50 protein-coding genes, 1 tRNA gene and 1 pseudogene (1 of these 52 running past the window's edge) are annotated in these 57,671 nt (G+C 50.6%); 33 read left to right on the forward strand and 19 right to left on the reverse strand.

Translation table 11 applies throughout. The features are described from left to right. Window positions 1-124 precede the first annotated feature (124 nt). The 3 genes from J4F31_00005 to J4F31_00015 form a co-directional block, all read right to left on the reverse strand. Window positions 125-195, reverse strand: a tRNA-Cys gene (locus J4F31_00005). A 67-nt stretch (window positions 196-262) separates the two neighbouring features. Further along, window positions 263-2,275 (reverse strand): dihydroneopterin aldolase, encoded by a 2,013-nt coding sequence (folB, locus tag J4F31_00010; GenBank protein ID MCE2494964.1) that lies wholly within the window; start codon window positions 2,273-2,275, stop codon window positions 263-265. Then, window positions 2,275-3,792 carry a glutamate--tRNA ligase gene (locus tag J4F31_00015; GenBank protein ID MCE2494965.1) on the reverse strand — a complete coding sequence of 506 codons (1,518 nt, stop codon included), beginning with the start codon at window positions 3,790-3,792 and terminating at the stop codon, window positions 2,275-2,277. The genes folB and J4F31_00015 overlap by 1 nt, the downstream gene beginning before the upstream one ends. Window positions 3,793-3,881: 89 nt before the next feature. Here J4F31_00015 and J4F31_00020 point away from each other — a divergent pair, with 89 nt between their 5' ends. The 7 genes from J4F31_00020 to J4F31_00050 all read left to right on the forward strand — a co-directional run bounded on the left by J4F31_00020 (window position 3,882) and on the right by J4F31_00050 (window position 14,020). Further along, window positions 3,882-7,217, forward strand: coding sequence for a hypothetical protein (locus J4F31_00020; GenBank protein MCE2494966.1), 3,336 nt, complete (start codon window positions 3,882-3,884; stop codon window positions 7,215-7,217). Then, window positions 7,217-7,639: an rRNA maturation RNase YbeY gene (ybeY, locus tag J4F31_00025; protein MCE2494967.1), complete on the forward strand. Its 423-nt coding sequence runs from the start codon at window positions 7,217-7,219 to the stop codon at window positions 7,637-7,639. Before J4F31_00020 ends, ybeY begins: the two co-directional genes overlap by 1 nt. A 125-nt stretch (window positions 7,640-7,764) precedes the next feature. Then, complete coding sequence (mnmG, locus tag J4F31_00030) at window positions 7,765-9,633, forward strand: tRNA uridine-5-carboxymethylaminomethyl(34) synthesis enzyme MnmG (protein MCE2494968.1); 1,869 nt, start codon at window positions 7,765-7,767, stop codon at window positions 9,631-9,633. A gap of 21 nt (window positions 9,634-9,654) precedes the next feature. Further along, complete coding sequence (locus J4F31_00035) at window positions 9,655-10,536, forward strand: class I SAM-dependent methyltransferase (protein MCE2494969.1); 882 nt, start codon at window positions 9,655-9,657, stop codon at window positions 10,534-10,536. A gap of 190 nt (window positions 10,537-10,726) precedes the next feature. After that, on the forward strand, window positions 10,727-13,036 hold the full coding sequence (locus tag J4F31_00040) for a T9SS type A sorting domain-containing protein (GenBank protein ID MCE2494970.1): 2,310 nt from the start codon (window positions 10,727-10,729) through the stop codon (window positions 13,034-13,036). 2 nt (window positions 13,037-13,038) lie between these two features. Next, window positions 13,039-13,758, forward strand: a complete 720-nt coding sequence (gene recO, locus J4F31_00045; GenBank protein MCE2494971.1) for a DNA repair protein RecO — start codon at window positions 13,039-13,041, stop codon at window positions 13,756-13,758. 106 nt (window positions 13,759-13,864) lie between these two features. After that, complete coding sequence (locus J4F31_00050; GenBank protein MCE2494972.1) at window positions 13,865-14,020, forward strand: hypothetical protein; 156 nt, start codon at window positions 13,865-13,867, stop codon at window positions 14,018-14,020. A gap of 22 nt (window positions 14,021-14,042) precedes the next feature. On the opposite strand, the gene J4F31_00055 is transcribed toward J4F31_00050, so the two are convergent. From J4F31_00055 to J4F31_00110, 12 genes are all read right to left on the reverse strand, one after another. Continuing rightward, window positions 14,043-15,035: a DUF4837 family protein gene (locus J4F31_00055; GenBank protein ID MCE2494973.1), complete on the reverse strand. Its 993-nt coding sequence runs from the start codon at window positions 15,033-15,035 to the stop codon at window positions 14,043-14,045. Continuing rightward, on the reverse strand, window positions 15,032-16,606 hold the full coding sequence (locus J4F31_00060) for a LysM peptidoglycan-binding domain-containing protein (GenBank protein MCE2494974.1): 1,575 nt from the start codon (window positions 16,604-16,606) through the stop codon (window positions 15,032-15,034). The genes J4F31_00055 and J4F31_00060 overlap by 4 nt, the downstream gene beginning before the upstream one ends. Before the next feature lie 55 nt (window positions 16,607-16,661). After that, entirely contained in the window at window positions 16,662-18,101 is a 1,440-nt protein-coding gene (gene gatA / locus J4F31_00065) for an Asp-tRNA(Asn)/Glu-tRNA(Gln) amidotransferase subunit GatA (GenBank protein ID MCE2494975.1), read from the reverse strand. Window positions 18,102-18,104: 3 nt separating this feature from the next. Continuing rightward, window positions 18,105-18,305, reverse strand: a complete 201-nt coding sequence (locus J4F31_00070; GenBank protein ID MCE2494976.1) for a twin-arginine translocase TatA/TatE family subunit — start codon at window positions 18,303-18,305, stop codon at window positions 18,105-18,107. A gap of 46 nt (window positions 18,306-18,351) precedes the next feature. Next, on the reverse strand, window positions 18,352-19,326 hold the full coding sequence (locus tag J4F31_00075) for a threonylcarbamoyl-AMP synthase (GenBank protein MCE2494977.1): 975 nt from the start codon (window positions 19,324-19,326) through the stop codon (window positions 18,352-18,354). Then, a complete protein-coding gene (locus J4F31_00080; GenBank protein ID MCE2494978.1) occupies window positions 19,326-19,679 on the reverse strand; it encodes a GNAT family N-acetyltransferase in 354 nt (117 codons plus the stop codon). Before J4F31_00080 ends, J4F31_00075 begins: the two co-directional genes overlap by 1 nt. Before the next feature lie 134 nt (window positions 19,680-19,813). Next, window positions 19,814-21,400 (reverse strand): aldehyde dehydrogenase family protein, encoded by a 1,587-nt coding sequence (locus J4F31_00085; protein MCE2494979.1) that lies wholly within the window; start codon window positions 21,398-21,400, stop codon window positions 19,814-19,816. A 36-nt stretch (window positions 21,401-21,436) separates the two neighbouring features. After that, entirely contained in the window at window positions 21,437-22,273 is an 837-nt protein-coding gene (locus tag J4F31_00090) for a hypothetical protein (protein MCE2494980.1), read from the reverse strand. Window positions 22,274-22,297: 24 nt separating this feature from the next. Then, window positions 22,298-23,632: an RIP metalloprotease RseP gene (gene rseP, locus J4F31_00095; GenBank protein MCE2494981.1), complete on the reverse strand. Its 1,335-nt coding sequence runs from the start codon at window positions 23,630-23,632 to the stop codon at window positions 22,298-22,300. 33 nt (window positions 23,633-23,665) lie between these two features. Further along, window positions 23,666-24,820: a 1-deoxy-D-xylulose-5-phosphate reductoisomerase gene (locus J4F31_00100; protein ID MCE2494982.1), complete on the reverse strand. Its 1,155-nt coding sequence runs from the start codon at window positions 24,818-24,820 to the stop codon at window positions 23,666-23,668. After that, a complete protein-coding gene (locus tag J4F31_00105; protein ID MCE2494983.1) occupies window positions 24,820-26,313 on the reverse strand; it encodes a GH3 auxin-responsive promoter family protein in 1,494 nt (497 codons plus the stop codon). Before J4F31_00105 ends, J4F31_00100 begins: the two co-directional genes overlap by 1 nt. Further along, window positions 26,313-27,188, reverse strand: a complete 876-nt coding sequence (locus J4F31_00110) for a M23 family metallopeptidase (protein ID MCE2494984.1) — start codon at window positions 27,186-27,188, stop codon at window positions 26,313-26,315. Before J4F31_00110 ends, J4F31_00105 begins: the two co-directional genes overlap by 1 nt. Window positions 27,189-27,289: 101 nt before the next feature. On the opposite strand from J4F31_00110, the gene J4F31_00115 reads away from it, so the two are divergent. The 18 genes and pseudogenes from J4F31_00115 to J4F31_00200 all read left to right on the forward strand — a co-directional run bounded on the left by J4F31_00115 (window position 27,290) and on the right by J4F31_00200 (window position 45,178). Next, window positions 27,290-29,926: a tetratricopeptide repeat protein gene (locus tag J4F31_00115; GenBank protein ID MCE2494985.1), complete on the forward strand. Its 2,637-nt coding sequence runs from the start codon at window positions 27,290-27,292 to the stop codon at window positions 29,924-29,926. Between the two features lie 87 nt (window positions 29,927-30,013). Next, complete coding sequence (locus J4F31_00120; protein ID MCE2494986.1) at window positions 30,014-30,430, forward strand: polymer-forming cytoskeletal protein; 417 nt, start codon at window positions 30,014-30,016, stop codon at window positions 30,428-30,430. Next, window positions 30,393-30,629 (forward strand): AtpZ/AtpI family protein, encoded by a 237-nt coding sequence (locus tag J4F31_00125; protein ID MCE2494987.1) that lies wholly within the window; start codon window positions 30,393-30,395, stop codon window positions 30,627-30,629. The genes J4F31_00120 and J4F31_00125 overlap by 38 nt, the downstream gene beginning before the upstream one ends. Beyond that, on the forward strand, window positions 30,616-31,002 hold the full coding sequence (locus tag J4F31_00130) for a hypothetical protein (GenBank protein ID MCE2494988.1): 387 nt from the start codon (window positions 30,616-30,618) through the stop codon (window positions 31,000-31,002). The genes J4F31_00125 and J4F31_00130 overlap by 14 nt, the downstream gene beginning before the upstream one ends. Window positions 31,003-31,109: 107 nt before the next feature. Beyond that, a complete protein-coding gene (atpB, locus tag J4F31_00135; GenBank protein ID MCE2494989.1) occupies window positions 31,110-32,327 on the forward strand; it encodes a F0F1 ATP synthase subunit A in 1,218 nt (405 codons plus the stop codon). A 37-nt stretch (window positions 32,328-32,364) separates the two neighbouring features. Then, window positions 32,365-32,568, forward strand: a complete 204-nt coding sequence (gene atpE / locus J4F31_00140; protein MCE2494990.1) for an ATP synthase F0 subunit C — start codon at window positions 32,365-32,367, stop codon at window positions 32,566-32,568. 91 nt (window positions 32,569-32,659) lie between these two features. Further along, a complete protein-coding gene (locus J4F31_00145) occupies window positions 32,660-33,154 on the forward strand; it encodes a F0F1 ATP synthase subunit B (GenBank protein MCE2494991.1) in 495 nt (164 codons plus the stop codon). An 8-nt stretch (window positions 33,155-33,162) separates the two neighbouring features. Continuing rightward, on the forward strand, window positions 33,163-33,720 hold the full coding sequence (atpH, locus tag J4F31_00150) for an ATP synthase F1 subunit delta (protein ID MCE2494992.1): 558 nt from the start codon (window positions 33,163-33,165) through the stop codon (window positions 33,718-33,720). A 1-nt stretch (window position 33,721) separates the two neighbouring features. Next, window positions 33,722-35,302, forward strand: coding sequence for a F0F1 ATP synthase subunit alpha (gene atpA / locus J4F31_00155; protein MCE2494993.1), 1,581 nt, complete (start codon window positions 33,722-33,724; stop codon window positions 35,300-35,302). 16 nt (window positions 35,303-35,318) lie between these two features. Further along, entirely contained in the window at window positions 35,319-36,176 is an 858-nt protein-coding gene (atpG, locus tag J4F31_00160; protein MCE2494994.1) for an ATP synthase F1 subunit gamma, read from the forward strand. Between the two features lie 98 nt (window positions 36,177-36,274). Continuing rightward, window positions 36,275-37,720, forward strand: coding sequence for a HAMP domain-containing histidine kinase (locus J4F31_00165; protein MCE2494995.1), 1,446 nt, complete (start codon window positions 36,275-36,277; stop codon window positions 37,718-37,720). A 39-nt stretch (window positions 37,721-37,759) separates the two neighbouring features. Further along, on the forward strand, window positions 37,760-38,539 hold the full coding sequence (locus tag J4F31_00170) for an enoyl-CoA hydratase/isomerase family protein (protein ID MCE2494996.1): 780 nt from the start codon (window positions 37,760-37,762) through the stop codon (window positions 38,537-38,539). A 3-nt stretch (window positions 38,540-38,542) separates the two neighbouring features. Next, window positions 38,543-39,970, forward strand: coding sequence for a polysaccharide biosynthesis protein (locus tag J4F31_00175; protein MCE2494997.1), 1,428 nt, complete (start codon window positions 38,543-38,545; stop codon window positions 39,968-39,970). A 1-nt stretch (window position 39,971) separates the two neighbouring features. After that, a pseudogene (gene dut / locus J4F31_00180) lies at window positions 39,972-40,404 on the forward strand (dUTP diphosphatase). A gap of 12 nt (window positions 40,405-40,416) precedes the next feature. Further along, a complete protein-coding gene (locus tag J4F31_00185; protein MCE2494998.1) occupies window positions 40,417-41,424 on the forward strand; it encodes an NTP transferase domain-containing protein in 1,008 nt (335 codons plus the stop codon). Continuing rightward, window positions 41,421-43,181: a tetratricopeptide repeat protein gene (locus tag J4F31_00190; GenBank protein MCE2494999.1), complete on the forward strand. Its 1,761-nt coding sequence runs from the start codon at window positions 41,421-41,423 to the stop codon at window positions 43,179-43,181. The genes J4F31_00185 and J4F31_00190 overlap by 4 nt, the downstream gene beginning before the upstream one ends. After that, the gene (locus tag J4F31_00195; protein MCE2495000.1) at window positions 43,174-43,977 is read left to right on the forward strand and encodes a DUF4292 domain-containing protein; all 804 of its coding nucleotides are present in this window, start codon (window positions 43,174-43,176) and stop codon (window positions 43,975-43,977) included. Before J4F31_00190 ends, J4F31_00195 begins: the two co-directional genes overlap by 8 nt. Then, window positions 43,958-45,178, forward strand: coding sequence for a peptidoglycan DD-metalloendopeptidase family protein (locus J4F31_00200; GenBank protein MCE2495001.1), 1,221 nt, complete (start codon window positions 43,958-43,960; stop codon window positions 45,176-45,178). The genes J4F31_00195 and J4F31_00200 overlap by 20 nt, the downstream gene beginning before the upstream one ends. Window position 45,179: 1 nt before the next feature. Here the strand turns inward: J4F31_00200 and J4F31_00205 are convergent, their stop codons facing one another. Both J4F31_00205 and rpiB read right to left on the reverse strand, forming a co-directional pair. Continuing rightward, window positions 45,180-45,638 (reverse strand): hypothetical protein, encoded by a 459-nt coding sequence (locus J4F31_00205; protein MCE2495002.1) that lies wholly within the window; start codon window positions 45,636-45,638, stop codon window positions 45,180-45,182. Window positions 45,639-45,719: 81 nt separating this feature from the next. Beyond that, window positions 45,720-46,151: a ribose 5-phosphate isomerase B gene (gene rpiB / locus J4F31_00210; protein MCE2495003.1), complete on the reverse strand. Its 432-nt coding sequence runs from the start codon at window positions 46,149-46,151 to the stop codon at window positions 45,720-45,722. A 455-nt stretch (window positions 46,152-46,606) separates the two neighbouring features. Between rpiB and J4F31_00215 the strand changes: the two genes are divergently transcribed. The 3 genes from J4F31_00215 to J4F31_00225 all read left to right on the forward strand — a co-directional run bounded on the left by J4F31_00215 (window position 46,607) and on the right by J4F31_00225 (window position 51,352). Then, window positions 46,607-48,133, forward strand: coding sequence for a hypothetical protein (locus J4F31_00215; protein MCE2495004.1), 1,527 nt, complete (start codon window positions 46,607-46,609; stop codon window positions 48,131-48,133). 61 nt (window positions 48,134-48,194) lie between these two features. Next, on the forward strand, window positions 48,195-50,303 hold the full coding sequence (locus J4F31_00220) for a T9SS type A sorting domain-containing protein (GenBank protein ID MCE2495005.1): 2,109 nt from the start codon (window positions 48,195-48,197) through the stop codon (window positions 50,301-50,303). A gap of 14 nt (window positions 50,304-50,317) precedes the next feature. After that, window positions 50,318-51,352, forward strand: a complete 1,035-nt coding sequence (locus J4F31_00225) for a DUF4421 family protein (GenBank protein ID MCE2495006.1) — start codon at window positions 50,318-50,320, stop codon at window positions 51,350-51,352. Here the strand turns inward: J4F31_00225 and J4F31_00230 are convergent. Then, window positions 51,336-52,157, reverse strand: a complete 822-nt coding sequence (locus J4F31_00230; GenBank protein MCE2495007.1) for a DUF4249 domain-containing protein — start codon at window positions 52,155-52,157, stop codon at window positions 51,336-51,338. The two genes, J4F31_00225 and J4F31_00230, sit on opposite strands and share 17 nt — an antisense overlap. Next, window positions 52,157-54,514 carry a TonB-dependent receptor gene (locus tag J4F31_00235; protein MCE2495008.1) on the reverse strand — a complete coding sequence of 786 codons (2,358 nt, stop codon included), beginning with the start codon at window positions 54,512-54,514 and terminating at the stop codon, window positions 52,157-52,159. Before J4F31_00235 ends, J4F31_00230 begins: the two co-directional genes overlap by 1 nt. A gap of 107 nt (window positions 54,515-54,621) precedes the next feature. Here J4F31_00235 and J4F31_00240 point away from each other — a divergent pair, with 107 nt between their 5' ends. From J4F31_00240 to J4F31_00260, 5 genes are all read left to right on the forward strand, one after another. Continuing rightward, entirely contained in the window at window positions 54,622-54,906 is a 285-nt protein-coding gene (locus J4F31_00240) for a hypothetical protein (GenBank protein ID MCE2495009.1), read from the forward strand. Further along, on the forward strand, window positions 54,798-55,109 hold the full coding sequence (locus J4F31_00245) for an NUDIX domain-containing protein (GenBank protein MCE2495010.1): 312 nt from the start codon (window positions 54,798-54,800) through the stop codon (window positions 55,107-55,109). Before J4F31_00240 ends, J4F31_00245 begins: the two co-directional genes overlap by 109 nt. Beyond that, window positions 55,054-56,484, forward strand: a complete 1,431-nt coding sequence (locus J4F31_00250) for an efflux RND transporter permease subunit (protein ID MCE2495011.1) — start codon at window positions 55,054-55,056, stop codon at window positions 56,482-56,484. The genes J4F31_00245 and J4F31_00250 overlap by 56 nt, the downstream gene beginning before the upstream one ends. Window positions 56,485-56,502: 18 nt before the next feature. Then, entirely contained in the window at window positions 56,503-56,865 is a 363-nt protein-coding gene (locus J4F31_00255) for an efflux RND transporter permease subunit (GenBank protein ID MCE2495012.1), read from the forward strand. 94 nt (window positions 56,866-56,959) lie between these two features. After that, window positions 56,960-57,671, forward strand: the 5' portion of a protein-coding gene (locus J4F31_00260; protein MCE2495013.1) for a TolC family protein. It continues 590 nt past the right edge of the window; only the first 712 of its 1,302 coding nucleotides appear in the window; it begins with the start codon at window positions 56,960-56,962; the stop codon falls past the right edge of the window.

Here is a 57,671-nt window from a genome sequence, read left to right on the forward strand (position 1 = left end):
TCGTACACCGGCCATTAAAGTCTCGAATATCAACAACTCTTATGACCTCTTTCTAATCCTCTATAAATATAAAAGCCCAACAACGCTAACATGTAGGTTATTGGGCTTTTACAGTCGATGGTTGAGGTCCCGACCGGATTCGAACCGGTGTACGAGCTTTTGCAGAGCTCTGCCTAGCCGCTCGGCCACAGGACCATCGAGGGTCGCAAAAATACGATAAATTTCCGACCTCGCAACGACCGATGTCAGTGCTTTTCCGTCGCTACAGCACAACTACCGGCCTATTCGATATTTGCCCTTCGCTCAGCACCTGGGCAAAATACACGCCCGAAGGCCAATTTCCGGTGTCGACGCGCTCTTCTTGTGCCGGTTTTTCACGCTGCCACAACACCCTCCCAAAAGCATCGACAATGCGAACCGATTCAGTAGCCGGCGGCAAATTAAGGTTTAGGCGGCCTGCGGCCGGATTCGGATATACGCTCCATTGGAGCGACGTTTCGTTCAGGGATGCGGACTCACACGGAGGATAGGTACCCGCCAAAGTGTTGAGCCCGAGCCCCAGCGGGTCGAGCCAGGGTGCCAACTTGAATTCAACAGTTCCTCCGTCCATGTTCCAGGCCGTGGAAAACTTGCCGTAGTAATCGCCCCCGGTCAAATTCGTGCACGAGCTTAATCCGCCCGATAGCACCCCAAAAATCCGCCCTTGATTCGTCAACAGCGGTGCTCCGGACGACCCCCCTTCCGTGGTTCCATGGCCGTTAGCGGTCGATTGCCAATTCACGAGCCAATGTCGGTTGGGAGTCGAAGAGCCTGGCCACGAGGTCGTTTGAGGCGTTGAGGTAAAGGTGCTCACCTTTTTCAGGTCGCCCGATGGGTGGTGAATCGTGACCCCCGAATTCGCCGCAACACCGCGGATCCACCCCGAGTAATAGGCGCCAAATACGGTCGGAACACTTCCGTTGAGCTCCACCAACAAGAAATCGCTCCCGCTCGATAGATCGCTCACTCCCGTGCTGGCCAATACGCTACACCCAACCATGGACTGTAGATCGAGCCCGACGTCGCTTCCCGGATCCGAGCAGTTGGGCGATTCGTAGTTAAAGTAGAATGTCCACAACCCGAAATCCGGGGTCGAAGTATTCTCCGTGCAGTGGTTCGCCGACAAAATATACGGATCGCAGCCCGCCTCGGTCGTGTTGATCAATGCCCCGGAGCAAAAGCCAAAAAACGGACCGTTCTTGGTCACGATGCGCACGACCGATTTTCGCTCATCGTCAAAGCTATTGCCTTCGGAACAATTGGCGTTCACCTGGCACGGGCCCGAATCGCCATAATCGCGCACGACCCGAGGCTCAAAACCGCGGAAAAAGAATCCGATTCCCGAAACTTCGATCACCGGCCGTTCAGCAACACGTGCCGGCGCCCAGTACTCCAGTAGGATCTCGTTCCCGCGAATCGGGGCAATGGTCCACCCATCGCGGCGATTGTTCCGTTCAGTAAATGCTCCTCTTCGAACGTTTTTATCGGCAGAATAAGCATAGAGTTCACTGCCTCTCGGCAGGATCAGCGACTCAAAAAGCACGGAGACCGCTTGTGCTGTCGGGGCGACTATTCGGATGGTCCAAAAATGGTTTCCGTTGCTATCTCGAAACCAACGGCCCGAGTTGGAAGGGTTGGCCCTAAAGGCGACTTCACGTCCCACGCGGCACACACCGCCGACCAGATCGCGGAGTTGCGCATCGGCCCGTAGGGCCATAGCATTCAAAGAATCCACGCGGATCTCCGAAGTTGAAATATCGAAGTTGAGCTCCCAGCTGCGCGGGGTTCGACGCTGCTCGATCTGCGCTACGAGCACCAAGGGCAGCAGAAACGACAGGATAACGAGCCGTACATTCATACGGCTAAAGTTAGCTTTTTTTTTTTGCGCGCCGGTCAGCGTTACGGCCACGCTTTCGACATTGCCCATGATGGGAGGCGACATCTTGCGCACGGTCACCTCGACTTTATCGATCCGCGGAATCTGGCGAAGTAGCTCGTCGATGATGCGCTGCGCCACAACCTCGATCAACTTGGCGCGGACTTCCATTTGTTCCTTCACGATTCGATTGACCTCGACGTAGTCCACAGTATGCTCTAGGTTATCCGTTTGAGCGGCGAGTTCGAGGTCGGCGTAAACGCGCACGTCGATCCGATAATCGGTTCCGATGGCGGCCTCCTCGTCCATGCACCCATGGTAGCCATAGAGCTTGATGTTGGTAACGTCGATGATGCCCATCAGCTCAGTTTCTCTAGTGCGGTATCGAGGCGTTTGAGGGTTTCCTCTTTACCAATGATGGCGGCGATGTCCGGCAAGCCGGGACCCATGCCTTTTCCGGTTAGGGCCAAGCGAAATCCCGGGCCTACTTTTCCGAAGCCGAGGCCTCGATCTTCCATAAAGCCGTGGAAGGCCTCGTCCACCTTTGCAGAGGAGAAGTCCTGCACCTTATCCAGCAAATCGCGCAGTGCTTTGACGATCTCCGCGGTGTCCTCCTTCCAGCGTTTCAATGCCTTTTCCTCGTACTCGGTTGGCGCCTCAAAGAAATAGTGCCCGTCCGTAAGCATCTCTTTCACGAAGGTAGCGCGCTCTTTCATGACAGAGGCTACCTGCGCGCAGAATTCAGCTGTGGCGTTAAACCCTTCTTCGGCAGCCAATGGTTGCAAAAGGGCGCCCAGTTCTTGATCGCTTTTGGTGCGTAGGTACTGCTGATTGAACCAGCGCGTTTTGTCCGGGTCGAATCGCGCACCGGCTTTGTTTACGCGCTCGAGCGAAAAGCGTTCCATGAGTTCATCCATGCTGAAGATCTCCTCGTTGGTTCCGGGATTCCAGCCGAGGAACGCAAGCATGTTAATGAAAGCTCCGGGGAAATACCCTTGCTCGCGATAACCCTTGCTCGGGTCTCCTTCTTCGGGCACCCAACGCAAAGGGAACACCGGGAAACCAAGGCGATCGCCATCGCGCTTGCTGAGCTTTCCGTTTCCGTCCGGTTTAAGGATCAATGGAAGGTGGGCAAACTGAGGCATCTCCCACCCGAGGTAGCGGTAGAGCAGCACGTGTAGTGGGGCGCTGGGCAACCATTCTTCACCTCGGATCACGTGGGAGATTTCCATTAAGTGGTCGTCGACGATATTCGCCAAGTGGTAGGTCGGCATACCGTCCGATTTGAACAACACTTTATCGTCGAGATTATTTGTGTTCACGCTGACCCATCCGCGAATGAGGTCTGCAAACTTCACCTCTTCATTGCGCGGCATTTTGATGCGGATCACATAGGGGTCGCCTTTTTCAATGCGGGCTGCCACTTCATCGTGCGGCAGGGTCAGCGAATTCTGCATGTGCTCACGCGTGATGTGGTTGTATTGAGGGCTCGGGACACCGGCAGCTTTCATGCGTTCACGCATGGCGTTGAGTTCTTCGGGGGTGTCGAACGCGTAGTACACGTGGCCCGACTCGATCATCTGGTCGGCATATTGACGGTACATCGCTTTGCGTTCCGACTGACGATACGGACCTTTGGGTCCGCCCGCGGAAATTCCTTCATCTATTTCGATCCCACACCATTTGAGGGATTCGACGATGTAATTCTCGGCACCGGGAACAAATCGGGTTTGGTCCGTGTCCTCTAGTCGAAGGATGAACTGCCCGCCGGTTTGTCGTGCGAACAAATAGTTATAAAGTGCGGTGCGCACACCTCCCATGTGGAGGGGTCCCGTGGGACTTGGCGCAAATCGTACGCGAATCGCTTGATTTTCCATCGATTATCGAGCTTTGGGCGGGCAAAGTTAGTGTTTTAAAACCGTATATTTCACGCACCAAAGCGGGCGATTTGGAGTTATAGATACACATGGATACGTACGATCTACTCATAAAGAAACTTGGCGCGTTCATTCGCAAGTATTATCACAACCTTTTACTCAAAGGGGCGATTTACAGCGGAGCGCTGATCGGCTCCACTTTTTTGGCCGTGGCCGTATTGGCTTATTTCGGTCAATGGGATACGGGAATCAGAGCTGCTTTGTTTTGGTTGTTTGCCGCATCGGCGGTGCTCATACTCGGCCGATACATCGTATATCCGCTGCTTCAGCTGTTCCGCATCGGTGATCGAATCGACCACGATCAAGCGGCTCGAATAGTCGGAAAGCATTTTTCTGAAGTCGACGACAAACTGCTTAACGTACTTCAGCTTCATCGCGAAAGCGTGGGTGGAAGCGAGCTTATTCCGGCTTCGATCGCCCAAAAGAGCGACGAGCTCCAACCCGTTCCTTTTTCGAACGCCATCGATTTTCGTCAGAACCGCAAATATTTACGCTACTTCATTGCGCCGGCCGTGGTCGTTGCCGTGCTTTTCATCACCGGCCAAAGTGATGTGCTCAAGCAAGGATCGCAACAGGTCATCAACTACAACCGCGAATTCGTGCCCGAGGCGCCATTTCAGTTTAGGCTAGTCAACGACAAGCTCAGCGTTTTGCGCCATCGGGATTTTGAGCTCGAGGTGGTGATCACCGGAGAAGAGTTACCCGATAAAGTGTACTTGGAGCGAGATGGAAACCGATTTCGCCTTCCGGCCGTAGGCCGAAATACCTATCGCTATACGTTCCAGAATGTCCAAAAAGATGTGGATTTCCGCCTCGAAGCGGCGGGATTTTCAACTGGGTCGTTTACGTTGAAAGCTCTGCCCGATCCGGCCCTTTTGGGTTTTGAAGTCTCGCTGGTGTATCCGGCCTATACCGGTCGTAAACCAGAAACCTTGAAGAATTCAGGCGATTTGGTGGTTCCGGCCGGTACAGAGGCTCGTTGGAATTTTACCACGAGGAATACAGAGGCCTTACGATTGTTTTTTGCCGATACGGCCATACCTGCGGAGCGATTGGCTGCAGACAAGTACAGCTACGAGCTTCGCCTCATGGAGGACTTGCGCTATGGCTTAACTACTTCGAATGAATACGTCGACGGCGCAGATACCGCAAGCTATTTCGTGAAGGTGACACCCGACGCATACCCGGTACTCAATGTCGAAGAACAGGCCGACAGCACTAATGACCGCCTGTTGTATTTCAGGGGTTTGGGTAAAGACGACTACGGTTTTTCGAGACTCACTTTTCAGTATCGCGTAATCAACGAAGGCGGGCCCCTACCACCGCGAATCGAAAGTTTGGAGGTTCCACGTGGAGTTAATGTGCACAGCTTCTTCCACAGTTTCGACATCGGGGCATTGGGGTTGAAAGCGGGAGATCAGGTGGAGTACTTTTTTCAGCTGACCGACAACGACGCGGTGAACGGCCCAAAATCAGTGAGATCACAAACGCGGATGTATCAAGCCCCGACTCTTGAGGAGCTGAGGGCTCAGGACGAACAAAGCAAAGAACAGATCAAGGATCGACTTGAAGAGAGCATTGATTTGGCGAAAGACATTCAGCGCGATCTCGACGACTTGCAAGAGCGTATGCTGGAGAAAAAGAAACTCGATTTCAGCGATAAGCAGCGATTGCAGAATCTGCTCGACAAGCAGAAGAAGCTCAAGCAGAACATGGAGGAAATGAACCGCGAGAACGAACGGAATAACCGAGATCAAAAAGAGTATCGCGAGCAACAGGAGCGCATTCAGCAGAAGCAAGAACAACTCGATAGAATGTTCAATGAGATCATGTCGGAGGAGATGAAGGAGTTGATGGAGGAGATCGAGAAACTAATGGAAGAGATCAATAAAGACGAGCTTCAAAAGCAGATTGAAGACCTGAAGCTGAGCAATGAGACTCTAGAAAAGGAGCTCGATCGTAACCTGGAGCTTTTTAAGCAGATGGAATTCGAGCAGAAGCTCCAGGAGAGCATCGACAAACTCGATCAGTTAAAGAAAGAGCAGCAAGAGCTCAACGAAAAGACCGAGCAGGGTACCGAATCCGATGAAGCGCTTAAGAAGGAGCAAGAGAAGCTCAACAAGGAATTCGACGAGCTTCGGAAAGACCTCGATGACCTGGAGAAAAAGAACGACGAACTCGAATTTAAGAACGAAATGCCCGAGACCGATGAGCTAGAAGAAGAGATCGAGAAGGAGATGGAGCAGTCAACTAAAGAGCTGGAGCAGGGCAAGAAGAAAGACGCTTCGGAAAAGCAGAAGAAATCTCAGGAAAAGATGGACGAGCTTAGCGATTCGTTGAATGGATTGCAACAAAGCATGGGGCAAGAACAACAGATGGAGGATATGGAGGCACTGCGTCAATTGCTCGACAATCTGGTACGGTTGAGCTTTGAGCAGGAAGAACTTCTGGAAGAGACCGTCGAACTCAACCGGAACGACCCGAAATTCGTCGAGGTCCTTCGCGAGCAAAATCGCCTCAAGGATGATTCTCGATTAATTGAGGACTCGCTCTTCGCTTTGAGTAAACGAGTCATTCAGATCGAAAGTGCCATCAACAAGGAGATGGGAGAGGTTAACCGAAACATGGACTTGGCGCTTGCCGATTTGGCCGAACGCCGCACCCAGGAGGCCTCGTCACGTCAGCAGTATGTGATGACAGCTACCAACAACCTAGCACTGCTTCTAAGCGAGGTCCTGAACCAAATGCAGAATGCCATGGCGTCCATGATGAAGGGGTCGCAAAGCTGTGAAAAGCCAAACAATGGTGCTCCTAGCATGTCCGAAATGATGAAGCAGCAACAAAAGTTGGCCGAGGAGATGAAGAAGATGAAAGGCCAAATGGAAAAAGGTCAGAAGCCGGGTGATCAAAAAGGGCAGGGACAAGGACAAAAGATGAGTGAGGGCTTGGCTCGCATGGCTGCTCAACAAGAGGCTTTACGCCAACGTTTACGCGAAATGGCCGATGAAATGGGAGACGATGGCGAAAATGGCCAGGGTCCCGGTGGACTTCAAGACGCTATGAAGAAGATGGAAGAAACGGAGCGCGATTTGGTAAATCGCAAGATCACCGAAGAAACCCTACGCAGACAAGAGGAAATTTTGACTCGTTTGCTCGAAGCCGAAAAAGCCGAGCGAGAGCGTGAATACGATAATAAGCGAGAATCGAAAGAGGCAATAAACACCCCGGAACGAAACCCGAATGCCTTTCTGGAGTACCAAAAACTTAAAGAAGAGCAGGCGGAAATGTTAAAAACCGTTCCGCCACAATTAGCACCATTTTACCGTAACTTGGTTAACGAGTATTTTAACGGAATAAACAACTAATGGCCGTCTATTACCAATCCGAAAACACCTTTTCTCTCTCTCAAGAAGAGGAGATACGCCGTGGAAACTGGGTGCGATCCGTCATTGAAGAATCCGGTTTTGATTGCGGAGAGGTCACCTATATTTTTTGCTCGGACGAAGACCTTTTGGAAATCAACCAACGGTACCTCAAACACGACACCTATACGGACATCATTACCTTTGATTACGGACAAGGTCGTCTGATCAGTGGGGATATTTTTATATCCACCGATAGGGTCATAGAGAATGCCGAGAAGTTCAAGGTGCATTTTGAACACGAACTCGCTCGCGTTATGATCCACGGGGTACTGCACCTACTCGGTATGGATGACCATACTGACGAAGACAAGCAAAACATGCGCACCGAGGAGGATCGGCACATCAAGATCCTAATCGATTGATCCACAATAATCCCAAACGTTGTGCACGTTTGGGATTATTGTTACTTTTGCACCCTAATTTTTTGAGGGACAGCCAGTTACGGCTATTATATACCGGAATTGTTCCACGTGAAACATAGTTGTTTATGTTTGCAAATGAATATGACGTAATCGTAGTGGGAGCAGGACATGCAGGATCCGAGGCGGCAGCGGCTGCGGCCAATTTGGGCTCCTCTACCCTACTCATCACCATGAACCTTCAGACCATAGGTCAAATGAGCTGTAATCCGGCCATGGGGGGTATTGCCAAAGGGCAGATCGTAAGAGAGATCGATGCGCTCGGCGGCTACAGCGGAATCATTTCGGACGAGACGGCCATCCAGTTCCGAATGCTGAATCGTTCTAAGGGACCGGCAATGTGGAGCCCACGTGTACAGAGCGATCGTATGCGGTTTGCAGAAAAGTGGCGCCTTATGCTGGAACAAACCCCGAATCTGGATTTCTTTCAAGACATGGTCACCGGAATCATTGTCGAAGGCGATCGAATAAAGGGTGTGCGCACCGGTATGGGGCTAGAGGTGTATGCAAAAACCGTTGTGCTGACGAATGGAACGTTCTTGAACGGACTCATTCATATAGGCGAAAAGAATTTTGGTGGTGGTAGAGCCGGAGAAAGAGCCGCTACTGGTATTACCGAAGACTTAATAAAGTTGGGTTTTGACCACGGCCGCATGAAAACCGGAACCCCACCCCGAGTCGACGGTAGGTCGCTGGACTATTCTAAAATGACTGAACAAGAAGGCGATGAAGCCCCTCAGAAGTTCAGTTTTACTGATACAAAACCCCTGAGCAAACAGAGGTCGTGTTGGATTACATACACGAGTACAGAGGTCCACGATATCCTAAAAACAGGGTTCGATAGATCTCCCATGTTCAATGGACGCATCCAAAGCATTGGGCCTCGATATTGCCCTTCTATTGAAGACAAGATCGATCGATTTACAGATAAAGACCGGCACCAGATCTTCGTAGAACCAGAAGGTTGGGATACTGTGGAGATTTATGTAAACGGGTTCAGCACTTCGCTCCCTCAAGAGGTCCAATATGAGGCCTTGAAGAAGGTAGCGGGCTTTGAGCATGTCAAGATCTTTAGACCCGGATACGCCATCGAATACGACTACTTCCCTCCGACCCAGCTTACCCATAGTCTCGAGACCAAACTCGTTGAGGGTTTATTCTTTGCAGGCCAAATCAACGGAACTACCGGCTATGAAGAAGCCGGAAGTCAAGGGCTAATTGCGGGTACTAATGCACACAGAAAAGCACATGGTGACTCGGCCTTCGTTTTAAAGAGATCTGACGCCTACATCGGCGTTTTGATCGACGACCTTATTACCAAAGGGACAGAAGAACCCTACCGTATGTTTACCTCTAGAGCCGAATACCGCATCCTTATGCGCCAGGACAATGCCGACTTAAGGCTTACTCCCCTAGGGTATGAAATAGGTCTGGCATCAGAAGAGCGAATGGAAAGGGTTCGGGAAAAACAGAAGAACACCTCAGAAATGATCTCCTTTTTGAAGGACACAAGCGTTGAGCCCGAAAGCATCAACCTCATTCTAGAAAAGCTGAATACTGCACCAATAGATCAAAAAAGGAAGCTGGACACCATCCTCGCTCGTCCACAAGTAGGCATTCACGACTTAGTAGCTATTGACTCGGTCGCCGAGTACATTGCCAATAACAACTTACCCGAGGAAGATCTTGAGCAAGGTGAAATCCAATTGAAGTACCACGGATATATTCAAAGGGAAAAGGAAAACGCGGAGAAGCTTCAGCGATTAGAGGACATCTCGATTCCCGCTGGCTTTGATTTCAACAAACTTCAAGCAATGAGTTTGGAGGCTCGTGAAAAATTAAGCGAAATTCGTCCCGCGAATATCGCACAGGCCAGTCGCATCAGCGGTGTGAATCCGGCCGATGTCAACGTCCTTTTGGTCCACATGGGCCGCTAATGTTTCACGTGGAACATCGTTATGGAAAAACTCGAAAGGTGTCCGATCACCGATAGCCCTCTGAGCCCGGCTCTCACCTGTAAAGATCACACGGTAACAGGAGATGATTTTACGGTCATGGCCAATGCAGAAGGCACCGTACTTACGACCAACCCGCGACCCGAATCAGATGAGTTGGGAACGTACTACGAGTCTGATGAATACATCTCACATACGGACTCCAACAAAGGTGTTCTTGACGGGGTCTATCAAGTTGTTCGGAATTACTCTTTGCGAAAGAAAAGGGCTCTTCTAGAACAACACCTTTCAAAGGGATCCATCCTCGATATTGGATGCGGCACCGGTGACTTTTTACTTGAAATGAAATCCAACAGCTGGGCGGTATCCGGAATGGAGCCGAACGACGAGGCTCGTAAAAAAGCCGAGAGCAAGATAGGAACCAAGCTTCATACGAACCCTGCACTTACGGACCTTCCTTCCGGTTCATTCGACGCTATTACAATGTGGCATGTGCTGGAGCATGTGCCAGACCCTACAGTGACCACAAACCGGATTTTCGAATTGCTCAAACCCGGAGGCGTCGCCGTCATCGCCGTTCCGAATTTCAAATCTAAGGACGCTCAGATCTACGGTTCCTTGTGGGCAGCTTATGATGTACCACGCCACCTCTTTCACTTTAGCCAAGCAGGAATGATCGGTCTATTTACCGGCCGTGGATTCAATCACGTCAAAAATCACCCCATGGTATTTGACAGCTATTACGTCAGCCTGCTTAGTGAAAAATACAAATCTGGCCGCCGGCGATGGATCCCCGCTTTCGTGAATGGATTACGTTCTAATTTATCGGCCCGAAATTCAGGAGAATGGAGTAGTATCATCTACATTTTCCAAAAGCCGAAATAAGCTCATTATCTTTGATTTAAGGCTGTTTTCTGTTTTTTTAGTAATCGATGTCGCCAACAGTCGGAAATGCCAATGTGCGCCCTTAAATTAAGTGGGGCGTATCTCTCTGTTTTTCAACTATTTAAGTGCGAGGGAGGTCAAATCAAACTAAATCTTGCAAAACGCCGTTCATTTAATCGAAATTTGGCTCATGCGGAAAACACTATTTGTCGCTTTACTGTCCACAACTCTTCTTGCCTCGGCTCAACCCGAAATTGCACTTGGGAGTTGGGGAAATGAACTTCCTTACAACCGAGTGGTCGATTTGGTAGTTCGACCCGAAGAGGTTGTTGTAGCAACTGAAAATGGTTTGTTCTATTTCGGTCGCGCGTTCAAAACCATCGAACGAGTGAGCAAGATCGATGGCCTTAGTGGGGTGGTCGTTACCGCAATGGCAGAGCACCGGCCGACAGGCACATTGATCATCGCTTACGACAACCAAATCTTGGATCTTCTGCGGAGTGATGTTCAAACCACCGTTTTTGATATAGCGCGCTTCAATATTATCGGCGGAAAAAAAATCAATCACATCTTCATACTCGATGATCGGATCTTCTATAGCTGTGACTTCGGAGTCGTAGAAATGAATATTCAGACGCAGGAATTCGATGGGCCTTATTTCATCGGCCCCAACGGTTCGCAGCTCAAGGTTTACGAAATGACCTCCGACGGACAAAGGCTGTTTGCGGCAACGGAGATCGGCCTTTTTTCTGCAGATGTGAACGACCCCAACTTGCGCGACTTTAACGCCTGGACACAAGACTCCTTTTTAGGAGGTCCAATAAACTCATTGGCCCTGTACAAAGGAGTGCTCTACGTAAACAAAAAGGATCTCGACACAAAAACCGATACGGTCTATACGAATTCCACGGGCCCCTGGACCACTGTACACGAGTTCCGGTACTGGCGCAGGAACGCTCTTCGAGCCGATAGTGATTACATCATGACCTGTACGGAGTTCAGCTTTTCAGCATACGACGAAAACCTCAACCTGGCGGCGAATATGACACAGGCCTCGCTCGATTATCCTTTTGAAGTGACTACTGCCGTACAAGGGAACCCGGCGGAATCGGAATTCTTTCTCGGCTCACTCGAATCCGGATTGGTCAGGCATTGGAACGGGTTCCTAGCCCCGAATTACATGCCTCAGGGTCCACAAGTGCGTGGCGCTTTCGACGTGATCGCCCAAGGCAACTCCGTTTGGATGGCGCCCGGCGGGGTCGGTGGGTCTTTTGAGAACCTATACAACCGAAACCCCGTACAACTAAAACAAGACGGTCAGTGGATCCCGAGCGACGCGACCGTTCAAGACTCGGCCTTCGATATGATCGAACTCCGCTTCGACCCCATCGACCCTAATGTGGTTTGGGGAGCTTCATATGGAAAAGGCCTGGTGCGCTGGAATGGCGATGGCACATTTCATAGCCGTTACGACTATTCCAATACCATCTTGCAGGAAAGAGCAGGCCCTCCCGGATTCACCAATATAGGAGGAATCGATTTCGATAGCCAAGGCAGGCTCTGGATGACGAACGGTAACACGAGCGACCCGCTGGTCGTGCGAACCCGCAATAACGAATGGTTCGCTTATACGCTTGCCGGGCTGGCTCCTTCTACACTTCCCATAAAGAGCGTCATGGTCGACGACTTCGATCAGGTTTGGGTGCAGCTTCGAAATGATGGAATAGTGGTATTCAACCACGCAAATACCCTCGCCAACAAGAACGACGATCAAGTAAAACAGCTCTCAACAGCCACTGGCCAGGGCGCCCTCTCGTCTAAATCGGTTCTCAGCATGGCCTCGGATAAAAATGGAGCAGTTTGGGTTGGAACCAACCAAGGTGTCGTGACCTTCTTTTCTCCAAGCCGCCTATTCTCGGGGCAAAACTTCGATGCGCAACACGTTCTCATCGAGCAAAATGACGTGCTCTCAAAACTGCTCGAAAACGAGGCTGTGACCTGCATCGCCATTGACGGTGCAAACAGAAAATGGTTTGGAACAGCTCGAAGCGGCGTTTATCTAATGTCGCCTGACGGTACCGAAGATATCCTCCATTTCACGGTCGATAACTCCCCGCTCTTCTCCAATACCATTCAAGCCATCGATGTGAACGCCGATCACGGCGAAGTGTACATCGCAACGGAAAAAGGACTCATTACCTACCGTTCCGGTTCTACGGAAGGAAGCGACACGTTCGGAGACGTGTTGGCCTACCCCAACCCGGTTCGACCCGGGTTTACCGGCGACATCGCCATAAAAGGTTTGGCAGAGAACGCCAACATAAAGGTCACCGACATCTCTGGAAACCTCGTATTCGAAACCACCGCTCTTGGCGGCCAGGCTCTATGGAATGGAAAGTCGTTCAGCGGCCAAGAGGTCGCCACGGGCGTCTACTTAGTATTCATGACCAATGACGACGGCTCCGAAACCGCAGTGATCAAGATCATGATCATTCGGTAGTCATGCTCATCAAAACGCTTGCATTCGTTCTTCACCATTTCCCCTACGGCGAACGCAGCATTATTGTCCGCATGTACACCCGCGAGGTCGGACTTCAGTCGTACCTCATCCCTTCGGCCCGAGGCAAAAACAGCCCTCTTACACCGGCGCTAATGAACCCGCTCCAAGGACTCGAGTTGATTGCCTACAATCACAACGACGATCGCCTAGAACGGATAAAAGAGACCGCTCGGATCAACAAGGTCGATGTAATCCACCAGCACCCCATTAAAACCACCATCGCCCAGTTCATGGCCGAGGTCATACTGCGATCTACGCAGGATCAAGAGCCCAATTCGGAGCTATTCGACTTCATTTCCCATGCCGCCGAACAACTCGAAAACCCGGTAAACGACCTCGCCAACCTGCCTCTTTTCTTCACCCTAAAGCTAACGGAATACTTGGGTTTCTATCCTCACGCCCTCTCGGGCGGATGCGTACTCGACCTCCGCGAAGGAGCTTTTTCGGTCGGCATTCCACACCATCCCGATTTTGCGAAAGAGCAAGACTCAAAAGCCATCCTCGAGGTGCTGGGAAAACCTTGGACCCAATGTCAACGAACACCGCTTGCTTCGGAAACGCGACTCGCCGGATTAAAGACACTCGAAAAATACTACCGCATTCACCTGAACGAACGACTCGGTTTCAAGAGCCTCGACGTACTGCATATGGTTCTTTCCTAGCGGTTTATGGTTTTTGTTGAAATTGGTTTCGTATATTTGTGACTGGAGTAGTGGCGTGCTTCACCTTACCCCCAGTCCTTTAAAATAACAACCTAAAAACAACGCCATGCTAATCCAAACATTCGAGGGAGTCGTACTGCTCGATAAACCGCACAAAGAAGTGCGGATAGCAGTTAAGGCTACCGATCGGGACACTGCCAAAAAAGTCGTGGAAAGTCAATACCGCGAGAACCTTCTTGGTTGGAAAAAGGAGCTGTCCTGAACTAAATAGTCTTTATTGAATCTTATTCTTCGTTCGCAACGAATCGAAGAGATTCTACGATGGCTTCTAACTCCATCATGTAGTTGCGTTTATCTTCGCCCGGCGCGTAGATGAATCCATCGATGGATACCGTGCGGTCATTCGCCTCATCCCAAATGGTCTTGTTGATGAAGCTGCCGCCCATGAAATCGTTCTCCATTTTCCAGAGGCCGCGGGTCTCCATGGCGAAACGGCCTTGTGCTTCCGTGGCTTCAACAACGGGGGCGTAAAGCTTTTCCACGCTCATGTATGCATCTGCACCTTCCCCTTCGACCCGCAGGGTCGCAGAATCTCGCGCAGCCACAATAGCCTCTTCCATGCCGATATCCGGCAACGTTTCCCAAATGTAGATCAATATTCCCTGTGTTACTTTACGCTTATCGCGGAAGAACCAAATGAATTCGTCTTCAACTAAATTCAGGCGAAAATCATTGGGCACCGTCACTTCCAAGCCCATCGCCCGCAATTCGTTGTAGGCCTCATTGGTCTCGATCAATCGATGCGCCTTGTAGAGCCGATCGATCTCGGCATTCGTAAATCGTTCGGCAGCCTCTGCCCCTCTTTCTTTCAGCAGTTCGGCAAATTCCAGGGCACTCGAAGCCTCCAAGGCCATAACGAGCTGTCCGGTTGCATATCGATTGAATTCGAATCCAACACCAGCCGAATCTTCTTGCTCCACCAAGACCAAGTTGCGGTGCGTCTTGAATAAGCGATTATACGCTGAGGGAGGAATATGAACCAAGGTAAAACGAGACTCCACTTGAGGTAAGCCGGGATACTTCGAACCAAAGTAATGACGAAAAGCGGCCCCGGCCGTATCCTGCCACCAACTCTCAGGCATCACAACGGCCAATTCCCCAAGTCTGCCGGTCGATTTGGGCTTCACCCCGTCAGCTGGTCGCTTTCCTCCTTTTTCACTCTTACAGGAGCTTAAAATCATTAATCCGGTCAACAGCAGCCGTGATAACTTTTTCATGAAGCAGAATTGAGCTTAAGTTTTATTCCCGGCTTCAAACTTCGTGCCGATGAGATGTTATTCCACTTCTTTATCTGATCCGGACTTACTCCGTCGTAGCGCTTGGCAATATCCCAGAGCGTGTCGCCGCTTTGAACGGTGTAGTAAATAGCTTTAGCACTAGCATTAACGTCCGTCTGGGTGTCTGGTTCAGCCTTATTTTGTGTTGCAGAAGTGACCTCGGCAGCAGCATCAACACCACCACCGGCCTCTGTGGTTGTAGCCGGAGCTGTGGCTGTGGTTTCTTCCATACCGGTGATCTCCGGGCTAGGCATCCCGCTGATGTAGTCGATCGACTCAACGTTTCGGGCGTAAACGGTCAAATACTGACCCATTCGAATATTGGTTCCACGAAGGTTGTTCCACCGCTGAATATCCCGCACGGAACACCCGTATTTGATGGCGATACGTCCGAGGTAATCACCCGACTTGACCCTGTAACGACCGCGGTCGTTCATTTCTACGTACTCAGGCAGGCTCGGGCCCGGCATGGCCACTTCCGCATAACGGTACAAGCTATCTTCATGGGAAACGAAAAGGCCCACCTTCTCTCTTGGCAAGGTCAAGGCATGCAGCTTTCCATCAACGATCGGAATAATATCCAGCTCATACTGAGGGTTCAGTAGCTCCAGGTCGCTTTTGGGCATCTGAAGCAATACGCTCAGCTGATCAAAGGTCATGAGTCGCTTCAATACGACTGTATCGACGTCGTAGTGTCGAACCGTTGCGACCAGGGGATAAATCCCATGCTCTTCTGCATAGTTCATGATGTAGTTCGCCGCAATAAAAGCCGGCACATAACCGCGCGTTTCGCGAGGAAGCCGGGGGCGAATTTCCCGGTACGTTCTTTTTCCACCCGAGCGCCGAATCGCTTTACTCACGTTTCCGGGACCCGAATTGTAGGCCGCAAGAACCAAGTTCCAGTCGCCAAAGCTCTCGTACAGCTTGGTCATGAATTGCGCCGCGGCCTCCGTACTCGCAACAGGGTCGCTTCGCTCATCGACGTAGCTGCTTACTTCGAGGCCGTATATCTTACCGGTCGAGTACATAAACTGCCAAAGCCCCGTGGCTCCAACGCGCGATTTAGCGCGAGGGTTCAAAGCACTTTCTACGATGGCCAAGTATTTTAACTCCAAGGGCATGTCGTACTTGTCGAGCACTTCCTCGAAAAGGGGAAAATACAGCTCGGCCAACCCCATCATGCGAGCCACTTGTTGGCGTCGATTATTGGCGTAAACATCAATGAACCGAGCAACGTGCTCGTTGTATTCCAGGGCCAGCGGAGTCCGCTTGTCGAGCACCGCCGGGCGAGCCGCGATCACACTGTCCGGCACTTCCGGACCTTCGGCCAAAACGCTCGAATCCTCAATGGTACTATCGGGCCCGGCCGCGAAATAATCCGCGTACAACAAACTGTCGAGCTGTACCATAAAGGGATCGTCCCGCAACGTGTTCAACGTGTCGGTTTCAGCCTCAACTGCCCATAAATATCCACTGAGGAGCAACGCCCCCATCAAGAGTTTTTCTTTCATACCACTAATAAAACGTTCCTTTTGGGAACTCAGTACCCGACTGGGCACTACTTATTCACGCCCGCTTGTTCATTAGGTCCGCGCTGAATGCCAGCAAGCCTTCATCGGCACCGCGACCCGCAGTGAACTGAATACCGAAGGGCAGTCCGCTTTCGGTGTGCCCCATGGGTAAACTAACCGAAGGGTGTCCGCCCAAGTTCGCTTGAACGGTAAAGATGTCCTCCAAGTACATGGTCGTTGGATCGTCGTATTTCTTACCCAGCTCAAACGCCGCGTGAGGCGTAGTGGGTGACAACAACAAATCGTATTCACTCAGGAGTTCGTCCGTTCTTTCACGTATCAAGCGGCGTACTTTTTGAGCTTTGCCGTAGTAGGCGTGGTAATAACCAGAGCTCAAAACAAAGGTGCCGAGCATAATACGTCGCTTTACCTCTTCTCCAAAGCCCTCTGTACGCGATCGCTTGTACGTTTCTTCGAGACCTTCAGCTTCCGCGCTTCGGTAACCGAAGTGCACGCCGTCGTACCGAGCCAGGTTGCTCGACGCTTCAGCGGTGGTCAAAATATAGTACGTTGGCACAAGGTAATCGAGCAGCGGAAAGTTCACTTCTTCCACCGTATGGCCATCGGCCCGAAGGCGTTCTATCTCGGCGATCATCGTCGCTTTCACCTCGGGGTCCAAGCCTTCGGCTTCGATAGCTTCGGCAATGTAGCCGATTCTTTTGGGGGCCTCGCGGCCCGAATCGTTCTGCGCCATAGCGTTGCTGAACTTCGGTACTTCGTTTTGTGAAGCGGTACTGTCGTAATCGTCGGGACCCGCCATTACCTCGAGTATCAAGGCCGCGTCTTCGACGCTTTTGGTCATCGGTCCTATTTGGTCAAAACTCGACGCGTAAGCAATGAGTCCGTGGCGCGATACGAGTCCGTACGTTGGCTTGTAACCCACGATCCCGGTAAAGGAAGCCGGTTGGCGAATAGAGCCGCCGGTGTCGCTACCGAGTGCGGCATGACATAGGTCCGCGGCCACGGCTGCTGCCGACCCTCCCGAGGATCCACCAGGTACGCGAGATTCGTCCTTGGGGTTCTTGACCGGATCGAAATAGCTGTTTTCGTTGGCCGAACCCATCGCGAATTCATCGCAATTCAATCGGCCTATGATCACGGCGTCTTCGGCCAACAGCCGATCGACCACTGTGGCGCTGAATAAGCTCTCGAACCCTTCGAGAATGTGCGATGCCGCAGAGACCTTGTGCCCTTTGTATACGATATTGTCCTTGATGCCTAAAACCAATCCGGCCAAACGTCCCGCATTGCCTTGTTGCATACGGGTTTGGATAGCATCGGCCCGTTCGAGGGCCTCGTCGCTATAAACTTCCAGAAAGGCGTTGAGCCCGGCATTCGCTTCAATATGTGCGAGGTAGGCGTTCACTAATTCGGGAAGGGTCAGGAGCCCCTTCGAAAGGTCCCGCTGGATCTGCGCGAGCGTGCTATAGGCCATCGATCAGTCTTTGATCTCTTTCTTATCGTTCTTATCGTCGTCGTCGTCGTCGCGAGTGGCATCTTTGAATTCCTTGATTCCGCTGCCCAATCCACGCATCAGTTCGGGGATCTTGCGTCCGCCGAACAACAACAATACGACCGCAACGATGAGGGCGATCTGCCATGGGCCTACGAAGCCCGCTAATACCGTCAAACTTGACATAAGGTCTAACTTTAAAGTGTCACAAAGGTACAAAGTTGTGCCGTACTCACGACGATGATGCGGCCGCTCGTTTCAGGCGATCGTTCATGGCCCTTCCGAGTTGGGTATCGGGCAGAGGTTCGGCGATCACCAAATCGACTTTCATGGTGTCAAAAGCACGCAGTGCGGCGAAGAGATTTCGGGCCGCTTCTTTGAGGTCTCGGCTCGGTGATAACTCGATCACGGGCACATCATTCGGCACATCCGAAGGGCGCGATAAACAAAGCAGTCCGACTCGTTGACCCGACCGTTCGACTCCCGCATCGGGCCGCGAGGCCCAGAAAGAAAAAACAACCTTTTTACCAGGTGCGTAGTGGGCGATGAGCATGCCTGGGGCTTCGGGGCGTGAGCTGCTGGTGCGCACGTCGCCGAGGGGTTCGCCGAGGGCTTCTTCGAGTTCTTCGAGCGCGAGGCCGCCGAGTCTCAGCACTATCGGTTTTTCGCCCTCGAACGACACGATGGTCGATTCGATTCCGATTTCGCAGGGGCCCCCGTCGAGAATGTAGGGGATTCGGCCGCCCAGTTGGTGATCCACGTGCTGTGCGGTGGTCGGACTAACATAGCCGAATGGGTTCGCCGAGGGTGCTGCGAGGGGAAAATCGAGCTCATTGAGGAGGTCCTGAGTCACGGGGTGCCTCGGAATTCGGATTCCGACCGTAGAATGGCCGCTCGTAACCAGGTCCGGCACTATATCTCGTTTGGGCAAAATCAAGGTCATAGGGCCGGGACAAACGGCTTCGGCCAGCGCTACAGCAGAGCGAGGCGCCGTTTTGATGTACGACATTGCCGCATCGAACGATTTGCAGTGCACGATCAGCGGGTCAAAACTCGGGCGTTGCTTGGCCTCGAATATTCGAAGTACGGCATCCGGGTCGAGTGCGTTCGCCGCAAGTCCGTATACCGTTTCGGTCGGAATGGCCACGAGCTCTCCGTTGCGCAAATACACCGCCGCCTGCTGTATGTCCGTTCCGATCGTTGCCATTAAAGTTCTTTCATCATCCACACGTCGCAGCCGCTGTGGCCGGTTTCACCGAAGGGCTGTGTTCGCGGCTCAAATTCGTAATTTGCATACAAATATCGAGCAGTTTCCATGGTGGCCGGGGTTTCGAGGTAGCAATACCGATAGCCTAGTTCCGGGGCATCGTTCAGACATTTTTCGATCATCCTGCGCCCCCAGCCTCGGCCCCGCACGTTCGGTAAAAAGTACATCTTTTTAAGTTCGCAGTACTCGGGTGGTGCGCCTTTCAACGGGCCTATCCATCCTCCGCCCACGACAACGCCTTCGAGTTCCAAAACGTAATATCGACTCCTGGGGGTATCGAACGCAGCGGCCATATCATCGAGCTAGGGGTCGACGGCCGCAAAACCTTCGCGATTGGCCCCAAACGATTCGAGCACCTCGCGGATCAGGTCCCGGAGTGCTCGGTTATCTTTCGGCTCGATGGGTCTGAACACCACCTCGCTCAATGTTACAGGTCGAATTTAATTCCTTGCGCTAGAGGCAATTCCGTACTGTAGTTGATCGTGTTCGTTTGGCGACGCATGTATACCTTCCAAGCGTCCGATCCGGACTCACGACCACCGCCGGTTTCTTTTTCACCGCCGAAGGCTCCACCGATCTCAGCACCACTGGTTCCGATATTGACGTTTGCGATACCGCAGTCCGATCCGTTCACGCTCAAGAAACGCTCCGCCTCGCGCAAGTTCGTAGTCATTATGGCCGAAGAAAGGCCTTGTACCACTCCGTTTTGGAGTGCGATCGCGTTGTCGAGGTCTCCACTGTACTTCATGATGTACAAGATAGGAGCAAAGGTCTCTTCCTGAACGATATTGTAGTGGTTCTCCACTTCGGCGATCACGGGCTTCACGTAACAGCCGCTTTCGTAGCCTTCGCCTTCGATCACTCCGCCCTCTACCAAGATGCTTCCGCCCTCTTGTTTCACTTGCTGAATAGCGTTCAGATACTGCCCTACTGCGCCCGTATCGATGAGTGGTCCAACGTGGAATTTCTCATCCAGTGGATTACCAATGCGAACTTGGCCATAGGCCTTGGTCAGCTTTTCTTTAACCTCGTCGTACACCTCTTCATGGATGATCAGACGTCGCGAACTGGTACAGCGCTGTCCGGCCGTTCCGACCGCTCCGAAAAGAGCTCCGATGATGGTCATGTCGAGATCCGCATCCGGGGTAATGATGATGGCGTTGTTTCCTCCGAGCTCGAGCAATGAGCGGCCCAAACGAGCAGCCACGGCTTGTGCCACGATCTTACCCATGCGGATAGATCCCGTAGCGCTCACTAGAGGTACGCGCTTGTCGGCCGTTATCATTTCGCCCACTTTGTAATCTCCGTTTACCAAACAGCTAATACCTTCGGGAAGGTTATTTTCTTCTGCTACCTCTTGCCAGATCTTCTGACAAGCTACACCGCAAAGAGGTGCTTTTTCAGAGGGCTTCCAAACACATACGTCTCCGCATACCCAGGCGAGAGCGGTATTCCAGCTCCATACCGCAACCGGGAAGTTGAAGGCCGAAATGATGCCTACGATACCAAGTGCGTGGTATTGCTCGTACATGCGGTGTCCCGGGCGTTCGCTGTGCATGGTGAGTCCGTGCAACTGGCGTGAAAGTCCGACCGCGAAGTCACAGATGTCGATCATCTCTTGTACTTCGCCCAAGCCCTCCTGATACGACTTACCCATCTCGTAGCTCACGAGCTTGCCGAGTGCTTTCTTCTTACGGCGAAGTTTTTCGCCGTACTGACGCACGATCTCACCGCGCTGTGGCCCCGGCACGTTGCGCCACTCCTTAAAGGCGTCTTGCGCTGTAGCGATCACGCGAGCGTAATCCGCCTCAGAAGTCGAGCTTACGGAACCTATGGGGGATCCGTCGACCGGAGAGTAGCTCTCGATCGAAGGACCACTACCAAAGCTCTCTGCTCCGGTCGAAACCCCGTGATTATCGTCTTTGATGCCCAACTCGCGCAAGGCCATCCGGATGCCGAATTCTTGCTGAATATTGTGGGCTGTGTCTTTGATTCTTTCGGTAAGTTCTGACATGATTGATATACTTAATCTAGTGAGCAAACAAAGGTACTAATCCGCTTCTGTACGAGCAGGGACCTTAGACACAAATCCGTCCGTAATTCCACCAAAGTAACGTCGCGTGATCTCCCCAACGTCGTTCACACTACTCGGAAAGATGGTCTCGAGGACTCCGCCGGTTAGCCGTGTTCCATCGGCTCTAAATAAGTCGTAGTGCACTCGGATGGCCCTATTGTACACTTTGTTCTGAAAATCAATGCAATCGTCGAATCTCGTGTCAATCTCGAATTGGTTCAGAAATAAGAACACCTCGGTGCCGTACACATCGGAGAGCTCGGCCAAAACGGTAGTGTCTTTCAAAGTCGCTTGCATATAGCTACCCTCCGTGTCGGGCTTTACTTCTTCGCGTTTCTCATCCGGCCCGAACAGGCCCTGCTGAGTCTTTGGCTCATTGGATTTTTCGGTTTGCTCCTCCTTCGTCTTTCTAAACGGATCCTTAAATTTCTTTTGTTCTTCAGCCTCCTCTTTCTCCGCCGTCATTCTCACGAACTCCGGTGACAGGGCATAGGCATACCTCGTATTGCGATACAACCTTGTAAGATCTTCGCGCGCCCGCTCCAAGGTGTCGCGCAGCAAGCTATGATCACCATACATTTCCTCGAGACGCACCGTAAAACTGATATCGAGTCCGAGTCTAAAACGGTCGCGCAGCGCATCGTAATCCATATCGCTAGCCGCAGCTATTTCGCGGTCGCTATCGCTCAGGTACATTGTCGGCGGAAAAGGAATGATCATCAACCCCGAATACAGGCTATCGGGTTTTTCTTCTTGGCCTACGGCCAGAAGCGTAACTACGGTGCAAAGTAGGGCTAGGACGGTTCGCTTCATAAGGTCTCGTTCTGGGAGACCAAATTAGCGGAATAACTTCAGAATGTCGTTCCCATTGGCAAAAACCAACAAGGCCAACAAGATCACGAACCCGACCATTTGAGCGTATTCCAAAACCTTTTCAGAAGGTTTACGTCGCGTGATCATCTCCCAAAGTACGAACACCACGTGGCCGCCATCCAAAGCCGGAATTGGTAGAATGTTCAAGAAGGCCAGCATGATACTCAGGAAAGCCGTGAAGTTCCAAAAGTATTGCCAGTCCCAGGTGCTGGGGAATTGGTTTCCGATCGTGAGGAAGCCACCGACCGATTTATACGCTTCGGTCTCGGTGTCGAAAATGATCTTGAATTGGCGAATGTAATTTGAAAGCGTTCCGGTAGCGCGGTGATACCCGGCCGGAATTGACTCAAAGACCCCGTACTTCTTGGTTTCGATGTCAAAGAAATCGGCATAGGAACCTCCGGGGTAAACGCCGATCTTGCCGTGTTCGGGAACAGGCACTTCTACAACAACTCGTTCAGTTTCACGCTGGGCGGTGAGTGTAACGATCCTTCCGGCATAAGCGGGGATACTGTCGATATACTCATCGAAAAACTCCAACTGCCGTCCATTCAACCCTACAATTCGATCTCCCTCCAGAAGGCCGGCTTTTTTGGCCACTGAGGAGTTGGTAAACTCACCCACCACATAAGGGATTCGCGGGGTCATAAAAGCGGGGTTCTGAACCATCGCTTTTATGTTGGCCGAGGTCACGGGCAAATCTAATTCCTGTCCGTCGCGTTCCACGGTTACGCTTTCAGCACCCAACACGATCTCCATTGGGATCTGGTTGAAGTTCTCAACTTCATTTCCGTTCACGAGCAAAATCTTATCGCCATCGCGAAGACCAATCGATTCTCCGGTCGAATCGACAGCAATTCCGTAGGTCGCGTTCTCCGTAGGAAGGTATTGCTCGCCCCAATAGGCAAGAACCCCCGCATAAATGGCGATTCCGAGGATCACGTTCACCGTTACTCCACCGATCATAATGATCAAGCGCTGCCAGGCCGGCTTAGACCGAAACTCCCAAGGCTCAGCCGGTTTTTTCATCTGCTCCTTATCCATGCTCTCGTCGATCATACCCGAGATCTTCACATAACCTCCGAGCGGAAGCCACCCGATACCGTATTCCGTTTCACCGACCTTTTTCTTGAATACCGAGAACCAGGGGTCGAAGAAGAGGTAAAACTTCTCAACTCTGGTTTTAAAGAGTTTGGCCGGAATAAAGTGTCCGAGTTCGTGCAGGATGATCAAGAGTGAAAGGCTCAGAAAGAACTGAGTGGCCTTGACCAGAATGTCTGCTATATCTGTTAATTCCATGTGTTTCTATTCCAAAAAGGGTAACAAAGGTACTTAGTTTATGAGTTCCGCTGCGATGCGGCGCGCTTCGGCGTCGCTGGCCACGTAATCTTCATAGGAGGGCTTTTCGATAAACGTCGCTTTGGCCAATGTAGTTTCAATGACATCCGACATTTCCAGGAACCCGACTTGGTCTCGTAAAAATGACGCTACTGCTATCTCGTTGGCGGCGTTTAAAATACAGGGTGCGTTTCCGCCTTGATCGAGTGAATGGAAGGCGAGACCGAGGTTCCGAAAAGTCTCTATATCGGGTTTCTCGAAAGTGAGCTCGGGGTAGTCCATGAAATTGAATCGAGTAAAGGAATTCTTTAATCGATTGGGATATCCCATAGCGTATTGGATGGGTAACTTCATGTCGGGCAAGCCCATTTGAGCTTTCATGCTTCCGTCCTCGAACTGAACAAGGGAGTGGATGATCGATTGAGCATGAACCACTACATCGATTTGATCGGGTCGCAAACCAAAAAGCCATTTGGCCTCCATAACCTCGAGGCCTTTATTCATGAGGGTGGCACTATCGATGGTCACCTTGACGCCCATCTCCCAGTTGGGGTGTTTGAGCGCTTGTTCCTTGGACACTTTAAGAAGCTCATTTCGGGTCCGCCCGCGGAAGGGTCCGCCCGAAGCCGTGAGCACGATCTTTTCAATTGGGTTGTGAAACTCCCCGACCAGGCACTGAAAAATAGCACTGTGTTCTGAGTCTACGGGCAACAGCGGAACCCTCTTGCGCGCGGCCGCATCGGTTACGAGCTCTCCGGCAACGACCAAGGTTTCCTTGTTCGCCAAAGCGATGGGTTTTCCCGCTTCGATAGCAGATAGGGTAGGGGCTAAACCGCTATAGCCGACAAGTGCGGTAAGCACTAGGTCGACGGTTTCCATTTGCACGACATCTTTCAGTGCATCGTTTCCGGCGTAAACCTTTACCCCCAAGTCGAAAAGAGCGTTGTTCACTTTTTGATATCGCGACTCATCGCAGATCACGACCGCATTTGGTTGGTATTTCTGGGCTTGTTCGATCAAAAGATCGCAGTTCCCGTTGGCCGTTAACACTTCGACCTCAAAGGAGTCGGGTTGCTCGCTAACCACCTCTAAAGCCTGTGTTCCAATGGACCCTGTGGACCCCAGTATAGCCAATCTCTTTTTCTCCATTACCAAGCGAATTCGCTGAGTTTATCCGCGATCTTGCGATCGTTGCTCAATCGTGAAACTTTGTTTTGTCCTCCCAAACGGCCCACTGACTTCATATACTCCTTAAAGCCACCCGGTTTAATGGGCGTAATGACCACCGGGCGTAAGACCTTACCCTTAATTAAATCCGAGTAGTAAATGTTCTTCTCCTGCATGACCCGGTCGATGATTTCTGCCAACTGACTCAAGTCCGCTGGTTTTTCGTCGAATTCCATAAGCCACTCGTGATAAGGGAGTCCTTCGGTCGGATTGATCCGGGGTGCAACGGTGAACTCGTTTATTTGTATTCCGGTTTGCTCAACAGCCTCTTTTAGCGCTGCTTCTACCTCTGCAGCGATCACGTGTTCACCAAATGCAGAGGTGTAGTGTTTTATTCGACCCGAAACCACAATACGATAGGGGTCTTTGCTCACGAACTGCACGGTATCGCCGATGTTGTAACCCCAAAGCCCCGCATTCGTGCTCATGATAAGCGCGTAATTGACTCCGAGCTCAACCTCGTCGATGGTCAGTCGTAGAGGGTTTTTATCGAAAACCTTCTCGGCCGGAATAAATTCATAGAATATTCCCTGTTTGAGCAGAAGCAACAATCCAGGTTCGGTTTGACTATCCTGATAGCCAATAAACCCTTCTGAGGCCGGATACACTTCAATGGTGTCAATCGAAGCTCCGATCATTTCCTCGAATTTGGTCCTGTAGGGCTCGAAGGCCACTCCGCCGTTCACGAAGAGCGAAAAATTCGGCCACACGTCCAGAATCTTTTTGCCCGTGCGCTCGAGTACTCGTTCAAAGTACATAAGCATCCAACTCGGAATACCGCTAATGAGGCGCATATCTTCATAAAGGGTTTCCGTAACGATAGCGTCGACCTTGGTTTCCCAGTCGTCGATACAGTTGGTTTCCCAGCTTGGCATCCGGTTACGCTGAAGATAACCGGGCACGTAGTGTGCAACGATCCCGCTCAAGCGACCGAGCTTGACTCCATTTACTTCCTCGAGTTCCGGAGACCCCTGAAGGAAGATCATTTTACCGTCAATAAAGGTCGTTTTCCCCGTTTGGTGAACGTAGTGCAACAAGGCGTTACGTGCGCTTTCCACGTGAAAGGGCATGCTCTGCTTGGTGATCGGAATATACTTGGCACCGCTCGCCGTACCCGAGGTCTTGGCGAAATAGAGCGGTTTACCGGGCCACAATACATCGTTTTCACCGATTCGTATGCGCTCAACATAAGGCTTGAGGTCTTCGTAGTCGCGCACCGGTACGCGGGTTTGAAAATCGGAGTAAGCCTTTATCGATGCAAAGTCATGGTCGCGTCCAAAAGACGTGTCCCCGGCAGAACGAACGAGTTCGTTAAAGACCGCGCGCTGGCTCTCCGATGGTTTCGACGACCATTTTCGAGTTTGGTTGGCAACCCAAGCGGCAAAGGGTTTTGCAAGAAGCGACTTAATGCTCATTAGAAAACGACATAGCTTTCGGGATCTACGGCGATACCGTTGTTCCAAAGTTCAAAATGGAGGTGTGGACCTGTTGAAAGATGGCCCGAGTTGCCGATAATAGCAATGGCCTCTCCCGCCTGCACGACCTCGCCTTGTTCCTTGAGCAGTATGCTGTTGTGCTTGTATATGGAAATGATTCCGCCCGCGTGCTGAAGAGCAATTACATAGCCTTCATCGCTCGACCACGTAGCGAGGAGCACGGTTCCCTCAAGAACAGCTAGGATGGGTTCGTTCTCCGGAGCTACGATGTCTACTGCAAAGTGATCGGTTTGAGGGTCGAATTTACCCGATACCATGCCTTTTATTGGCGAAAAAAAGGTGAGGTTGGCCATGACTGAATTCTCACCGGTACCGCCCTCGAATATATTGTAGCGCTCCTCTTGGGCGACCATTTCACGAAGGGCGCTATCCTCCGGAGAAGGGGGCATTTCAATACTGTCGATCACTTGTGCTTCCACGGCATCGGCGGTATCGTACTCCTTGAGCTCACCGCTGATGACTCCGTTTATGATCTCGACATATCGCTCTTGGTTGGCGATCACTCTTCGAAGCGAATCCGTGAGCATAGCATTCTCAAGCGCCTGACGACGCAGGGAGGTCGAGCTGTAACCTGGGATATACTCGCGCAATGGGGTAAAGGCGATGAGGATGATGGTCAGTGCGATAAGGGTAATGACACTGAGTCCGGCAGCAACAAAGACGTTGAGACGGGAAAGGCGGAACGACAATTTCTCTTCGAACGTATCGTCATTTAGGATCACCAAGCGGTACTTATTCTTAAGTCGCTCGATCCACGGACGTGCCTCTTCGTTTTTATCCTTGATCTTGGCCATGCCGCAAATATCGCAAACTGCTCAGAAGACGCAGGGATGTCTTTGAATAATAATAAATTTGCGCCCCCGCAGTTAAGTAAAGGAATTTGACTCTATCGCTTTTGAATATAAAGCTCCTCATAAGGCCTTTTGTTATCGTTTTGTTCGCTCTGGTTGCCGTTTCGTGCTCCACAGAGAAGGACAAGTTCGTAAATCGCGAGTACCATAAACTTACCGCGCACTACAATGGCTACTTCAACGGGAACGAAAGTTTTCGCGAAGGAGTAGAGAAATTGGAAAACTCGGTTATAGACGATTACGAGAATGTGCTACCGGTATATGTTTTGGGAACTCCTCAGGATGCCAAGTCGATCTACCCTCAGATGGATCGTGCGATCGACAAGGCGACCACGGTGATCCGGCGTCACTCGATGGTGATCAGAGGAGAGGAGAAGAACAACTGGATCGACGACAACTATTTGTTGATCGGGAAGGCACGGTTTTATAAGCAGGAGCACCTGGCTGCCCTGGAGGCGTTTAACTACGTGGCCTTGCAGTTTCCGGATGGCGAGCTTTATCACGAAGCTATGTGGTGGGCGGCTCGGAGTTATTTGGCATTGGACAACTATTCTCAAGCGCTGTACACCTTAGAGGTGTTGGAAACGACCGGAAAAGTGCCCAAGGACCTCAAATCGGAGATCCACGCCATCTACGCTCAGACCCATGCCGACCAAGGGGAGTACGAGTACGCCATTGAACAGTTGACCCGAGCCATAGCTCAATCGAGCAACAAGGTCAGGAAGTCGCGTTACACGTTTATTCTCGGTCAGCTATACGAAGCCAATGGCGAGTGCAACAGAGCTATTCGCTTTTACGGGGAAGTCCTGAGAATGAAGCCGCCTTACGTCATGGAGTTTCAAGCCCAGATCAAGCGCGCTTTGTGTATCAGCGGATACAATCGCAATCCGGCACCACTTATTGAGGCCTTGGAGGAGTTGGCCGCAGACGAAAAAAACGAAGAGTACCTGGATCAGATCTACTTCGCCTTGGCCGAGATCGCCTGGGAAATGGGAGAAGACGAAAAAGCCAAGGAAAACTATCGCTATTCGGCTTACTACAGCACGGGGAACTACACTCAAAAAGCCAAGAGTTACTTGCGCCTGGCGGAGATCACCTTTGACGAAGGAAATTACCGGGTAGCACAGGCCTACTACGACAGTACCATGACCGTTTTACCTGAGAATTTTGAGCGGTACGATGAGGTGAAGCAGCTTGCCGATAACCTCGATGAACTGGTAGGGTATATCGTAACCATAGAGGAAAACGACAGCCTATTGAAGTTGGGCCGAATGAAGCCCGGCGATCGCGAGGCGGCTATTGACAAGTACATCAACAAGTTGAGGGAAGAAGACCGGAAGCGTGAAGAACAGGCGCGTTCAGGTTTCAATGCCCAGATGCGCATGCAGCAGGATCAATATCAACGGTCCGAGGGGGAAACGACCAAAGGAAACTGGTACTTCTACAATCCGTCCACGGTGAGCTTGGGACGAACGGAGTTCGATCGGATTTGGGGTCGTCGAAAACTAGAGGACAACTGGCGACGGACGAATAAAAGGTCGTTCAGTCAAGACGAGTTCGAAGAGGAGTATGGCGATACCATTACGGTAACCATTGGGGACAGCACGTTCAGGGCATATAAGTACGATCGGTCGATCTATATAGCGCAGTTACCGACCACCAAAGAGGCACAGGACAGTTTAGAGCGAATCAATATCGACTCTTATTTCGGTTTAGCCTTGTTATACAAGGAGAAGCTTTACGATGACCCCAAAGCTGCCGAGACCTTTGAACGTTTGTTAGATCGATATCCGGACAACAAGTACCGGATCCGGGAATATTTTTACCTGTACCGCTTGTACACGGATTTAGAAATGCCACAAAAAGCTGAAGAGTACAAGCAAAAGTTGATCGATCTGGATCCGGACAGTGACTTTGCCAAGATCCTTCAGGATCCGAGTTATGCCGACAAACGGGAAGAGGAGCACAACCAGTCCCGTGCGGCTTACGCATCGTGTTACTCAGAATTCGAAAACGGAAGGTATTCGGCTTGTGCCAAGAAGTGCGAGGCGAATTTGAAGAAGTTCGAGGGTGATCCGCTGGAGGCTAAGTTTGCCTTTTTGATGGCGATGGCCAAAGGGAAGCCCAGTGAAGCGAGGTTGGTCGAAGAAATGCGCAAAGTATCCGAAAAGTACCCCTTTACCGAAGAGGGTCAAGAGGCCCGGCGCATCGTAGCCTTTTACACGGGGGAGACGGAAGAGGTAGTTGCGCAGAAGGAAGAATCGGACAGTGTAGCCCTCTATCTTGCCGCTGAGGCAAAAAAATTCAATTCAAGCAAGAAGGACGCCCATTTTTACATTCTGCTTTTCCCGGCGGAGAGTACGAAGGCAAATGATCTGTCGACCTTCATCAGCGATTTCAACAAGCAGTATTTCAGTCTGGAGAATTTGAACGTTCGTGGATTATTTCTGGATCAGGAGTACCAGATGATCTCTGTGCGAACCCTTGGCAACGGCGAGAAAGCCATGACGTATTTCAATGCATTATCCACGGAGCCGGATCTGGAGAGCATGCTTCAGGGTCGCAATTGGATGCACTTCGCGATCTCACAGCCGAACTTCGCCATCTTGTTTCAAAACAAGGTGCCCGAGGCGTACCAGTTGTTCTTCGAACAGGAATACGGCTTAAAGTCGGGCTTGTAATCTCTTGATTTTCCGAGCATTTGTAGTTGGATTGTGTGTAAAAATGCTACCTTTGAGGCCCTTTTTTCGCAAAGTTATTCGCACAAAATGTTCGCAAAAGGAAAAGAAATGGCTAAAAATTTGGATCCACAGGCTCCTGCGAGAAACCGCATTGGGCCGGAAACCACCATTAAAGGAGAAATCATCTCGGACGGTAATTTTCGCATTGACGGCACATTGGAAGGAAGCATTAAAACCAAGGGTAAAGTGGTCGTTGGCGAGAAAGGACTGATTCAGGGAGAGGTCCTTTGTCAGAACGCCGATGTTGAAGGAACCATAAAGGGCAAACTTCAAGTGACGCAGTTGTTGGCTTTAAAGGCCACGGCGAAGATCCACGGAGATATTTTGGTAGATAAGCTGAGTATTGAACCCGGCGCTAACTTCACCGGAAGCTGTAAAATGGGCGCCGTGGTCAAAGAGCTGAAGGATGCCGAACGAAAAGAAGCCGCAGAACAATCGGCTTAAGAAATGGGCCAAGTACAGCGGTATGGCGATCGAAATGATGACCATCATCGCCGTTGGTACCTTTGCCGGCTATAAAACAGATGAGCGTCGCGGGGCCGATTTTCCCCTGTGGACGCTCATTTTGTCTTTGGTCAGTGTGTTCTCGGCACTCTATCTGACCATCCGAAACGTAATGCGCGATAGCCATGATGAAGACTAAATGGGGGCCGGCGGCGATATTCGCGCTCTGCATCCCGATCGTTTATCTCATACACCACTATTCCATGTCCTTTTTTTCCGCACCCTGGCGGGTGGATGTGATGTGGCCGACCTATTTGTTCCTCTCGGTTCTGTACGAAGTGGTTTTCCTTTTTTTGATTTGGCTGGAGACCAAGTACCCGGCACAAATGGGGTTCGGCTTTTTAGGAGGCGGCGTCGTTAAAATGATGGCCGTAGTGATCTACCTGCTGCCGGGGCTCCTCGATCAGGACCCGGACATAAAGCCAAGAGTGGTCCATACCATGATCCCCTATTTTCTCTTTTTGACCATCGAAACATCCCTCGTTTTCCGCAGAATTAGAGTCGTGGTCTGAGCCGATTTCAACACGTCTTAATAAGTTAAAGTTTTGGCTTTCATATTCGACTTTATTGCCTATTTTTGCACCGCTTTTTGAAGCCTGTCCTTACAGAGTATACGATGATGCGAATTCATTCATTCCGAGCCTTTTTCCTGATTTCCGCGGCCCTGCTTTTCTCAGCGAATATTGCAGTTGCGCAAGACCATCACGAAGGTCACGACGGGGATCATCAGCAAGAACACGCCGAAACTCACGATTCGGATCACCCATCTGACCATTCGGAAGAGCATGGCGACCAGCACGGTGAGGCCCATGCCGAAGCTCATGGAGAGGAGCACGGTGAAGAGAAGGAATTCAATGCGACCGAGGTCATTATGCACCACATCGCGGATGCTCACGGATTCCACATCATCGATTACAACGGACACCCTATCAGCATGCCGCTTCCGGTGATCCTATGGACAGATAACGGTTTGGTCGTTTTCTCATCTTCAAAATTTCATCACGACGCCGAAGGGCACCAGGTAGTTGAAGCGGGTGGACAACGATTCGTGAATTTGCACGAGAAGATCTACTACGCCGGCGAAGAGGCTAACAATCACGGGCAGTACGTCAATGTGGATGCCGACCACAATGTGGCAAACGCTATGCCGCTCGACTTCTCGATCACCAAGAACGTATTCAGCATGATGCTTTCTATGGTCATCATTTTTTGGTTGTTCCTCGGAACGGCTAAGTTCTATAAGAAAAACGGAGCCGCTGCTCCTAAAGGGCTGGCCAAATTCATGGAGCCCTTGATCGTATTCGTTCGCGACGATATCGCTCGCCCCAACATCGGTGAAAAGGACTACAAGCACTACATGCCTTACTTGTTGACCCTGTTCTTCTTTATCTGGATCAACAACTTGATCGGTCTTATTCCTTTCTTCCCTTTCAGCGCAAACTACACAGGAAACATCGCCTTGACGATGACGCTCGCCGTGTTCACTTTGTTGATCACCAACTTCAGCGGAAAAAAATATTATTGGAAACACATCCTTACTCCACCCGTACCTGTGGCTCTTTGGCTCATCATGATTCCGGTGGAGTTGATCGGAATTTTGTCGAAGCCTTTTGCTCTCATGGTTCGTTTGTTCGCCAACATCACGGCCGGACACATCATCATCTTGAGTTTGGTTTCACTGATTTTCATTTTTGATACCGTGTTGATCTCGCCCGTTTCGGTAGCGTTTGTGTTGTTCATGAACGTATTGGAGCTGTTGGTCGCTGCCTTGCAGGCGTACATCTTCACCTTGCTTTCGGCCTTGTTCATTGGAATGGCGGTAGAAGAGCATCATTGATAGAGGAACTATTTACTAACTATAATTAAAGTTCATTATGACTGGATTAGCTGCATTAGGTGCCGGATTGGCCGTTATCGGAGCCGGATTGGGTATCGGACGTGTAGGTGGACAAGCGATGGACGCTATCGCTCGTCAACCAGAAGCTACCTCAAAGATTCAAACTGCAATGATTATCGCAGCTGCACTTGTTGAAGGTGTTGCTCTTTTCGCTGTGGTTGTATCCTTGTTGGTTGCCTAATCACATTAGCATTGGATCATCGGTTGAACAGGGATTGCCTGCAGCCGATGATCCCACCTTAAAAAGAACGCCTCTTTAATTATAAAAGAACATGGATCTAGTAACCCCGGGATTTGGATTGGTTTTTTGGACGACCTTGTCGTTCCTCATTCTTTTGCTTCTCCTGCGTAAGTTCGCATGGAAGCCTATTTTGGGTGCGGTCAACGCTCGCGAAAAATCAATTGAAGAAGCATTGATCGAAGCGAAAAAGGCGCGTGAAGAAATGGCCAACCTAAAGGCTGACAACGAACGTATTTTGAAAGAGGCTCGTGCAGAGCGCGATCAAATGCTTAAAGAAGCACGCACTATCCGCGACAACATGATCGAGGAGTCAAAAGGCTCTGCCAAAGCAGAAGCTGAGAAGATCATCTCTTCGGCTCGCGAGACCATCGAGAACGAGAAAAAAGCTGCTCTACACGAGTTGCGCAACACCGTTGGTACTTTGGCGATCGAAGTAGCTGAAAAAGTACTTCGCTCAGAATTGACCAACACGGATAAATCCAAAGAGTTGGTCGACGACTACCTCAAGGATATCTCATTTAACTAAGCCGTGAAATGAAGCATTCACTGGTAAAACAGCGCTACGCAAAGTCACTGCTCGACCTAGCCCTTGACCTCAACCAGGTCGAGGAGGTTCATGCGGATATGCAGTTATTGCTCGCTATCGCTGCCGATAGTCGTGACTTGACAATGATGTTGCGCAGTCCGATCATCAAACCGGACTACAAGATCGCGGTGTTCACCAAGCTTTTCGATGGCAAAATGAGCAACCTCACCATGCAGTTCATGGCGCTGTTGGCCAAAAAGAAAAGAGAGGAGTTGTTGGTTGAGATCGCAGACAAATTCTTGTCGTTGTACAAAGAACATAGGGGGATCAAAACCGCTTACCTAAGCACCGCCAAGGAACTCAATCCAGAGGTTCGTGACCGGGTGGTCCAACGACTCAAGTCGCAAACCGGAGCAGAAGTGGAATTGATCGAGAAGGTCGAAGACGATCTTATCGGTGGTTTCGTACTCCGGATGGACGACAAACAAATTGATGCCAGTATGCGCGGGGCATTGAAGAAAATTGCGCGCGAATTCGATGAAAATCTTTACACAAAAGCGTTTTAAGATGGCAGAAATCAATCCTGCTGAAGTCTCAGCAATCCTCCGCGAACAACTCGCTGGCCATAAATCCGAGAGTGAGTTGCAAGAAGTGGGAACCGTACTCCAGGTGGGTGACGGTATCGCACGTATCTACGGTTTGAACCAAGTGCAATCAGGCGAGCTCGTTGAGTTCGAGAATGGTTTGCAGGGTATCGTATTGAACCTGGAAGAAGACAACGTCGGGGTAGTATTGCTCGGACCATCTACCGAGATCCGCGAAGGTAGCGTTGCAAAACGTACCGGTCGTATCGCATCCGTTAAAGTAGGTGAGGGTCTTTTGGGGCGCGTCGTTGACGGTCTCGGTAACCCGATCGACGGTAAAGGTCCTGTTGAAGGAGAGCTCTTTGAGATGCCTATCGAGCGTAAAGCTCCTGGGGTAATCTACCGTCAGCCGGTTAACGAGCCGCTTCAAACGGGTATTAAGGCCATCGACTCCATGATCCCGATCGGACGTGGACAGCGCGAGTTGATCATTGGTGACCGTCAGACCGGTAAAACTACAGTGGCGATCGATACCATCATCAACCAAAAAGAATTCTACGATCGCGGTGAGCCTGTATACTGTATCTACGTGGCTGTAGGTCAAAAAGGATCGACCGTTGCCGGAATCGCTAAAACGCTTGAAGAAAAAAGAGCTTTGGCGTATACGACCATCGTAGCGGCTAACGCATCTGACCCTGCTCCGATGCAGTTCTTTGCGCCTTTCGCAGGTGCGGCTATTGGAGAGTACTTCCGCGATACAGGTCGCCCGGCATTGATCGTATTCGATGACTTGTCCAAGCAAGCTGTTGCATACCGCGAGGTATCTCTGTTGCTTCGTCGCCCTCCAGGACGTGAGGCATACCCTGGAGATGTATTCTACCTTCACTCACGCCTCCTCGAGCGCGCGGCCAAGGTCATCAACGACGATACGATCGCAGCTCAAATGAACGACCTTCCAGAGGTGTTGAAAGACAAAGTAAAAGGTGGTGGTTCGTTGACGGCATTGCCAATCATCGAAACACAAGAGGGTGACGTTTCTGCATATATCCCGACCAACGTAATTTCGATTACCGACGGTCAGATCTTCCTCGAAAGTAACTTGTTCCTTTCTGGTGTACGCCCAGCCATTAACGTGGGTATCTCGGTATCACGTGTAGGGGGTTCTGCTCAGATCAAGGCGATGAAGAAAGTCGCCGGTACCTTGAAGTTGGATCAGGCTCAATACCGCGAGCTCGAGGCCTTCGCGAAGTTCGGATCGGACCTCGACGCGGCTACCATGAACGTAATCGAGAAAGGTAAGCGTAACGTGGAGATCTTGAAGCAACCACAGGGGTCTCCTGTTTCGGTTGAAGAGCAGATCGCCATCATCTTCGCTGGAACAAAAGGATTGTTGCGCGCCGTGCCGGTAGATAAAGTACGTGAGTTCGAAGCAGAATTCACCAACTACTTGCGCGAGAAGCACCAAGACACCTTGGAGCAATTGCGTACCGGCGCTTGGACCGATGAGATCCAAGACGTGTTGAAATCAGCATGTGCCGAACTGACCTCGAAGTACCAATCGTAAACCGTAATCCGTAGCTATGGCTAACCTAAAGGAAATCCGGAACCGCATATCCTCGGTGAACAGCACCAAGCAGATCACCAGTGCGATGAAAATGGTTTCGGCCGCCAAGCTCAAGCGAGCGCAAGACGCCATTACCCAAATGCGTCCGTATGCTGAAAAGCTCACGGAGATCCTAGGTAATCTTAGCGCGAGCCTCGACACGCCTGAGAACGTCTACGCTCAAAAGCGCGAGGTAAAAAGGGTGTTGATCATTCCGATCAGCTCGAACCGCGGCCTTTGTGGGGCGTTCAACTCGAACGTGTTCAAATCGGCCCGCGAATTGGCCGACGACCGTTTTGCCGGAGCACATGTTGAAGTGCTCGCACTCGGTAAAAAAGCCGGAGAGCTCTTGCACAAACGGGAGTACCGTGTGAACCAAATCAATGCATCGATATTCGATTCGTTGACCTACAAAGAAGCCGGAGCCATCGCAAATCGCTTGATGAATGTCTTCGAAAATGCCGAGTACGACGAGATCGTTTTGGTATACAACAGCTTTAAGAATGCAGCATCTCAACTTGTGAAGCAGGAAACCTTTTTGCCGATCGTGATCAATGAAGAAGCGAGCGCTACCGTGGATTATATCTTTGAGCCAAATAAAGAGCAGATCGTAGAGCAGTTGATCCCGCAAAGTTTGCGCACTCAGCTGTTCAAAGTACTGCTAGACTCCAATGCTTCTGAGCACGGTGCCCGAATGACGGCGATGCACAAAGCAACGGATAACGCAACTGAACTCGGTAAAGAGCTCAAACTGACCTACAACAAATTGCGTCAGGCGTCGATCACGAATGAGATCCTCGAGATCGTTGGAGGGGCTGAGGCTCTCAAAGGATAATCCCGATCGAACCAACTGTAGAAACCCTCGCATTAGCGGGTTTTTTTGTCACATGGCTCAGTCTTTGATGATATGGAGGAAATGACCAACTTAGCCGCATGACCCTTCGTGCCCGGATATTCCTCTCGATGCTCGCCATCATTTTACTTTCGAGCATCCTAATGGCATCGATTACCGTATACCACTTTAAAAGGGAGAACGAACAATATCACATTGAGCGGCTACAGCGGAAAGAAGATGCCATACACACGAGCATTGACTACTTTCTGCAGCAAGATCTTAGCGCACAACGAACCGATAGCATTACCCCTCTTTTCGATAACAAGATCTGTGAGGTGGCTGATGTGAATAACCTCGACATCAACATCTTCAACTTAGAGGGTGACCTCCTTATATCTTCGAACCCCAACCTTTTCGACAACGGCGTACTCCACGATGCCCTGAATCCGGTGGTTTTAAGCCGGCTACGCGACGGTGAGAGTCGAGTGGTTATGAAGCGAGACCTCGATACCACGAATTTCCTCTCCACCTACGAATACATCAACAGCTCGCCGGGCGAACCCTTGGCCGTGATCAATGTCCCCTATTTTCAAACGGACAGCTTTCACAAACGAGAACTTCGCGAATTCCTTGAGTCTCTCGCACAAATCTATGTTCTGTTGCTCATTGGAGCCGGACTGTTGGCCTATTTCTTGTCGAACTACATCACTTCATCACTGACGGCCGTTCGAGCCCGGATCAAGGACATTCGAATTGGCGAAAAGAACGATCCTCTCGAATGGGACCAAGACGACGAAATAGGCGCTCTGGTGCAAGAATACAACTGCATGCTGGCAGAGTTGTCCAGATCGGCCGAACTGCTGGCAAAAAGCGAAAGAGAAGGTGCGTGGAAGAAAATGGCGCGTCAGGTAGCTCACGAGATCAAGAATCCGCTCACCCCGATGAAGTTGACAGTTCAACAACTCGAGCGACGACTCGACCCAAACGATCCGGAGTTTCAAGACAAACTCAAGAACTTTACACGGACATTGATTGAACAGATCGACACCTTGTCGAGCATCGCCTCGTCTTTCTCGGCATTTGCGCAAATGCCGGTTCAAAACCACGGCTCGGTCGAACTCAATGCGGCCTTGCAGAGCTGTACAGACTTATTCACACATCAACCCGTAAGGTTTAAAACAGAAAACCCGGAAGACGTGATCATCACCGCCGACAAAGAGTACTTCATTCGGGTGATGAACAACCTGCTAACCAACGCGAGTCAGTCGATTCCCGAAGGCCGTGAGCCCAACATCAGCGTTCGTTTATCGCGCACCGCAACAGAGGCCGTGATCGAGGTAGAGGACAATGGTTGCGGTATTTCGGACGACCAGCTCGAGAAGATCTTTGAGCCGAATTTCACCACCAAAAGCAGCGGCACGGGCTTGGGTTTGGCCATGGTGCGCAACATCGTCGGCAATTTCAAAGGAACTATCGCGGTCCAATCTGAGGTGGATCGCGGATCGGTCTTTACCTTGCGTTTCGCCCTAGCGGGCGGAAGCTAAAATCCTATCTTTGTTTCATCACTTCACAAAAAGCGGATCATGACCTTCGAAACTCTTTTGACCGATCTTGAAAACGGCATTTTGACCGTTACCCTCAATAGACCACAAAACCTCAATGCCCTCAACACCCGCGTATTTTCTGAACTGCGCGCCGTGTTCGAGGACGTGTACGAGAATGACGACATCAAGAGTGTCATCATCACCGGAATGGGCGAAAAGGCCTTTGCGGCCGGCGCCGACATCAAGGAATTCAGCACCTATAATGTAGAGCAGGGAAAATATTTGGCGGCTAACGGTCACGAGGTATTTTTCATAATCGAGCGATGCCCAAAACCCGTGATCGCCGCGGTAAACGGTTTCGCCCTTGGTGGCGGATGCGAGCTCGCCATGGCCTGTCATTTACGGGTGGCCGCTGAAAACGCGAGGTTTGGTCAGCCCGAAGTCAACCTCGGACTCACACCGGGTTACGCCGGAACGCAACGTTTGGTACAACTCATTGGAAAAGGAAAAGCGCTCGCGCTGCTCATGACGGCCGATATGGTGAAAGCCGAGCAAGCACTCGAACTGGGTTTGGTGAACCACATCGTGCCGCAGGCACAGCTACACGCCTTTTGTTACGAGCTGCTCGAAAAGATCGGCACCAAATCGCCCGTAGCCATCGCCGGGGTCATCGAGTGTGTGAATGCATACTACGAGGAGGGTGTCGACGGTTTTAAAAAGGAAGTAGAGGTCTTCGGAAATTGCTTTGGCACCGAGGATTTCAAAGAGGGAACCACGGCGTTCATGGAGAAGCGCACGGCCGAATTCCCCGGAAAATAATGGATGAATCCAATTCGTAAATTCCTCGGCCAAACGGCCATCTACGGACTCAGCACCATCGTTGGGCGGCTGCTCAACTTTTTGCTGGTTCCGCTGTACGTCAGCCTTTTTCCGGCCGAAGAGTACGGCAAGGTAAGCTACCTCTACGCGTTGGTGGTCTTCCTGATCGTGGTCCTTACCTACGGAATGGAAACGACCTTTTTCCGATTCCGTGAGCGCGACGAAGATCAGGTTAAAGTCTTCAGCACGGGTGCCTGGTCGTTGGTCTTCACGAGTTCCATCTTTTTGGCCATCGCCCTACTTTTCAGCGGGCCCATCGCCGCGGCAGTAAACCTGCCCGACCACCCTGAATACATTCGCTGGTTTGCCTGGATACTGGCACTCGACGCCGTAGTTGCCCTGCCGTTCGCACGTTTGCGCGCCGAGGGAAAAGCCTTCCGATTCGCCTTGGTGAAACTCACCAACATCGGACTCAATATAGGCTTCAACTTGTTGTTCCTGCTTGTGAAGGTCTTCTACGATCCCGAGGTCGGCATCGGCTACATCTTCATATCGAACCTCATCGCCTCGGCGATCACCTTTTTGCTCTTGCTTCCCGAAGCTCGCGGCCTCGCGGCCGGATTCTCGACATCGCTCTGGAAACGGATGATCCGGTACAGTTGGCCCCTCATGATCGCTGGACTGGCCAGTGCCGTCAATGAGGTCGCGGATCGACAAATCATGAATTTCGTGCTGCCCGAAGTGGAGGCTTTCCGCCAGATCGGTATCTACGGCGCATGCTACAAATTGAGCATCTTATTGACCCTATTCATTCAAGCTTACCGGTATGGCGCCGAACCCTTTTTCTTTGCAAAGGCCAAGGAGCTCGATGCCCGCGAAACATACGCCGAGCTTATGAATTTATTTGTGATCGTCACTTCGCTGATCTTCGTTGGGCTCAACCTGTTCATAGACCCGATCTCACACATATTCATCCCGAACCCCGAATATTACGAAGGGCTTCACATTGTGCCCGTTTTACTGCTCGCGAATTTGTTTCTCGGAGTGTACATCAATTTGTCGATCTGGTACAAGCTATCCGACAAAACCCTGTACGGAGCCATCATCAGCATTGTTGGCGCTGCGATCACCATCGCTTTGAACCTTTGGGCCATACCTATCTACGGTTACACCGCCGCGGCCTGGGTTACTTTGATCGCCTATGGAACCATGATGGTTGTTTCGCTTCTTTGGGGGCATAAAGCGTACCCGATTCCGTACGATTTCAAACGCCTTTTCGGCTATTTGCTGCTAGCAATTGGAATTGTGTGGTTGGGACAACGTTTCGATAACGAAAGCTTACCGCTAAACATAGCCCTATTCCTTATATTTGGGGCCATCTTAGCGATCTTTGAGTATCGCTATATTCGCCGCTGGGTGAAAAAAAGTTGATATGGAAGTCAAAGTGATCAATCGTTCGGGCCATCCCCTTCCGCTATTCAAGACGGAAGCGTCGGCGAGGCTCGACCTACCTGCAAATATCGAAGATCCCATAACCCTACAACCGGGCCAGCGCAAGTTGGTCGGTACAGGACTTTTTATTAAGCTTCCTCTTGGCTACGAAGCGCAAGTGCGCCCGCGCAGCGGCTGGGCCCTTAAAGAAGGGGGTGACCGTGTTGAATGCTCCGGGTACCATCGACGCCGATTACCGAGGTGAAATTGGGGTGATCCTGATCAATTTAGGGCAAGCCCCGGTTACCCTCGAAAATGGAGACCGCATAGCCCGGTTGGTCGTGGCTAATTACGGGCGCATCGAATGGTCGCCCGGTGAAGAATTGGAAAAAAGTGAACGAGGAGCCGGAGGTTTCGGTTCCACCGGAATATAAAAACCACCCATTATGAAGATCGTCATTCCTATGGCCGGTAGGGGGTCGCGCTTGCGTCCACATACTTTGACCGTCCCCAAACCCCTTATTCCGATTGCCGGAAAACCAATTGTTCAGCGATTGGTCCAGGACATCGCCAAGGTAACGGGAGATGATATCGACGAAGTCGCCTTTATCATCGGGGACTTCGGTAAAGAGGTAGAGCAACAACTCGTCGGTATTGCCGAAAGCGTCGCCGCCAAAGGAAGTATCTACTATCAAGAAGAGGCCCTGGGAACCGCGCACGCCATACTTTGCGCCAAGCATAGCCTCAATGGGAACTGTGTGGTGGCCTTTGCCGATACCTTGTTCCGCACCGACTTCAAGATCGACCGCAACAGCGACGGTGTTATTTGGGTAAAACAGGTTGAGGATCCCCGCGCTTTTGGGGTAGTCAAGATCGCCGACGATGGACATATCACTGATTTTGTCGAGAAACCAGAAGAGTTCGTTAGCGATCTGGCCATCATCGGAATCTACTATTTCAAAGATGGTAAGTGGTTGAAAGACGAGCTTCAGTACCTCATCGACAACGATATCAAGGACAAAGGAGAGTACCAGCTCACCAATGCCCTCGAGAACATGAAACAAAAGGGTGCCAAATACTTACCCGGAAAGGTCGACGACTGGATGGACTGCGGAAACAAAGACGTTACCGTTGAAACCAACAGCAAGATCCTCGGCTACCTCACTGAGGAAGGTCAGGGCTTGATAGACCCGAGTGCCACCGCCGAAAACTCGGAGATCATTCCGCCTTGCTTCATCGGTAAGGATGTAGTGATCAAAAACTCTACGGTCGGACCCAACGTAAGTCTGGGAAATGGCACGCGCGCTGAGAATTCCAAGATCAGCAATACCTTGGTGCAGGAAAACACCGTTATTGAAGATGCGGAACTCGACAACTCGATGCTCGGAAACAAGGTCCACTATCGCGGCGGGTCAAAATCCATCAGCATCGGCGATTACAGTACATTACTTTGATAAAAAAGACCTCGAAATACCTTTTCTTTTTTGGCGTACTCTCCATTTTCTTCGCCTGCGGCGGGATGAAGGGCAGTGTCGCTGAGCCCAGCGCTAAGTCCGAAAGTTCGACTGAAACGGACCCTCTGGCCGAGCGCGAACGCATGCAATTTGACCGCGCGTTCTTCGCCGGACAAAAGGAGAAAGCCCTCGGAAATTACGATCGCGCACTCGAATACTTCTTCGAAGCCCTGCGCATCGACGGGAATAACGGAACGGTGATGTACGAACTCTCCCTGTTGTATTTGGAGTTCCAAAACGTTCCTCAGGCGCAGTTCTTCTGTGAAGGTGCCGTTGAGGTAGAGCCCAACAACCGATGGTACCGCATGGTACTGGCCGATATATACGGCCTACAGCGCAACTATGAGGCACAGGCCGGACAATATGCCGAGCTCGAAAAGATAGAGCCCTCGAACCCCGAGCATTCGTTCAATTTAGCCATCACCTTACTTCAGCAAAACGACCTCAAAGGTGCGCTGAAAGTATACGAGCAGATGGAAAAACAGTACGGGGTCATTGAGGAGATCGCGCTTCAGAAGGAGTTGATCTACCTGAAGCTGGGAAGTATCGACAAGGCCACTGCCGAGCTCGAAAAACTCATTGCCACTTCGCCTGACAATGTGCAATACTACGTGTTGCTCGCAGAGTTGTTCATGGCCAACGATATGACCGACGAGGCGAGGATGGAATACGATCGGGCTCTCGAGCTCTTTCCGAACGCCGCTGAAGTCCATCTCGGATTGGCCGGTTTTTACGAAGAAAACGGACAGTACGACAAAGCGCTAAAGTCCTATGTGATCGCCTTTCAAAATCCCGATCTAAACATCGATGCCAAGATGGGGGTGATACTGAAGTACTACGAACGCTCGGGTAGCGATCCAAACCTGAAAGAAGATGCTTTCATGCTGGTCGAAGCCGTGATCAACGCCCATCCGAATAACCCAAAAGGCTATGCCGTTCAGGGCGATTTTTACCTCCGTGAACAGGATGGTGAAAAAGCGCGCGAATCGTTCCGCAAATCGATCGATGCCGGGGCGACTCAATATGCCATTTGGCAACAGGTGTTGCTCTTGGATGCGGACATGGGCGATATGAAAGCCCTTTTGGAAGAAAGCACTGCTGCGTTGGAGTTGTTCCCGGCTCAGCCGCTTGTGTATTTGTTGAATGGCTTTGCTCTCATGGCCGATGAACAGTACGAGTCGGCAACCGAGATACTCGAAAGTGGTCGTGAATTTGCGATCGGTAATAAATCGCTTCAAGCGCAGTTCGACTCGTACCTCGGCGATGCATATCATCACGTGGGGAACGACAAAAAATCGGACAGCTATTACGAAAAGGCCTTGGCTTTCGACAGTGATAATGCCGTGGTACTGAATAACCTGGCCTACTACTTATCGGTCCGTGGGGAAAAACTCGAAAAGGCCGAACAGTACTCGAAAAAGAGTAACGAGTTATCTCCGAATAATGGAACCAATCAAGATACTTATGCTTGGGTGTTGTACAAGCTCGGTCGGTACGATGAAGCTCTGAACTGGATCCAAAAAGCCGTGAGTAACGGAGGTGGGGAGAGCGTTGAAGTTCGCGAGCACTACGGCGACATCCTCTTCAAGCTCGGTCAAACCGATGCTGCCGTAGAGCAGTGGGAGAAGGCCCGGGAATTAGGTGGAGCCAGCGATTTGATAGAGCAAAAGATTCGAGAACAAAAGCTGTATGAGTAAGTCGCGGATCGCCGTCCTTATTGGAGTGCTTGTATTCGTGGGCTCTTGTCAATCGCGCAAGTTCGCTACTCCGGATACGGTATACGACGAAATGAAGCCCGTGAAGGTCTTCAAGACCTTGGAAGACAACAGCGCGACTTGGGATACGTACAGCTCGCGCATCTCAACGCGATACAAGGACGAATACACCAGCATGACCTTTACGGCCAAGGTGCGCATGAAGCGCGACAGTATCATGTGGGTATCGATCACGGCCGCACTGGGCATAGAGGTCGTACGGGCTCAAATTACGCCAGATCGGGTGTTGGTAATAAACCGCTTGGATCGATCTTATTTGGACAGTGATTTTAATTCGTTGAGTCGAAAGTTAGGTGCCCCCGTTAACTTCAACACACTGCAAAACACCTTTAGTGGAAGTTCGCTGTTCGTCTGGAAACGCAGGGATGTATACGGCCAAACGGACAGTGCGTATTACGTGCTCAGCAACCATCCGCCCGCAGGGCGCGATGATTCTTCGTCCATTTCCTTTTTTTTTGAAACCATGCGCGTGAGTATTGCGAAATTGGAGATCGCGGAGCAAAACGTTTGGGATCCGATAGGTGATCGATATTTAAGTGTTCAGAACGATGGGTTTGAATGGGTGAATGATCGTTCGTGGCCGACCAGGCTGAATATTGAGGCGCGCGATTCGGTTACTGCGACCACTGTGCAAATGAGGGCGAATAAGATAGAAACTGATATTGTTCTATCTTTCCCCTTTGAGATTCCAGACGACTATGCGCCCATTACTTGGTAGAATTTTCCCGATCGTTTTATTGCTATGGGCTACTGTAGCTGTTGGGCAAAATAAGGAGGATCTGCAGCGTCAGAAAAAGAGTCTGCAGCAGGAGATCGACTACACCAATAAGCTTATTAACGAAACGCAGGAGTCGAAGAGGGTTTCGATAAACCTGCTGAATACTCTCGAGCAGAAAATCCGTATTCGCGAGGAGTTGTTGAACACCATTGATCGCGAGATTCGCTTGATCGATGCGGAGATCGATCGGCAGAACGGGCAGATCGATTCGCTCGAAAATGAGTTGAATGTTTTACGTGAGCAATATGCTGAAATGATTCGGCAGGCCTATCGCAGCCGCAGTTCTTATACCCGATTGATGTTCTTATTGTCGGCACACGATTTTAATCAGGCTTACAAGCGTTTGCAGTTTTTAAAGCAATACAATGAATTTCGGCGAAAACAGGCAGAGCGATTGCAGCAAATGGAGTTGGAGTTGGAGCAACGAATTGCTGCCTTGGAGGTGGAGAAGAAAGAGAAGGAGGCCCTGCGGGCCGATAAGCAGCGCGAGCGGGAATTGTTGTCGGGTGAAAAGCAGCAACAGCGATTGACGGTAGATGCGTTGGCGAATAAGGAGCGCGATCTAAAGAAGGCGCTGCGTCAAAAAGAGAAGGATGCCAAGCGGCTCGAGCAGGCCATACAGCGGATCATTGAGGAAGAGATCAGGAAGGCGCGTGAAGCGGCCAAGGCGAATAATCCGGAGGCTGAATTCGAGGCTTTTGCTATGACTCCGGAGGCGAAGGCGCTTTCCACGAACTTTACCACGAATCGTGGAAAGCTACCGTGGCCGGTTGAGCGGGGACTCATTGTAAGTCCTTATGGTGAACAGCCCCACCCTGTTTTGAGCGGCGTTACGATTAGGAACGACGGAATCGATATTGCCACGCAGAAAGGCGCAACGGCGCGGGCTTGTTTCGAAGGACAAGTGAGTGCCGTGATCAGAATTCCAGGAGCGGGTAGGGCTGTGGTCATTCGACATGGAAAATACCTCACGGTTTATGGAAACTTGAACGACGTGTACGTAGCCCAAGGTCAAAACGTAGCGACCAAGGAACTTATTGGTACCGTACGTACCGATGCCGCGGATGCCCAAACCGTGCTTCAGTTTCAACTGTGGAAGGGCTCGTCCAAACAGGACCCCGAACCATGGTTATTCAAATAGATCAGTGACAAAGGGCATTGGCTGCCCGGGTGGCCATTAGTATATTCGGTTTGGCCATGGCTTTGAAGCCCATAGATTCGATGAATCCCTGCGCCGCCTTCAATACTTTGTTCGACGGATATTTAGGATCCTCATTCATGTCCATATCGATCTGGTGGACCTTTACCCCGCAGTTTTGCTCTATATGTTGAGCTATTTCTACGCTTTGTCCCATCTCGTGCCAGAGTCGTGACCACATGTCATTCACGCGCTTCACTTTATGCTTATGATAGATCACGTGTGCACCGTTCATAGGAAAACGAAAAACCACCGTTGTAACGTAAATGGTGTGCTTACTGAAGTTTTGACTATCGGTACCTACGTAAACCTTTGCCTCTGGAAAACGCTCCTTCATAGAGCATACATGCTCGCTCAGCTCAACCGGCTTCCGATCGAACATGCTGTAGAACGTAGATGACAAGTTTTGGAGCATATCAGCTTAATGAACACCCACTAAAGCTAATAAGTTTCCCGCTCGTCCAAAAATGAATTTATCGTGAATTTACGCGCAGGGGATCTTATTCACCCTTCTTTCGTGTCGGCCACCTTCGAATTCGGCCTCCAGGAAACGCTCTGTTATTCGCTTGGCCATTTCTTCGGTTATAAACCTCGCTGGAAGTGCGAGTACATTGGCTTTATTGTGTTGGCGCGCCAGATCGGCCAGCTCTTCGTTCCAGCACAAAGCACTGCGAATATCGGCATGCTTGTTCACGGTCATATTGATCCCGTTACCACTGCCACAAATAGCTATACCCAGCTCAACCTCATATCTTTCAACGGCTTCCGCTAGTGGATGTGCATAGTCCGGATAGTCCACAGAATCAGGTCTGTCCATTCCAAAATTCACCACCTCGTGTCCAAGTCGTTGTAGGTGTTCGATCAATTTTGGTTTCAATTCGTAAGCCGCGTGGTCGCCGGCGATGCCAATTTTCATAACAAGTTCATTTTCAAGCAAAGGTAAGCCCTTTTGGAAACGTTTTTCACACTTAACAACGCGGTGTTAAAACCTTTTAATAACTGTCCATAAGTGGAGCATAAAAAGGGTAATACCAAAGGTATTATTTCTCATTGCACCTTTTTAAGACACCGTGCAAGTCTTATTTTTACTTCTTTATTCCCTCAAAATACAATTTAATTCACATTCATCACCTACCTTTAAGTGAAAGAGAAATACAATTTCGTTGCGTTCCACGTTTATTCACAGATGTGCATAAATTAGCTAAGTGGCTCATTAGTAACGAACTTTAATAAACAGTGGTCCTTTTTTGTGGTGAACAATATTTAAAAAGGTAATCTCACAACAAAAGCTACCTTAAGTTTTCCAAAATGTTAACCGACCATTATCATCATATATCTTTTATTAAATAAAGAAGAATAAATATATAGGTGTTGAATAGAACTTTGATTTCATTGATATTCATTTTCGGACTTTCTTTTTCGGCCTCCGGCCAGAAGGATACCACCGGTGAATATACCGTCCTTTACTTCCGCGATGGAACTACCGTTTCCAGCGAGGGGTATATGCTCGAAGGGCAACCCAATGGGTACTGGAAAACCTATCATCCCAACGGTAACCTGAAGTCGGAAGGCAATCGAGTCAATTTCAAACTCGACGGTGAGTGGGTATTCTACAACAACGATCGGGATACCATGCTCAAAGTAACTTACGATCAAGGCATCAAAAGAGGATTAAAGACCAGCTACACCGACGGCATCAAGACCAAGACCGAGCTCTATCAAAAAGATCAGCGCGAGGGACCTACCAAATTCTTTTATACCGAGAGCGGAGTTCAAAAGATGATTCCATTCGTGAACGGCTTGGAGCAAGGAAACGGATTTGAATATGGGACCGATGGGCGATTGATAACCTTGTATACCTACAAGAAAGGGGTACTCGTAAAACAACAGAAGATCAATCGTTTTAGCGAATCGGGTGATACCACCGGTTTTTGGATGTGGTTCTGGCCCGATGACGTCATTAAAAAAGAAGGGAGCTATGCCGACGGACTCCGACACGGATATTTCAAGTACTACGACGAAAAGGGAAACTTGCGGAAAACCGAAAAGTGGATCGAAGGAGTGCGGCAAGCCAATGCTCCCGAAACCGCAAAAATTCGAGTGCGCAGAACTACTTACTCCGACGGATTCATTAAAACTCTGGGTGGTTACCGGAATGGAACCAAGGACGGAGTTCATCGCGAATACGATGAGGAAGGCAATGTAATTGCCAGTCAAAAATTCCAATTGGGTACATTGCTCGCTGAGGGTATTTTAGACGATCAGGGACGAGAACAAGGTCCATGGGTCTACTATTACCCAACCGGCGAGAAAAAAGCTGAGGGCTCCTATAAGGACGGTAAAAAGATAGATGAATGGAAGTACTACCACCGCAACGGAAAAATGGAGCAGAACGGAAGGTATCAAAATGACCTCCCCGTTGGTTTCTGGCGTTGGTATTTTGACGACGGAACAGTATTGCGGGAAGAAGAGTATTTCCGAGGACTGGTCGAGGGTCCTTCCGTTGAGTACAGCGAGAGTGGAGAAGTAGTAGCCGAAGGAGAATACATCGACGGTTACAAAGAAGGGGTGTGGAATTACAAGGTTGGTGACCATATTGAAATTGGTCCCTACGTAGCAGGTGAACGACAAGGCACTTGGAAACACTATTACGCCGATACAGAGCAACTGCAATTTCAGGGCGATTTCATCGACGGATTACCAGACGGAAAGCATCGATTCTATTGGCCAAATGGTCGAATCAGAATGGAAGGGAAGTACATCATGGGATCCAAAACAGGTGATTGGATCTACTACAACGAATTAAGGGAAATACAACTGTATATTACCTACGAAGACGGAAAAGAGATTAAGTACGACGGTATGCCCGTTGATGAGCTTTTGGGTCCGGAGCAATAGTATAATTTGCTTTGGTTGAAGCGTTTAGGTATATTGGTGAAAATACCCAAACATTACACCGATGAAAAAAGGACTACTACTCTTTGCACTTTTATTCTCTGCATTGGCCAATGCAGGTCAGGGGGGCCCCGATGCTTATGGCTATACATGGATCGATAGCCAGGAACCGGGAGGACCTACTTACGGGTGGGTGGATATCGCAAATCCTTCTGATGGAATTCAAGTATTGGGACTAGGTGATGATAACGTCGTTGGCCCATTTACGATAGCGAACAACCAGAATTTCCATTTCTACTGGTACGACGTGAGTCATTTCTGGATCGGTTCCAATGGATATATTTCCTTCAACCAAGTCAACATTGCCTCTCCTTTTCCCAATATCCCTACAAGTGGTGGGCCTAATGATTTCATTGCCGGAATGATGTCCGACCTTAAATTCGACGGTGCGGCTAATCCGGCCGAATGTTGGATCGGCCGCAACACGGATTCCACGGTAATCTCGTTTATCAACGTTCCCTTTTGGGACTTGACTATTGCCGGCTATTCCGGATCCAATACCTTTCAGATCATTCTCGACGATTCGGACAGCTCCATTTACATCAACGTTCAGCAACAAATGGGAACAGGCTTCCAGGTTCAGGGTGTCATAGGAATAGAAAACACTACGGGTGGCGTAGGACTCGAGCATTCCTTCAATCAGTTTCCGCCCGCTCTGTACAGCATCAAGTTCGAGTATCCGGATGTGGTTACGTATCAAGCCACAGACGGTCGCGTGAATTGGAACGATAACGAAAATAACAAAGGGGTATTCATCGGGGCCAATGGTCCGGCCATTGACTTGGTGACCAATGTTGGAAATTCAGGAAACCAAGCCTTGAGCCCATTCACTGCCACGGGAAAGATCGTCAATAACCTAGGAAGCACTTTGCTCACTACGGCTGTTTCAGTACCGGCCTTGAGTGCCGGTCAGGATACTACTTTGACCTATCCAGCCACTTGGTCGCCGGGCAACGCAGGTACGTACATTCACCAAACTTCCATCTCCGGGATCGCCGGTGATTTAGTCGCGGCGAATAATTCGATCGATCGCGAGATCGTGGTCGTCGATACCACCCAAACGAGTATTACTCTCGATTACACCGAAGGGGTCAGTAACGGCTCCCTCGCGTGGAATGGTGGAAACGGCGGTGTGGCCATGTATTTTGTTCCACCCACGCATCCGGCCAAGATCACCCACATGGGTTTCTATCACGTATCCAACACGGGTGCATCCAGCTTTGCTGCGATTCTCTATCGCGACGATGGTCCGGGAGGATCTCACGGAACTCTTCTCGATTCGGTGTATGTACCTGCCGCCAATATTCTGCTGAATCAATACACCAGTGTTCCGTTGACGAACCCCGTTACTATTGCTGATAGTGGAGTATATGTACTGTGGCGAATGGAAGGTGCTAATTTGAATATCGGCTCGTCGAGTACGGGTCCGACCTCACGTCATGGATACGAGGTGCTCGATGGAGTTTGGGCAGCTTACAGGGCGTTCGACACAGAGGACTTCCTAATCAACTTGACCTATGAACCCGAGTATATCGAGGATATTGGCGCATCCAGCATTTTGAGTCCGACCGGAAACGTGGCCACGCCCGAATTGGTTCGGGTGTACCTCCGCAATTTCGGTCAGACCCCCGTGAATCAATTCGACGTGAGTTACCAACTTGCGAACGGAACCGCGATCACCCAAGCCTATAACGGATCGGGAATCCCACCCAACGACTCCATACTGTTCACCTTTCAAACCTTGATGTCGCTGGCACCGGGATCGGGAGATCTGTGTATCTGGACCAGCAGCACGGCCATAGCCGATGCTAATTCAGGTAACGACACCACGTGTACTCCCATCATTACGCCACCCTCATCGCTTGAAGAAAATGAAGCACCATTTACGCTGTATCCAAACCCAGCCCGGGATTACCTGATGATCGACGCGGTCGAAGCCATTGAGCCGCTAGGCTTGGAAATTTATAATAGCCAGGGCCAAATTGTTGGACGCTATGCGGTGCCGCAAGGGCAAACGACGCGGATTTCGATTAACCGCCTCGCGGCGGGATGCTATACTTACGTGCTGTCGGATCAACATCAGCGGTCGGTGGGTGTGCTGCTCGTTCAATAGTGTACCTTTGCGCTATGCGCAACCGTTTGTTGATCTTGTTGGTTTGCCTTGGACTTGCGCTGCAAGCTCAGGAAAAGGACAGTACTTATTACAAGAGCTTTCCTAAAAAACTGAGCGCCGGTAGCTTCATTGCCGTGCGTAATTACGCGCTATTGCTCACGCCAAAGGTCAGCGGGTCGATCGTTGATTCACTCCGTTCGAACTACCAACCCAACGCCACCAGAGTTGTGGGGATCAGCCTGAACCTGGACCGTGTCGGCGCCAACTTAAGTGTGAGTATCCCCGATAATTTCAAGAGTCAGGAACTGTACGGAACCACGCGACGCATCGAAGCGAATCTCGGGCTATATCAAAAACGAGGCATCATCATGGGACAGTTTATCGGAACTAAGGGTTTTGCCGATAAAAACTCAGTCAATTACCTCGATAGGGTGCTCGATGAAAACCAATATTATGTGCGGGAAGATTTCAGCGTCTGGAACGTCCGGGTCGGATATCTACACATATGGAATTGGAAAAAATTCTCGGCTCGGTCGGCATTTACGTTTTCTGAACGGCAATTAAAATCGGCGGGGTCAATAACGAGTTCTGCACAGTTCAGGCACTTTCGCGTAGGAGGAGACAGCAGCATTGTGCCCTATCCGACCCGACCCTTCTACGGTTCGTTGAAAAACCTCCGGGAGGTGCGGTTCAACGAGGTTTCGCTAGGAATGGGATATGCCTATACCTATGTTCCGGCCGAGTATTGGTTCGTTCACGGAACTTTGGTGATGAAAGGAACGCTACAGCATCAACGGTACAGAGAAACAGGCGAAGACCCTGAATCGAGGTTTATCATAAATCCAGGCATCGACTTTCGCCTTTCCACCGGATATTCACAAGACTACTTTTGGATCGCCTTTCTGGTATCGGGTTACGGAGACCTTTATAACCTACCCGGAATCAACATGGGCTGGGGCTACTTCAACGCCGGCGTCCATTTCGGAATTCGCATACCAACACCTCGAACGGTGAACAAGGTATACCGAAGCTCTATTCCTGAACAATGACCGATCCACGCGCTAAACCGTGGGCCGAAAAATAGCCGAGCACAGTCTCATTGGCGTCGTCGGTACAAATCATGTTTCCGACCACCGGAGCGGGCGGTGGGTCGAATGGACTACCGACCTGTGATACCTGCGTTCCGATCAAGATCCAATAATCGTAGTAATCGCGCGTAGTGCTGTATTGCTCTATCTCTACCGAATCGCCGACGAAAAAGGGTTCAAAATTCACTGCGAAATCAACCACGTAGTTTCCGTCGACGAAATCGTCGTTGGCGATGTTGATATCGAACCGCGTATTCTGATAAATTCCGTTGAAATAATACTTCCAGCGATAGAATTCGGGCTTACCAGGAAGCTCCTGAGTTGCGAAATAAACGTAGTAACCATCTTCCAAAAACTGAAGATCGGTCTCGTATCGATAGTACACCGAATCGATCGGCGGAACACGAGTCAGTAGCTCCTGCTCACTGGCATAGGTACTTCCATCGGACAACTCGATCTCAATGTGATAACTCTTGCCCGTAATGCCGGTATAGGCCGAAACGTACAACCCCGAATCGAGCTCCGTAAAGGTTCCGACCGACGCGCCGTCCTCAAAGAGTTCTATGATGGCGCCCTCAACGGGCGGATTCCCAACTTCATCGAAATAGGGGACCGATTCGGTCAGGAGCACACGTGTTTTGCCCGGTTGATTGGTGATTTGTCCGTCGATCACCAGCAGTGGCTCACCCTCCGGTAGCTCGAGTTCCACTACATCTTCACAACTCAAGAGTGCGATTGGCAATAAAAGTAGGATCCACTTTTTCATTAGAATGTGAAATTATAGGTGAGGAATGGAATGATGCTTCCGAAGATCGATAGGCGTACCGCTTCGGTTTGTGTCGGATTATCTTCCTGTGGCCTAAAGAAGATACTGTACGCATTGCGCCGCGCATAGGCGTTATACACCCCGAATGACCACGAGCTTTGCCATCCTTTCTTCTTGTTCGGATTTGGAGTGTAGTTGGCACTGAGATCCAATCGATGGTAGGCAGGAATACGTGCCCCGTTGCGGTTGTTATACACCGGGATCACGATACCGTCCTGTACGAACCGCCCATCGGGATAAGTGATCGGTCGGCCCGTTTGAAAGGCGAAGGTGGCGCTCAGGTCCCACTTGTCGCTTAAGGCATAGGTGGTGACCACCGAAATGTCGTGGGTCTTGTCCCAGTTGCTCGGGTACCAATTGCCGTTGTTGATGGTTTCTTCGGGAGAATCCCCAACGACCTGAACCTCACTGCGCGATAAGGTATAGCTGATCCAGCCGGTCAGGCGGCCCGTGCGCTTTCGTACAAAGAACTCCAACCCGTAAGCGCGACCTTCACCTGAGATAAGTTCAGTCTCAAGAACAGGATTCAAGACGAGCTCAGCTCCGTTTTTGTAATCGAGCAGATCGCGCATGCTTTTGTAGTAGACTTCCACGGAGGTTTCGTAGGTGTGACTGGCAAAATTTTGGAAGTAACCCAAGGCCACTTGGTCGGCCGTCGCCGGATCGACATAAGGTCCGGCCGGAGTCCAAATATCCACCGGAGTAGCGGCCGTGGTGTTCGACACTAGATGTATGTATTGTCGCGTTCGGTTGTACGAGGCCTTCAACGAAATTTCGTCGTTGATAAGGTAATTTACCGACAAGCGCGGCTCAAATCCGTCGAAGGAGGCGATCGTTTCACCATTTCCATAGTTCACCGTATCGATGATGGTTTCTTCGCTCAAGGGCTGACCTTCTTCGTACAAGCGAATACCCTCGGGTCCTTGTCGTACGAACGCCGAGTAACGAAAACCGTATTGTAAGGTCCACCGTTGCCCCACTTTGAATTCATGCGAAATAAAGGCCGCGGGCTCTATGGCGTATTGGTTTTGAATGGTGAACTCGCTGAACAGGTTTTCGTCGCTGGCCGGGGTAATGACGCCCGGTTCAAACTTGTACGTGAGGAAACTCGCCCCAAAGGTGAGGGTGTTTTCGGGGTTGATGTAGTAGTTGAATTCGGCTTTGGCGTTGTAATTCAAGATACGCGAGTCCCAGTCAAAGGCTTGTGCACCTTCGGGAATTCCGAGGTTGTATCGATAGTCCGACACCAGACCGGTAAAGTTGGCGAATAGCTTTTCACTGAAGAGGTGATTCCAGCGGAGGGTAAAGGCTTGGTTACCCCAGGCGAATTTGAATAAGTCGCCGAAACCAAAGACATCGCGACCAAAATAGGCCGAAGCGAACAAGCGGTCTTTTTCGCCCAATCGATAGTTCAATTTAGCGTTGAGGTCGTAGAAATACGCCGTGTTGTTTCTCAGATCCTCATTTGTAGAAAGAGCCAGGAAGAGATCGGCATACGAACGACGCCCCGCCAACATAAAGCTCGAAACATCTTTTTGGATGGGCCCCTCAAGCGTCAATCGCGAACTCAAGATTCCGAGTCCGCCCGTTCCGGCAAAGTGCTTGGAGTTCCCTTCTTTTTGACGGACGTCGAGCACGGAGCTCAAACGGCCCCCATAGTCGGCCGGAATACCACCTTTGTACAACTTGGCATCTTTGACTGCGTCGGAATTGAAGACCGAGAAGAAACCAAACAAATGGCTCGAGTTGTACACCGGGGCTTCATCGAGCAAGATGAGGTTTTGGTCGATGTTTCCACCTCGAACGTTGAATCCGGTAGCGCCTTCACCTACGGTAGTTACCCCGGGCATGAGCTGTAGTGTTCGGATCACATCAGCTTCCCCCAATAGGGCCGGAATCTTTTTTACTTCTTTAATACTGAGGTCGGTCACTGACATTTCCACGGACCTCACGTTTTCCACAGCCCGTTCGTCAGTAAGCACGACCTCCTGCAACTCCACGTTGTCGGTCGATAACTCGACGTCGCGCCGTACATCCGACCGCAGGTCGATATTCTCTTCATTTGTTGCGTAGCCGATGAAAAGGAACCGAACGGTGTACTCGCCCTGAGGTACCGAAATACTGTAGAACCCGTAGGCGTTGGTGGTGGTTCCTTTTTGGAGCTCCGGGAAGTAGACGTTGGCTCCGATCATTTCTTCCCCGTTGGAAGCGTCGCGAATATAGCCGCTGAGGGTTGCGGTTTGCGCCATGGCCCCAAGGCTAAAAAATGCGAGGAGCAGCGCTAGGAACTGTTTCATTCTGTGAGGTTTGACAAAGGTGGAGCAAAGGTAGGAACCATTGTGCGAACAATCACCTCCAGCCCGAATTATTAAATTAACTTAGCGCGCACAATCCATTTTTTACAGTGTCGGCGAATAACCCCCGGAAAACATTACACACGGAGGAGAAATACGACAATCCGTGGATCACCGTAACCAAATCCGATGTATTGACTCCGGGAGGGTCGCCGGGTGAATACAGGGTGGTGCATTTCAAGAACCTTGCCATAGGGGTGGTTCCGATCGATGATAACGGAATGACTTGGTTGATCGGCCAATATCGGTATCCGCTCGAACGCTACACCCGGGAGATACCCGAAGGGGGGGAGCGCTCAGCGATGACCTACCGGATAGTGCAAAGCGAGAGTTGAGGGAAGAAGCCGGATTAACAGCTCGAAAATGGACCCTCATACAGGAGATGGATTTAAGCAATAGCGCCACGGACGAACGGGCGCTTTTGTATTTAGCTCAAGACCTTACCGAACACGAACCCGATCCGTGCGGCGATCGACGGGATCATGGAGGTGCTGCCCGCAGTGACCAGCGCTCTGCTGACCACCACCATCACCTTTAGCTCGTTCTTCTTCCTCGATGGTAGATCCGGCGATTTCTTCTCCGAAATGGCCATCGTGGTGGTCGGGACCGTAACGATTTCCCTGATCGAGGTGATCATAATTCTACCATCCCACATCGCCCACAGTAAAGCACTTAATTCGCTCGGAAAAAAGAAATCGTTCATGGAGCGCCTGGGCGATTCGATCATCAATTACCTACGCGACAACCTGTACCAACCCACACTCCGTTTTGCGATCCGCAACAAGCTGCTCACCATGGCTATCATGGTGGGGTTGTTCATGATAACGATGGGAGCGTTCTCGGGCGGATTCATACGCGCGACGTACTTTCCCAACATCGAGCGCGAGAACATCGAAGTCCAGTTAAAAATGCCTTCGGGCACCTCGGAGCGCATCACTATGGACCGGCTCAATTACATCGAGACCAAGGTCTGGGAGGTTAGCGAAGATATGCGCCTACGGCGCGATGATTCCCTTCACGTCGTTAAATCGATCGTCCGGACACTGGGTCCAACCATCGACCAAGGGTCACTCAACATCATCCTCATTAGCTCTGAGGTGCGCGAGATGTCGAGCTTCGAGATCACCAATGTGTTCAGAGAGGCTGTTGGCCCGATCAATACTTCCGAAAACCTGAGCTTTGGAACGGCATCTCCATTCGGAAAACCCATTTCAGTTTCACTTCTTGGGAACAACCTCACCGAATTACAGCTGGCAAAAGAAGAGTTCAAAGCTGAGCTTTCGGGCCTAACCGATATCCGCGATATCATCGATAACGATCAGCAGGGCTTTAAAGAGGTCAACCTCAAGCTCAAGAACAAAGCACATTTGCTAGGGCTCGACCTGCGCGAGGTTACCCGTCAAGTGCGACAAGGATTTTACGGACAAGAAGTACAAAGGCTCCAACGCGGTCTCGATGAGGTGAAGGTTTGGGTACGATACAATGAAGACTATCGCCGATCGCTACAACAACTCGAAGATATGCGCGTCAGAACCACAACCGGTGCGTCGTATCCGCTGAGCGAGATCGCAGACTACCACATTGAACTCGGAACCATCGAGATTAATCACTTGAACGCTCAGTGCGAAATTCAGGTCGAAGCCGACCTGGCCTCGAGCGATGTGTCGGCCACCGATATAAACGCCAACATCCGAGACAGCATCTTACCACCGATCCTCGGCAAGTATCCGTCCGTTAGGACGAGCTTCGAAGGACAAAACCGCGAAGCGATCAAGACCCAAACTTCGGCGAAGCAAGTGATGCCGGTGATCATGATCCTGATTCTGGCGATCGTGACCGTTACCTTCCGCAGCCTTGGGCAAGCCGTGGTCATTTTCGCCTTGATCCCCTTTAGTTTTATCGGAGTAAGCTGAGGGCATTACATTGCCGGTATGCCGCTGTCGATCTTCGGCTATTTGGGTATCATCGCGTTGATCGGTATTATAGTGAACGACTCACTGGTATTGGTGAGTAAAATGAACACCTTCCTCAAAGAGGGAATGGAGTTCAAGGAAGCGGTATATCAGGCCGGAGTAGTGCGATTTAGAGCCATCTTTTTGACCTCCCTAACCACCATTGCCGGACTAGCGCCTTTGATGCTCGAAAAGAGTTTTCAGGCCCAGTTTCTAATCCCTATGGCTGTTTCGGTGTCTTACGGAATTACCATTGCCACGGTGATCACGCTGATCATACTGCCGGTGATGCTGATGGTAAAGAACGAACTCAAACGCCGCTTCCACTGGGCCCGGCATTGATATTTGGGCCGACCCCGGCCCAATCCGGAAAGCATGGAGCCGGCGGTAAAAGAACAATATTGGGAGAAACTGCAGATCGAAAAAAGAAAGGGCGATGAAGCGTAGTTGGATCATATTATTCGCACTATTGAGCTGGGGCGTTGATGCGCAGGACCAACTGGGGCTTGACCAAGTAGTGCAGATCTGCCTCGAGCAAAACTACGATGTGGTAGTAGCTCGGAATACCGCGGAGGCAGCAGAGAATAGTGCCGTTCCCGGGAATGCCGGACTAACACCCACCATTGCCCTGAACGGGAGCGGATCGTACAGCAACAACAACACAGACCTCACTTTTGCAGGCGACATTCCGCCCGTATCGCGCAACGGAGCCGAATCGCAAAATCTGGGTGCTAACGTTGGACTCAACTATATTCTGTTCGATGGTCTCGGAACGATATACTCGTACAAGCAACTCAAGAACTCGGCGATCATTGCCGACCTCGAGGCCCGCTATACCATCGAGAATATCTTATTGCGATCGGGCGTTAGCTATTACAATGTGGCCCGATTAAAGCAGCAGTACGATATAGCCATGAGTAACCTCGATATTAGTCGCGAAAGACTGCGGAGGCAAGAAGTGGGCTATGACTTCGGATCTTCGACCAAACTCAATGTGCTCAATGCCGAAGTCGATTACAACGCTGACTCCGTAACGGTTCTGCAAGCCCGCCAGTCGTGGTTGAACGAACGCCGAACGCTCAATCAGCTGCTCGGGTTCGAGATCGATACGGAATACGAAGTGGATACCAATGTAGTCTACGCACCGG

The organism is Flavobacteriales bacterium, from assembly GCA_021296215.1.
Lineage (GTDB): Bacteria > Bacteroidota > Bacteroidia > Flavobacteriales > ECT2AJA-044 > ECT2AJA-044.

Excerpts from the sequence above, each read along its gene's own strand:
- J4F31_00120 (MCE2494986.1), top strand. The coding sequence starts at position 30,014 with ATGTTCGCAAAAGGAAAAGAAATGGCTAAAAATTTGGATCCACAGGCT.
- J4F31_00185 (MCE2494998.1), top strand. The coding sequence starts at position 40,417 with ATGAAGATCGTCATTCCTATGGCCGGTAGGGGGTCGCGCTTGCGTCCA.
- J4F31_00080 (MCE2494978.1), bottom strand. The coding sequence starts at position 19,679 with ATGGCCGCTGCGTTCGATACCCCCAGGAGTCGATATTACGTTTTGGAA.
- J4F31_00015 (MCE2494965.1), bottom strand. The coding sequence starts at position 3,792 with ATGGAAAATCAAGCGATTCGCGTACGATTTGCGCCAAGTCCCACGGGA.
- J4F31_00050 (MCE2494972.1), top strand. The coding sequence starts at position 13,865 with ATGCTAATCCAAACATTCGAGGGAGTCGTACTGCTCGATAAACCGCAC.
- J4F31_00125 (MCE2494987.1), top strand. The coding sequence starts at position 30,393 with ATGCCGAACGAAAAGAAGCCGCAGAACAATCGGCTTAAGAAATGGGCC.
- J4F31_00130 (MCE2494988.1), top strand. The coding sequence starts at position 30,616 with ATGATGAAGACTAAATGGGGGCCGGCGGCGATATTCGCGCTCTGCATC.
- J4F31_00145 (MCE2494991.1), top strand. The coding sequence starts at position 32,660 with ATGGATCTAGTAACCCCGGGATTTGGATTGGTTTTTTGGACGACCTTG.
- J4F31_00070 (MCE2494976.1), bottom strand. The coding sequence starts at position 18,305 with ATGTCAAGTTTGACGGTATTAGCGGGCTTCGTAGGCCCATGGCAGATC.
- folB (MCE2494964.1), bottom strand. The coding sequence starts at position 2,275 with ATGGGCATCATCGACGTTACCAACATCAAGCTCTATGGCTACCATGGG.
- recO (MCE2494971.1), top strand. The coding sequence starts at position 13,039 with ATGCTCATCAAAACGCTTGCATTCGTTCTTCACCATTTCCCCTACGGC.
- rpiB (MCE2495003.1), bottom strand. The coding sequence starts at position 46,151 with ATGAAAATTGGCATCGCCGGCGACCACGCGGCTTACGAATTGAAACCA.
- J4F31_00105 (MCE2494983.1), bottom strand. The coding sequence starts at position 26,313 with ATGAGCATTAAGTCGCTTCTTGCAAAACCCTTTGCCGCTTGGGTTGCC.
- gatA (MCE2494975.1), bottom strand. The coding sequence starts at position 18,101 with ATGGCCTATAGCACGCTCGCGCAGATCCAGCGGGACCTTTCGAAGGGG.
- atpB (MCE2494989.1), top strand. The coding sequence starts at position 31,110 with ATGCGAATTCATTCATTCCGAGCCTTTTTCCTGATTTCCGCGGCCCTG.
- J4F31_00090 (MCE2494980.1), bottom strand. The coding sequence starts at position 22,273 with ATGAAGCGAACCGTCCTAGCCCTACTTTGCACCGTAGTTACGCTTCTG.
- atpA (MCE2494993.1), top strand. The coding sequence starts at position 33,722 with ATGGCAGAAATCAATCCTGCTGAAGTCTCAGCAATCCTCCGCGAACAA.
- J4F31_00255 (MCE2495012.1), top strand. The coding sequence starts at position 56,503 with ATGCCGCTGTCGATCTTCGGCTATTTGGGTATCATCGCGTTGATCGGT.
- J4F31_00230 (MCE2495007.1), bottom strand. The coding sequence starts at position 52,157 with ATGAAAAAGTGGATCCTACTTTTATTGCCAATCGCACTCTTGAGTTGT.
- J4F31_00085 (MCE2494979.1), bottom strand. The coding sequence starts at position 21,400 with ATGTCAGAACTTACCGAAAGAATCAAAGACACAGCCCACAATATTCAG.
- J4F31_00055 (MCE2494973.1), bottom strand. The coding sequence starts at position 15,035 with ATGAAAAAGTTATCACGGCTGCTGTTGACCGGATTAATGATTTTAAGC.
- J4F31_00020 (MCE2494966.1), top strand. The coding sequence starts at position 3,882 with ATGGATACGTACGATCTACTCATAAAGAAACTTGGCGCGTTCATTCGC.
- J4F31_00195 (MCE2495000.1), top strand. The coding sequence starts at position 43,174 with ATGAGTAAGTCGCGGATCGCCGTCCTTATTGGAGTGCTTGTATTCGTG.
- J4F31_00170 (MCE2494996.1), top strand. The coding sequence starts at position 37,760 with ATGACCTTCGAAACTCTTTTGACCGATCTTGAAAACGGCATTTTGACC.
- J4F31_00165 (MCE2494995.1), top strand. The coding sequence starts at position 36,275 with ATGACCCTTCGTGCCCGGATATTCCTCTCGATGCTCGCCATCATTTTA.
- J4F31_00110 (MCE2494984.1), bottom strand. The coding sequence starts at position 27,188 with ATGGCCAAGATCAAGGATAAAAACGAAGAGGCACGTCCGTGGATCGAG.
- J4F31_00060 (MCE2494974.1), bottom strand. The coding sequence starts at position 16,606 with ATGAAAGAAAAACTCTTGATGGGGGCGTTGCTCCTCAGTGGATATTTA.
- J4F31_00235 (MCE2495008.1), bottom strand. The coding sequence starts at position 54,514 with ATGAAACAGTTCCTAGCGCTGCTCCTCGCATTTTTTAGCCTTGGGGCC.
- J4F31_00220 (MCE2495005.1), top strand. The coding sequence starts at position 48,195 with ATGAAAAAAGGACTACTACTCTTTGCACTTTTATTCTCTGCATTGGCC.
- atpH (MCE2494992.1), top strand. The coding sequence starts at position 33,163 with ATGAAGCATTCACTGGTAAAACAGCGCTACGCAAAGTCACTGCTCGAC.
- J4F31_00250 (MCE2495011.1), top strand. The coding sequence starts at position 55,054 with ATGGAGGTGCTGCCCGCAGTGACCAGCGCTCTGCTGACCACCACCATC.
- rseP (MCE2494981.1), bottom strand. The coding sequence starts at position 23,632 with ATGGAATTAACAGATATAGCAGACATTCTGGTCAAGGCCACTCAGTTC.
- J4F31_00075 (MCE2494977.1), bottom strand. The coding sequence starts at position 19,326 with ATGGCAACGATCGGAACGGACATACAGCAGGCGGCGGTGTATTTGCGC.
- mnmG (MCE2494968.1), top strand. The coding sequence starts at position 7,765 with ATGTTTGCAAATGAATATGACGTAATCGTAGTGGGAGCAGGACATGCA.
- J4F31_00035 (MCE2494969.1), top strand. The coding sequence starts at position 9,655 with ATGGAAAAACTCGAAAGGTGTCCGATCACCGATAGCCCTCTGAGCCCG.
- J4F31_00200 (MCE2495001.1), top strand. The coding sequence starts at position 43,958 with ATGCGCCCATTACTTGGTAGAATTTTCCCGATCGTTTTATTGCTATGG.
- atpE (MCE2494990.1), top strand. The coding sequence starts at position 32,365 with ATGACTGGATTAGCTGCATTAGGTGCCGGATTGGCCGTTATCGGAGCC.
- ybeY (MCE2494967.1), top strand. The coding sequence starts at position 7,217 with ATGGCCGTCTATTACCAATCCGAAAACACCTTTTCTCTCTCTCAAGAA.
- J4F31_00040 (MCE2494970.1), top strand. The coding sequence starts at position 10,727 with ATGCGGAAAACACTATTTGTCGCTTTACTGTCCACAACTCTTCTTGCC.
- J4F31_00225 (MCE2495006.1), top strand. The coding sequence starts at position 50,318 with ATGCGCAACCGTTTGTTGATCTTGTTGGTTTGCCTTGGACTTGCGCTG.
- atpG (MCE2494994.1), top strand. The coding sequence starts at position 35,319 with ATGGCTAACCTAAAGGAAATCCGGAACCGCATATCCTCGGTGAACAGC.
- J4F31_00100 (MCE2494982.1), bottom strand. The coding sequence starts at position 24,820 with ATGGAGAAAAAGAGATTGGCTATACTGGGGTCCACAGGGTCCATTGGA.
- J4F31_00175 (MCE2494997.1), top strand. The coding sequence starts at position 38,543 with ATGAATCCAATTCGTAAATTCCTCGGCCAAACGGCCATCTACGGACTC.